47 protein-coding genes, 1 pseudogene and 1 riboswitch (2 of these 49 only partly in view) are annotated in these 57,671 nt (G+C 65.2%); of the genes and pseudogenes, 15 read left to right on the forward strand and 33 right to left on the reverse strand.

What is annotated here, in order from left to right:
- Window positions 1–1,176, reverse strand: the 5' portion of a protein-coding gene (locus SB749_RS06660) for an acetyl-CoA C-acetyltransferase (protein ID WP_410709638.1). The gene continues 48 nt to the left of window position 1, outside the view; only the first 1,176 of its 1,224 coding nucleotides appear in the window; it begins with the start codon at window positions 1,174–1,176; its stop codon lies off the left edge, out of view.
- Window positions 1,177–1,466: 290 nt separating this feature from the next.
- Window positions 1,467–2,360, reverse strand: a complete 894-nt coding sequence (locus SB749_RS06665) for a LysR family transcriptional regulator (RefSeq protein WP_410709639.1) — start codon at window positions 2,358–2,360, stop codon at window positions 1,467–1,469.
- 110 nt (window positions 2,361–2,470) lie between these two features.
- Here SB749_RS06665 and SB749_RS06670 point away from each other — a divergent pair, with 110 nt between their 5' ends.
- Together SB749_RS06670 and SB749_RS06675 are read left to right on the forward strand one after the other, a co-directional pair.
- Complete coding sequence (locus SB749_RS06670) at window positions 2,471–3,415, forward strand: CoA transferase subunit A (RefSeq protein WP_410709640.1); 945 nt, start codon at window positions 2,471–2,473, stop codon at window positions 3,413–3,415.
- On the forward strand, window positions 3,412–4,194 hold the full coding sequence (locus tag SB749_RS06675) for a CoA-transferase subunit beta (RefSeq protein WP_410709641.1): 783 nt from the start codon (window positions 3,412–3,414) through the stop codon (window positions 4,192–4,194). Before SB749_RS06670 ends, SB749_RS06675 begins: the two co-directional genes overlap by 4 nt.
- Before the next feature lie 198 nt (window positions 4,195–4,392).
- On the opposite strand, the gene SB749_RS06680 is transcribed toward SB749_RS06675, so the two are convergent.
- Together SB749_RS06680 and SB749_RS06685 are read right to left on the reverse strand one after the other, a co-directional pair.
- Window positions 4,393–5,865, reverse strand: a complete 1,473-nt coding sequence (locus SB749_RS06680; protein ID WP_410709642.1) for an MFS transporter — start codon at window positions 5,863–5,865, stop codon at window positions 4,393–4,395.
- A 306-nt stretch (window positions 5,866–6,171) separates the two neighbouring features.
- Entirely contained in the window at window positions 6,172–7,122 is a 951-nt protein-coding gene (locus SB749_RS06685) for a LysR family transcriptional regulator (protein ID WP_410709643.1), read from the reverse strand.
- An 89-nt stretch (window positions 7,123–7,211) separates the two neighbouring features.
- Here SB749_RS06685 and SB749_RS06690 point away from each other — a divergent pair, with 89 nt between their 5' ends.
- The 8 genes from SB749_RS06690 (at window position 7,212) to SB749_RS06725 (ending at window position 19,099) form a co-directional block, all read left to right on the forward strand.
- Window positions 7,212–9,035, forward strand: a complete 1,824-nt coding sequence (locus SB749_RS06690) for an acyl-CoA dehydrogenase family protein (protein ID WP_410709644.1) — start codon at window positions 7,212–7,214, stop codon at window positions 9,033–9,035.
- Entirely contained in the window at window positions 9,032–10,228 is a 1,197-nt protein-coding gene (locus SB749_RS06695) for a CaiB/BaiF CoA transferase family protein (RefSeq protein ID WP_410709645.1), read from the forward strand. The genes SB749_RS06690 and SB749_RS06695 overlap by 4 nt, the downstream gene beginning before the upstream one ends.
- A 279-nt stretch (window positions 10,229–10,507) precedes the next feature.
- Window positions 10,508–12,229, forward strand: coding sequence for a urocanate hydratase (hutU, locus tag SB749_RS06700; RefSeq protein WP_135810019.1), 1,722 nt, complete (start codon window positions 10,508–10,510; stop codon window positions 12,227–12,229).
- Between the two features lie 369 nt (window positions 12,230–12,598).
- A complete protein-coding gene (hutI, locus tag SB749_RS06705) occupies window positions 12,599–13,870 on the forward strand; it encodes an imidazolonepropionase (RefSeq protein ID WP_410709646.1) in 1,272 nt (423 codons plus the stop codon).
- Window positions 13,871–13,905: 35 nt separating this feature from the next.
- Window positions 13,906–15,582, forward strand: a complete 1,677-nt coding sequence (hutH, locus tag SB749_RS06710; RefSeq protein WP_410709647.1) for a histidine ammonia-lyase — start codon at window positions 13,906–13,908, stop codon at window positions 15,580–15,582.
- 110 nt (window positions 15,583–15,692) lie between these two features.
- On the forward strand, window positions 15,693–16,961 hold the full coding sequence (locus tag SB749_RS06715) for an allantoate amidohydrolase (RefSeq protein ID WP_410709648.1): 1,269 nt from the start codon (window positions 15,693–15,695) through the stop codon (window positions 16,959–16,961).
- On the forward strand, window positions 16,958–18,352 hold the full coding sequence (locus tag SB749_RS06720) for a formimidoylglutamate deiminase (RefSeq protein WP_410709649.1): 1,395 nt from the start codon (window positions 16,958–16,960) through the stop codon (window positions 18,350–18,352). Before SB749_RS06715 ends, SB749_RS06720 begins: the two co-directional genes overlap by 4 nt.
- Before the next feature lie 3 nt (window positions 18,353–18,355).
- A complete protein-coding gene (locus SB749_RS06725; protein ID WP_410709650.1) occupies window positions 18,356–19,099 on the forward strand; it encodes an IclR family transcriptional regulator in 744 nt (247 codons plus the stop codon).
- 49 nt (window positions 19,100–19,148) lie between these two features.
- Here the strand turns inward: SB749_RS06725 and SB749_RS06730 are convergent, their stop codons facing one another.
- Entirely contained in the window at window positions 19,149–20,885 is a 1,737-nt protein-coding gene (locus SB749_RS06730; RefSeq protein WP_410709651.1) for a BCCT family transporter, read from the reverse strand.
- A 272-nt stretch (window positions 20,886–21,157) separates the two neighbouring features.
- Window positions 21,158–21,538: a VOC family protein gene (locus SB749_RS06735; RefSeq protein ID WP_410709652.1), complete on the reverse strand. Its 381-nt coding sequence runs from the start codon at window positions 21,536–21,538 to the stop codon at window positions 21,158–21,160.
- A 497-nt stretch (window positions 21,539–22,035) separates the two neighbouring features.
- Here SB749_RS06735 and trpS point away from each other — a divergent pair, with 497 nt between their 5' ends.
- Window positions 22,036–23,076: a tryptophan--tRNA ligase gene (gene trpS, locus SB749_RS06740; RefSeq protein WP_135810029.1), complete on the forward strand. Its 1,041-nt coding sequence runs from the start codon at window positions 22,036–22,038 to the stop codon at window positions 23,074–23,076.
- Window positions 23,077–23,094: 18 nt separating this feature from the next.
- Here the strand turns inward: trpS and SB749_RS06745 are convergent, their stop codons facing one another.
- From SB749_RS06745 to SB749_RS06765, 5 genes are all read right to left on the reverse strand, one after another.
- The gene (locus SB749_RS06745) at window positions 23,095–24,348 is read right to left on the reverse strand and encodes a methyltransferase domain-containing protein (protein WP_410709653.1); all 1,254 of its coding nucleotides are present in this window, start codon (window positions 24,346–24,348) and stop codon (window positions 23,095–23,097) included.
- A 180-nt stretch (window positions 24,349–24,528) separates the two neighbouring features.
- Window positions 24,529–25,041, reverse strand: a complete 513-nt coding sequence (locus tag SB749_RS06750) for a hypothetical protein (protein ID WP_167193545.1) — start codon at window positions 25,039–25,041, stop codon at window positions 24,529–24,531.
- An 88-nt stretch (window positions 25,042–25,129) separates the two neighbouring features.
- Window positions 25,130–25,945, reverse strand: coding sequence for a class I SAM-dependent methyltransferase (locus SB749_RS06755; protein WP_410709654.1), 816 nt, complete (start codon window positions 25,943–25,945; stop codon window positions 25,130–25,132).
- Between the two features lie 170 nt (window positions 25,946–26,115).
- The gene (locus SB749_RS06760; protein ID WP_101545914.1) at window positions 26,116–26,472 is read right to left on the reverse strand and encodes a DoxX family protein; all 357 of its coding nucleotides are present in this window, start codon (window positions 26,470–26,472) and stop codon (window positions 26,116–26,118) included.
- Window positions 26,469–27,122, reverse strand: coding sequence for a TetR/AcrR family transcriptional regulator (locus SB749_RS06765; RefSeq protein WP_410709655.1), 654 nt, complete (start codon window positions 27,120–27,122; stop codon window positions 26,469–26,471). Before SB749_RS06765 ends, SB749_RS06760 begins: the two co-directional genes overlap by 4 nt.
- Window positions 27,123–27,207: 85 nt before the next feature.
- Between SB749_RS06765 and SB749_RS06770 the strand changes: the two genes are divergently transcribed.
- Window positions 27,208–28,476, forward strand: coding sequence for an Nramp family divalent metal transporter (locus SB749_RS06770; RefSeq protein ID WP_410709656.1), 1,269 nt, complete (start codon window positions 27,208–27,210; stop codon window positions 28,474–28,476).
- 78 nt (window positions 28,477–28,554) lie between these two features.
- Here SB749_RS06770 and SB749_RS06775 read toward each other — a convergent pair whose 3' ends face one another.
- From SB749_RS06775 to SB749_RS06800, 6 genes are all read right to left on the reverse strand, one after another.
- Window positions 28,555–29,613: a hypothetical protein gene (locus SB749_RS06775; protein WP_410709657.1), complete on the reverse strand. Its 1,059-nt coding sequence runs from the start codon at window positions 29,611–29,613 to the stop codon at window positions 28,555–28,557.
- A 33-nt stretch (window positions 29,614–29,646) separates the two neighbouring features.
- Window positions 29,647–31,233 carry a lipase maturation factor family protein gene (locus SB749_RS06780; protein WP_410709658.1) on the reverse strand — a complete coding sequence of 529 codons (1,587 nt, stop codon included), beginning with the start codon at window positions 31,231–31,233 and terminating at the stop codon, window positions 29,647–29,649.
- 3 nt (window positions 31,234–31,236) lie between these two features.
- Window positions 31,237–32,325: a hypothetical protein gene (locus SB749_RS06785; protein ID WP_410709659.1), complete on the reverse strand. Its 1,089-nt coding sequence runs from the start codon at window positions 32,323–32,325 to the stop codon at window positions 31,237–31,239.
- 124 nt (window positions 32,326–32,449) lie between these two features.
- Window positions 32,450–33,571, reverse strand: coding sequence for a hypothetical protein (locus tag SB749_RS06790; RefSeq protein WP_410709660.1), 1,122 nt, complete (start codon window positions 33,569–33,571; stop codon window positions 32,450–32,452).
- 207 nt (window positions 33,572–33,778) lie between these two features.
- Window positions 33,779–36,037 (reverse strand): choline BCCT transporter BetT, encoded by a 2,259-nt coding sequence (gene betT, locus SB749_RS06795; RefSeq protein WP_410709661.1) that lies wholly within the window; start codon window positions 36,035–36,037, stop codon window positions 33,779–33,781.
- A gap of 131 nt (window positions 36,038–36,168) precedes the next feature.
- Window positions 36,169–36,714 carry a hypothetical protein gene (locus tag SB749_RS06800; RefSeq protein WP_410709662.1) on the reverse strand — a complete coding sequence of 182 codons (546 nt, stop codon included), beginning with the start codon at window positions 36,712–36,714 and terminating at the stop codon, window positions 36,169–36,171.
- A gap of 131 nt (window positions 36,715–36,845) precedes the next feature.
- Here SB749_RS06800 and SB749_RS06805 point away from each other — a divergent pair, with 131 nt between their 5' ends.
- The gene (locus SB749_RS06805; protein WP_410709663.1) at window positions 36,846–37,508 is read left to right on the forward strand and encodes a metal-dependent transcriptional regulator; all 663 of its coding nucleotides are present in this window, start codon (window positions 36,846–36,848) and stop codon (window positions 37,506–37,508) included.
- 75 nt (window positions 37,509–37,583) lie between these two features.
- Here SB749_RS06805 and SB749_RS06810 read toward each other — a convergent pair whose 3' ends face one another.
- The 8 genes and pseudogenes from SB749_RS06810 to SB749_RS06845 form a co-directional block, all read right to left on the reverse strand.
- Entirely contained in the window at window positions 37,584–38,078 is a 495-nt protein-coding gene (locus SB749_RS06810) for a hypothetical protein (RefSeq protein WP_410709664.1), read from the reverse strand.
- 32 nt (window positions 38,079–38,110) lie between these two features.
- Window positions 38,111–38,221, reverse strand: a riboswitch (SAM riboswitch).
- Window positions 38,222–38,294: 73 nt separating this feature from the next.
- On the reverse strand, window positions 38,295–38,504 hold the full coding sequence (locus SB749_RS06815) for a hypothetical protein (RefSeq protein ID WP_410709665.1): 210 nt from the start codon (window positions 38,502–38,504) through the stop codon (window positions 38,295–38,297).
- Window positions 38,505–39,005: 501 nt separating this feature from the next.
- Window positions 39,006–39,737, reverse strand: a pseudogene (erm, locus tag SB749_RS06820) (23S ribosomal RNA methyltransferase Erm); the annotation flags it as partial.
- A 538-nt stretch (window positions 39,738–40,275) separates the two neighbouring features.
- A complete protein-coding gene (locus tag SB749_RS06825) occupies window positions 40,276–41,778 on the reverse strand; it encodes an inorganic phosphate transporter (protein WP_410709666.1) in 1,503 nt (500 codons plus the stop codon).
- Between the two features lie 379 nt (window positions 41,779–42,157).
- Window positions 42,158–42,754, reverse strand: coding sequence for an HdeD family acid-resistance protein (locus tag SB749_RS06830; RefSeq protein ID WP_410709667.1), 597 nt, complete (start codon window positions 42,752–42,754; stop codon window positions 42,158–42,160).
- Window positions 42,755–42,856: 102 nt separating this feature from the next.
- Window positions 42,857–43,903: a slipin family protein gene (locus tag SB749_RS06835; RefSeq protein WP_410709668.1), complete on the reverse strand. Its 1,047-nt coding sequence runs from the start codon at window positions 43,901–43,903 to the stop codon at window positions 42,857–42,859.
- 891 nt (window positions 43,904–44,794) lie between these two features.
- On the reverse strand, window positions 44,795–45,577 hold the full coding sequence (locus SB749_RS06840; RefSeq protein WP_410709669.1) for a glutamate racemase: 783 nt from the start codon (window positions 45,575–45,577) through the stop codon (window positions 44,795–44,797).
- A complete protein-coding gene (locus SB749_RS06845; protein WP_410709670.1) occupies window positions 45,574–46,251 on the reverse strand; it encodes an HAD domain-containing protein in 678 nt (225 codons plus the stop codon). The genes SB749_RS06840 and SB749_RS06845 overlap by 4 nt, the downstream gene beginning before the upstream one ends.
- Window positions 46,252–46,385: 134 nt before the next feature.
- On the opposite strand from SB749_RS06845, the gene SB749_RS06850 reads away from it, so the two are divergent.
- Entirely contained in the window at window positions 46,386–47,135 is a 750-nt protein-coding gene (locus SB749_RS06850) for a helix-turn-helix domain-containing protein (RefSeq protein WP_410709671.1), read from the forward strand.
- Window positions 47,136–47,238: 103 nt separating this feature from the next.
- Here SB749_RS06850 and SB749_RS06855 read toward each other — a convergent pair whose 3' ends face one another.
- The gene (locus SB749_RS06855) at window positions 47,239–47,646 is read right to left on the reverse strand and encodes a VOC family protein (RefSeq protein ID WP_410709672.1); all 408 of its coding nucleotides are present in this window, start codon (window positions 47,644–47,646) and stop codon (window positions 47,239–47,241) included.
- A 180-nt stretch (window positions 47,647–47,826) separates the two neighbouring features.
- Window positions 47,827–48,222, reverse strand: a complete 396-nt coding sequence (locus SB749_RS06860) for an acyl-CoA thioesterase (protein ID WP_062860664.1) — start codon at window positions 48,220–48,222, stop codon at window positions 47,827–47,829.
- 174 nt (window positions 48,223–48,396) lie between these two features.
- Here SB749_RS06860 and SB749_RS06865 point away from each other — a divergent pair, with 174 nt between their 5' ends.
- Window positions 48,397–48,759: a response regulator transcription factor gene (locus SB749_RS06865; protein WP_410709673.1), complete on the forward strand. Its 363-nt coding sequence runs from the start codon at window positions 48,397–48,399 to the stop codon at window positions 48,757–48,759.
- A 61-nt stretch (window positions 48,760–48,820) separates the two neighbouring features.
- Here SB749_RS06865 and SB749_RS06870 read toward each other — a convergent pair whose 3' ends face one another.
- From SB749_RS06870 to SB749_RS06895, 6 genes are all read right to left on the reverse strand, one after another.
- Complete coding sequence (locus tag SB749_RS06870) at window positions 48,821–50,677, reverse strand: glycosyltransferase (RefSeq protein WP_410709674.1); 1,857 nt, start codon at window positions 50,675–50,677, stop codon at window positions 48,821–48,823.
- A gap of 22 nt (window positions 50,678–50,699) precedes the next feature.
- Complete coding sequence (locus tag SB749_RS06875; RefSeq protein WP_410709675.1) at window positions 50,700–52,466, reverse strand: ATP-binding protein; 1,767 nt, start codon at window positions 52,464–52,466, stop codon at window positions 50,700–50,702.
- 113 nt (window positions 52,467–52,579) lie between these two features.
- The gene (locus SB749_RS06880) at window positions 52,580–53,578 is read right to left on the reverse strand and encodes an electron transfer flavoprotein subunit alpha/FixB family protein (RefSeq protein ID WP_410709676.1); all 999 of its coding nucleotides are present in this window, start codon (window positions 53,576–53,578) and stop codon (window positions 52,580–52,582) included.
- Window positions 53,575–54,387 (reverse strand): electron transfer flavoprotein subunit beta/FixA family protein, encoded by an 813-nt coding sequence (locus SB749_RS06885; protein ID WP_410709677.1) that lies wholly within the window; start codon window positions 54,385–54,387, stop codon window positions 53,575–53,577. The genes SB749_RS06880 and SB749_RS06885 overlap by 4 nt, the downstream gene beginning before the upstream one ends.
- Before the next feature lie 2 nt (window positions 54,388–54,389).
- Window positions 54,390–56,903 carry a GcvT family protein gene (locus SB749_RS06890; RefSeq protein ID WP_410709678.1) on the reverse strand — a complete coding sequence of 838 codons (2,514 nt, stop codon included), beginning with the start codon at window positions 56,901–56,903 and terminating at the stop codon, window positions 54,390–54,392.
- 253 nt (window positions 56,904–57,156) lie between these two features.
- Window positions 57,157–57,671, reverse strand: the 3' portion of a protein-coding gene (locus tag SB749_RS06895) for an IclR family transcriptional regulator (protein WP_410709679.1). It continues 262 nt past the right edge of the window; 515 of the gene's 777 nt are visible here — the last part of the coding sequence; its start codon lies off the right edge, out of view — the gene reads right to left on this strand; it ends in the stop codon at window positions 57,157–57,159.

The following is a 57,671-nucleotide window of genomic DNA, read 5'->3' on the forward strand; positions in this document are numbered from 1 at the left end:
GCACATGGTCTCGAGACCGTAGCGCGATTCGCGGCGATCCATCTCGCGCAGCAGGGTGGCGAGGATGCGCCCACCGGTCGCGCCGACCGGGTGGCCCAGCGAGATGCCCGAGCCGTTGACGTTGAGACGCTCGGCGAAGTCGGATTCGGACAGCTTCCATTCGGTCGTGCAGGCGAGCACCTGCGCCGCGAATGCCTCGTTGAGTTCGATGAGGTCGATATCGCCGAGTTCGAGACCCGCACGCTGCAGTGCCTTCGCGGTCGCGGGGACCGGACCGATGCCCATCGTCTTCGGCGGCACTCCGGCCACCGCCCAGCTGCGCATGCGGGCGAAGACCCGCAGGCCGAGCTCGGCGGCCTTGGCTGCGGTGGTGACGATGCACAAGGCGGCACCATCGTTCTGGCCCGAGGCATTGCCTGCGGTCACCGTGGCCTCATCGTCGGACTTCCCAAGCATCGGCTTGAGCTTCGCGAGCTTCTCCACCGTCGAGCCAGGACGGATGTGCTCGTCTGTCGTGATGACCTGTTCGGGAGTCTTCCGGGTGGCGGGCAGCGTGATCGGCACGATCTCGTCGGCGAACTTCCCTTCTTCCGTCGCCGAGGCGGCCCGACGATGCGATTCCACGGCGTAGGCGTCCTGGTCCTCCCTCGAGATCTTGTATTCCCGACGCAGGTTCTCCGCGGTTTCGATCATTCCTCCGGGCACCGGGTAATCCTTGCCGCCGGCGGTGAGGCGGCCGCGGACGAGACCGTCCTTGAGTTCGATGTTGCCGCCCTTGACGCCCCACCGGATCTCCTCGTTGAAGAACGGTGCGCGGCTCATCGACTCGACGCCGCCGGCAACGACGAGGTCGGCGAAGCCGGCTGAGATCATTGCGTGGGCGTCGGCGATCGCCTGCAGGCCGGAGCCGCAGCGACGGTCGACCTGGCGGCCGGGAACGGTGATCGGCAGTCCCGCATTGAGCGCGACGACTCGGCCGATCGCCGGAGTCTCCATGTGCGGGTAGCAGTTGCCGAGGACGACATCCTCAATGGCCTCGCCCGGCAGATTGGTCTTCTCCAGCAGAGCTGTGAGGACCTGTCGGCCGAGCTCCTCATGCGGAACGTCCTTGAACTGTCCGCCGAATCCGCCCACGGGGGAGCGGAGAGGTTCGCAGATGACGATGTCTTCGGACACAGAGTCTCCCTTTGGGTTGTGATCGAGCCGTCCTGCCGCGGCGGTGGGGCATCGATCCCTTCGGCATCACTACCGAAGCTGATATCAATACGTTCTGATTTATGAACATATCCGAATATATCGGCGGAGACAAGAGGTCGTCTCAATGAATGGGCATCCGGACGCGTCGACGGCAGACGCATAGGCGGCGGACGCGCCGACGGCGGACGCGTGCGTGGTGAACGGTGGTGGGGTCGGTCGCGTGGGCAGCTGCCGCGGGGAAATGTGAACGGCGGTGAGACCGGCCGCGCTCAGCGGACTGTCGGCAGGACCGCCTCGGCGACATCGAGGACCGTGCTCAGGGCCGCGTCCTGCTGATCGAGGCGGTATGCGAGGTGAAGTTGGGTGGCTTCGTTCGGGAGATCGAGCGGGACCGCGGTGATCCGCGAGTCGTAGCCCGCGGCGACGGAGTCGAACGTGATCGTCACGCCCATTCCTGCGGCCACGAGCGCGGAGATCGACTGCGAGTCGGGGGCCTCCTGAGTCGTGCGGGGGCTGAACCCGGCATCGAGGCACAGGCGCATGGCGGTTTCGCGCAGGTTCGAATTCGGCCGCGCGGGCAGGAGGACGAAAGGTTCGTCGGCGAGCTCTGCGACGTCGATCTTCTTCCGTTTCGCCAGGCGATGTGAACTCGGCATGGCGACACATGGGCGCTCGATCGCGACGGGGCGACCCGCGATGAGCGGAGGCCGCCGACGCCAGCGGACCAGCGCGAGGTCGAGAGTGCCGTCCATGATCCTCTCGAGCCCTTCGTCGGCATAGACCGTCGACTCGAGGTGGAAGGTGATGCCCGGATTGCGTTCGTGCGAGGCCGCCACGAGGGTCGCGGCGAGGTCCCGGGAGGATGGGTGCGAATACCCGAAGCGCACGCGTCCGACCTCGCCGCTGGAGGAGCGGTGGACGGATTCGATGGCGGCCTGCTGGGTGGCGAGCATGTGTTTGGCCGGTTCGAGCAGGGCCTCACCGGCGGGGGAGAGGCTGACCGAGCGGGTCGTGCGTTGGAACAGCGAGGCGCCGAGCTCGGTCTCCAGGGAGCGGATGGTGCGGCTCAGCGGGGGCTGGGCCATGCCGAGGCGTTCGGCGGCGCGACCGAAGTGGAGTTCCTCGGCGACGGCGACGAAGGCGCGGATCTGCTGCAGCTCCACTGTGTTCTCCTGTATCAGGCGGTCCGGATGAGTGCCTTAATTATTGCATGAATTAGCAATAATCACAGAGATGTTTTGCGGATTTCGGTAATTGCTATAGCCTGCGAACCATGGACAGTGACACAGTCGTCAGTTTGCCTGAGGCCATCGAACGCTACGTCGAGGACGGAGCCACGGTGGCGCTCGAGGGGTTCTCCCACCTTATCCCGTTCGCCGCCGGACACGAGATCATCCGACAGGGAATCTCCGGACTCACCTTCTGCAGGCTCACCCCCGATCTGCTCAGCGACATGATGATCGCCGCCGACTGCGTCGATCGCCTCGTCTGCTCATTCTTCGCCTCCGGTTCGGCAGGCAGCCTCTACGAGGTGCGGCGCCGCATCGAATCGGCCGACCCGCGGCCGCTGGCGGTCGAAGAGTATTCGCACCACGCGATGACCCTGCGCTATCACGCCGGAGCCGCTCGCCTGCCGTTTGCTCCGATCGGCTCCTTCGTCGGTTCCGACATCCCCGGCATCAACCCGGACATCCGCTCCGTCGTCGACCCGTACTCGGGCAAGAAGACGTACGTCGTGCCGCCCCTCAACCCCGATGTCACGATCATCCATGCCCAGCGCGCCGACCGCCACGGCAACATCCAGATCTGGGGCATCACCGGCACGCAACAGGAAGCCGTCTACGCGGCCGATCATGTCATCGTCACCGTCGAGGAGACCGTCGACGACGAGGTCGTCCGCTCCGACCCGAACCGCACTCTCATTCCTGCCCACGCCGTCGACGCGGTGTGCGAAGTGCGAACCGGGGCGCACCCGTCCTATGTGCAGGGTTCCTATGATCGCGACAATGCCTTCTATCGCGAATGGACTCCGATCTCGAAGGACCCTGCGAGGCTGCAGGAGTGGCTCGACGTCCATATCCGCGGGACTCGCGACCATGCCGAATACCTCGAATCGATCGGTCACGATCGTCTCCGCGGTCTGCTCGTGGATCCGCGCCCCTCGGGCGTGGTCGATTACGGACGCCGTGCCCAGCGGAGCGAAGGGAGCCTGAAGTGAGCGCCGCCTCGGCGAAGGATTTCACCGAAACCGAACTTATCGTCTGCGCGGCTGCGAAGATGCTCGCCCGTAGCCGCACCGTCTTCGCCGGCGTCGGGCTGCCCACGCTGGCCGTCGACCTCGCCCACCGCACGGTCAATCCGAACATCCAGCTCATCTACGAATCCGGGGTCGCCGGCGCGCACCCCGAATCGATGGCCGAAGGCATCGCGGACTCCGTCGTCGTCTCCGGCGCCGAGGCGGTCGTCAATATGCATGCCCTCTTCGGCTACGTCCTCCAAGGTGGGAACGTCGATGTCGGATTCCTCGGCGCGGCTCAGGTCGACCGATACGGTTCGCTCAACACCACCGTCATCGGCGACTGGGATTCTCCGACAGTGCGCCTGCCCGGTTCGGGCGGGGCCGCCGACATCATGGCCAACGCAGGCGAGGTCTTCGTCGTCCTCCGCCGCCATGACCCGGCCGCCTTCCCCGCCGAACTCGACTTCGTCACCTCGGCATCGCCCGTGCGCGCGGCAGAGCAGCCGGACTACCTCCAGCCGCGCGGATTCGGCGTCTCCACCGTCATCACCCCGCTGGGGATCCTGCGGCGGCGCGACCGCCTAGGCGAGCTCGAACTCACCGAAGTCCATCCCGGAGTCACGGTTGAACAGGTGCAGGCCGCGACCGGCTGGGACCTGGCCGTCGCCGAGGTTGTCACGCAGACCCAGGCACCGACGCCCGAGGAGATTCGCCTGCTCCGCGACGAGATCGATACGGTTCGGCTCTACCTGCGGTGAGGTGGGGGCGGGCTGACTCCCGCGCAACGGCCCTGTTTACGACGGATAGCACATGTTGCAACTAGTGCTATTGGTCGTAGACAGGGCTGTTGGCGCTATTTGGCGGAAGAAGTCGGGGACGCAGTTCTACGACCACACAACGTGATGCGGCCCCAGTCCAATAGGAACTCGGGGCCGCACCGTCGTAAAAGCCGAGGCCTAGGGAGTGACGGGAGCGCGCGCCGGTGCAGGTTCTGAGCCCGCGCCTGTGGCGTCGGCGGCCGGCGTGGAACCGGTCGCGTCAGTCACGCCCTTCGAGTCGGCGTCGCGCTCGACCTTCTCGGCGGCGAGTGCTGCGGCGAACTCCGCCTCGTCGGCGGCCTCGGCCCTCGAGTTCTCGCTGGCCGTCCAGCCCGTTTTGTTGAGCAGGATGAGCGTGCAGACGAGGGAGACGAGCGCATAGCCGGCGCTGAGGATCGCCACCGGAACGATGGAACCCGAGCTCGTGTACATCCACTGTGCGGCCGCAGCGGTGCCGCCGCCCACGGTCATCGAACACAGCTGGTAGGCCAGCGAGATGCCCGTGTACCGGACCCGCGTGGGGAACGCCCGGGCGATGATGCCTCCGATGCCGGCGTAGAACAGCGAGTGCGGAACGGTCGCAGCGGCCATGGCTGCCAGCGCGATGCCGGGATGGCCCAGTTCGATCGCGAAGAACATGAGCGGCATGAGGACGAACTCCGGCAGGATGATCCAGAAGATCGCCTTGCGCATGTCCTTGACCCGATCGAGGATGATCGCGCCGAAGGGCTGGACGATGAACTGCACCACGAGCGCGAGCGTGACGACGGCGAGGAACGTCGACGAGCTGTACGCCCAAGAGTGAGAGGTGTCCGTGGCCCAGGCCGTGGCGAACGTCGTCTTGAGGTAGGTGACCTGGATAAGCGGCAGCGCACCGGCGCCGAGGAGGATGAGCACCCAGTGCTTCTTGATCGCCTCGAAGGCGGGCACCTTGACGACGGCGTCCTTCTTCTTCACAACCTTCATGTTCTCCGGCTCTTCGAGTTTGAGGCGGATGACGAGGCCGATGACGATGAGGAAGATCGAGGCAAGGAACGCGATCCTCCAGCCGTAGAGGAGGAACTGCGGGGTCGGCAGGAGCGCGAGGAGGAAGAACATGCCCGAGGAGATGAGATTTCCCGCCGGTGATCCCTGCTGAGCGAAGGCCGAGTAGAGGACTCCCTTGCCCTTCGGGGCGTTCTCGCTGGCGATGAGCACGGATCCGCCCCATTCGCCGCCGACCGCGATGCCCTGCAGGATGCGCAGGCAGGTGAGGATGATCGGAGCGGCGATGCCGATGGTCGCATATCCGGGCAACAGTCCGACGAGGAACGATGCCGCGCCCATCAGCACGAGCGTGACGACGAGGGTCTTCTTCCGGCCGTACTTGTCACCGAAGTGACCGAAGATGATGCCGCCGAGCGGACGAGCGAGGAAGCCCGCCCACAGCGTGACGAAGGAGAGCAGAGTGCCGACGCCGGCAGGCAGGGTGTCGGGGAAGAAGACATGCCCGAAGACCAGCGCCGAGGCGGTTCCGTAGATGTAGAAGTCGTACCACTCGATGGTGGTTCCGATGAATGATGCGATTCCGGCTTTGCGAGCGCGTTTCGCGGTGTTGACCGAATCAGACATGCGATTCCTCTCAGGTGGAGCGTCATTGCGCCGACCGATGCCAGGCGTCTCTGACGTGGCATGGGTGCTCGTTCACCGTAAGTTGCCCTTGTGGGCCGTGCAAACACTTTTTAGTTATATCGTCATAACTTAGAGTGATGCTACAGCCGGATTCCCTTATGTTCTGCGGCTTACCGGGCCGTAGGACGCGAGGAGAGAATTTCTGCTGATACCAGTCCCGACTACTCGGGAAGTCATTGTTGTCAGACGGGTATCAGAATGCGAAATCGTGTTCGCCGAGGCGGCTGTGAGGCAAGGTTCGGGTCCTCACTCGGCGACCGGATCGGCGACCGGACTGGCGACCGGATCGACGACCGAATCGGCGACCGGGTCGGCGAGTGACTCCGAGGCGATGACGAGGTCGAGGGCGAGGTCGCCGATGAGCGTCGATTGATCCTCCCGGCGGACGGTGATCCACGCCTGCGGGGCATTCGGGCGAGTGCCGACCCGGGTGAAGGTCAGCCGCTCATCGCCGTGGTAGCTGCGCGCCACAGGTGAGGGGACAAGCGAGACGCCGAGCCCGTGGGCGACCATCTCGACGGCGGCCGACCAGCTGGCCGTCCGATGGTGGATCTGCGGTTCGAAGCCGTGCGTGCGGCAGATGCCCACGACGGTGTCGTGGTAGATCGGGGATGCGCTCTTACGGAAGATGACGAACGGGGAATCGACCGCCTCGGCGATGGAGGTGATCGGTGAGCCCGTCGGAGCGCACAGCCAGAAGGACTCCCGGGCCGCCGGAGTGCACACGACGCCGGGATGTTGGAGGGGCATATGCCCGCAGGCGATGTCGATGTCGTGGCCGAGCAGCATGTCCGACTGCGCCGCGGAGGTGGCCTCTTCGGTGGTGACGAGGATGTCCGGATGCGCGGCGGAGAAGTCCGTGATCGTCTGCGGCAGACCCCGATGGAGGAAGGTGGCGACGGTGCCGATCGAGATCGACGTCGGCGCCCCCGTGTTCACGGCCGCCGCGTATTCGTTGAAACGGTGGGCGGCTCCGACAGCGGACTTCGCATAGGGCAGCAGCGCCTCTCCGGCGGCGGTCAGCTTCGTCACGGGACTGCGGTGGAACAGCGGTTTGCCGACGAAGTCCTCGAGTCTCTTGAGTTCGGCGCTCAGTGCCGGCTGCGAGATGTTCACGGCGTCGGCGGCGAGCTGGAACTTGCCGTGCTCTGCCAGAGCGATGAAGTACTGGAGGCGCTTGAGACTCGGATCAGACATAACCGAAGATTATCAGGGATAAGAGAAATGTCTTTGTCAGCCGCTGATTCGCGGGCGTACGGTCGAAGAAACCATCAAAGGAGATTATCTTGCGTGAGACTGCTTGGTCGCCCGATACCACCATGACTCCCGTCCCGGACAGCTACGGCATCGACCGCTTCGCTGACGACCAGTCGCTGAAGGATCTGCTTCCGCTCTACCTCGACGAGAAGCTGCTCGCGCACCTCCGACCGGTGTTCGAAGACCTCGGACCCCGCCTCGGCGGCGAGCTCGACGATCTTGCCCACGATGCCGACGTCAATCCTCCGGTTCTCAAACACCGCACCCGCAACGGCGCCGATCAGCAGTCGATCGAGATCCATCCGGCCTACCGGCGCCTGCAGGAAGTCGCCTTCGGCGAACTCGGTCTGGCCGCGATGAGCCACCGGCCCGGTGTCCTCGATTGGGACGAACCGATGCCGCCGATCGTCAAGTGCCTCCTCGTCTACCTGTTCACACAGGCTGAATTCGGACTGCTGTGCCCCGTGAACATGACCGACTCACTCACCCGCACCCTGCGCAAGTACGGTTCGCCCGAGCTCGTCGAGCGCTTCATCGGCGGACTGACGAGCACCGATGCCGACACCCTGACCCAGGGCGCGATGTTCATGACCGAACAGGACGCCGGCTCCGACGTCGGCCGGGCGACGACCACGGCCGTCGACAACGGCGACGGCACCTGGGCACTGACCGGAGAGAAGTGGTTCTGCTCGAACGCCGACGCCGAACTCGCCATGGTCCTCGCCCGCCCCGAGGGCGCACAGCCCGGAATCAAGGGCATCGGACTCTTCCTCCTGCCTCGTACCCTCGAAGACGGTTCGCCGAACTCCATGCGCATCGTCCGTCTCAAGGACAAGCTGGGCACCCGGTCGATGCCCAGCGGTGAGATGAGCCTGCAGGGAGCGACCGCCTACCTCGTCGGCGACATCGGACGCGGATTCGTGCAGATGGCTGATATGGTCAACTCCTCCCGCCTGTCCAACGCCGTGCGTGCGGCCGGCCTCATGCGCCGGGCCTTCGGCGAGTCGAAGTTCATCTGCCGCAATCGCGAAGCCTTCGGTTCGACGTTGAGCAGGCTGCCCCTGCAGCGTCGCCAGCTCGCGAAGATCATGACGACCACGGAACAGGCGCTGTCGATCTCCCTGCACACGGCGGATGTCTTCGCCCGCGCCGATGCCGGTGACGCCGAAGCCGCCTCGGTGCTGCGCATCCTCACCCCGCTCATCAAATTCCGCGCCACCCGCGACGCCCGCAAGGTCACCGCGGACGCGATGGAGATCCGCGGCGGAGTCGGTTACATCGAGGAGTACGGCGACGCTCGCGTCTTCCGCGACTCCCAGCTCGGTTCGATCTGGGAGGGCACCTCGAACATCGTCGCCCTCGACGTCATCCGCGCCGCCCACCGGGCGGGAACGCTGGGGCCGCTGTTCCTTCACCTGGAGACGCTCATCGCCGAGGCGGCCGACCTCCCGGCCGCGTTCCGTGACCAGCTCCAAACGCTGAGTTCGACGCTGCTGCACGCGCTCGAGTCCACGCCCGAAGGTGTTGAGCAGGCACGGGTGCGTCAGCTCGCGACCGCGACCTACAACCTCGTGTGCGCGTCCATCATGGCCTCGGAAGGCGCGCGGATCGGAGACAGCCGCGGCGACTGGTCGCGCATCGTCATCGCCGCACTGGTGCTGCGCCACAAGCTGATGCCGCAGAACCCGCTCGTCCCGGTCGTCGAAGACGATGTCGTACTGGACGCCCTCATCGACGGTGCCGGCATGGGCCGGGACGAAGCGTTCGCGGCTGTCGAGGAGATCCTCGGTGAGGGTGGAGCAGCTCAGTCCGCCGAGGATGGAACTGCGCGTTCCGGAGGGAGCGGGCAGTGAGCGCGGGAGCACTCGCCGGGATCACGGTCATCGATCTCTCGCGCATCCTCGGCGGGCCCTATTGCACGCAGATCCTGGCCGATCACGGTGCCGAGGTCATCAAGGTCGAACCTCCGGCCGGCGATGATACGCGCAGCTGGGGGCCGCCGTTCGTGGCGCCGGAAGTGTCGAGCTACTTCGCCGGGATCAACCGGAACAAGCGGATGATCACCCTCGACCTGCGCACCGAGGAGGGACAGGAGGCGCTGCACGGGCTGCTGGCCGGGGCCGATGTGCTCGTCGAGAATTTCAAGACCGGGACCCTGGCGAAGTGGGGGCTTGACCCGGTGTCGGACATTCCGGACCGCTATCCGCACCTCGTGCACGCGTCCATCACCGGCTTCGGCGATGACGGTCCGCTGGGTGGGCGGCCCGGATACGACGCGATCATCCAGGCGATGTCGGGACTGATGTCGGTCAACGGGAATGAGTCGACCGGGCCGATGCGCATCGGCATGCCCGCCGTCGACATGGTCACCGGGCTCAACGCGGCCATCGGCGTGCTCATGGCGCTGCAGGAGCGGGTGACCAGTGGACGCGGTCAGGGGGTCGAGACGACGCTCTTCGACTGCGGAATCTCCGTCATGCATCCGCACCTGCCGAACTTCTTCGGCGGTGGGGCCGTGCCGAAGTTGTCCGGCAACGACCATCCGAACATCGCCCCGTATTCGGCGTTCGCGACCGGGGCCGGGCAGGTGTTCATCACCGCCGGAAACGACGGACAGTTCGCCAAGCTCGTCGACCACCTCGGTGCTCCTGGGCTCGCCCGGGACCCGCGGTTCGTCGACAACGCCGCCCGCTTGAGCAACCGGGATGCGCTGCGAGTCGAACTCGAAGCGCTCATGGTTTCGACCTCGGCAGAGGCGCTGTCCGAAGAGCTGATGGCCATCGGCGTGCCCGCCGGTCCGATCCTCGATGCCGCCGAGGTGGTTGAGCACCCGCATACCGCGCACCGCGAGATGGTCGTGGAGATGGGCGACGGCTACCGCGGAGTGGCCTCGCCGATTAAGCTCGCCCGGACTCCGGCCAGCTACCGGATCTCACCGGTGCAGCCGGTGGCGGAGGTTTCCGGCGGGGAAGATGGCGAAGGCCAGTATGGCGCGGAGGTCAACGGTCGGGTGTACGCGGCTGTCGAGGAGTCGGCGAGGGTCTGAACGAAACTGTCGGGGCTGCCTCGGTGGGAAATCTGTGTGGGTGGCGTGTGGGATCGACCAGTGCTGCGTAAGTCTCGGGGAACGGCGAGGCCGGCGTCGAATCGTCTATGTCCGAAATGTCGGACGGAACTTGATGCGGGCCACTTCCGCATTCTGCTCCAGCCGACAGAATGGATGGTGTAGTCAGAGCCGACAGCGCAGGGGAGTCGACACCTCGGCGCGACGGCGAAGCGGCAGCCAAACATCCGCCTCGTCGGACACAGCGACAAGGAGAATCCCATGACCACCAAGCCGTCGTTCACTCAGCACGACCCGTCCCGCGTCATCCGCGCCGACCGCGGAACCGAGATCACCGCGAAGTCGTGGCAGACCGAAGCGCCCAAGCGCATGCTCATGAACAACCTCGACCCCGAGGTCGCCGAGCGTCCCGAAGACCTCGTCGTCTACGGCGGCACCGGCCGCGCAGCCCGCTCCTGGGAAGCATATGACGCAATCGTGCGCACCCTCGACGACCTCGAGGACGACGAAACCCTCCTCATCCAGTCCGGCAAACCCGTCGGCGTCATGCGCACCCACGAATGGGCGCCTCGAGTGCTCATCGCGAACTCCAACCTCGTCGGCGACTGGGCCAACTGGGAGCACTTCCGCGAGCTCGAGGCCGAGGGCCTGATGATGTACGGCCAGATGACCGCCGGATCCTGGATCTACATCGCCACTCAGGGCATCCTCCAGGGCACCTATGAGACCTTCGGCGCCATCGCCCGCAAGCGCTTCGACGGCACCCTGGCCGGCACCCTGACCATCACCGCCGGCTGCGGCGGCATGGGCGGAGCCCAGCCGCTGTCCGTGACCCTCAACGGCGGCGCCTGCCTCATCATCGACGTCGACAAGACCCGCCTCGACCGCCGCAAGGGTAAGCGCTACCTCGACGAGGTCGAAACCGACCTCGACACCGCACTGGCCAAGGTCATCGAAGCCAAGAAGAACAAGCAGGCACTGTCGGTCGGACTCGTCGGCAACGCCGCCGAGATCCTCCCGCTCATCCTCGACCGCCCCGAGGCGGCCGAGGTCGACATCGTCACCGACCAGACCTCCGCGCACGACCCGCTGTCCTACCTGCCGATCGGCGTGAGCGTCGACGAATGGCACGACGAAGCCGACCAGGACGCCGAGAAATTCACCATCCGCGCCGAGGAGTCCATGGCCAAGCATGTGAAAGCCATGGTCGAATTCCAGGACCGCGGCGCCGAGGTCTTCGACTACGGCAACTCGATCCGCGACGAAGCTCGCAAGGCCGGATACGATCGCGCCTTCGAATTCCCCGGATTCGTCCCCGCCTATATCCGTCCTCTTTTCTGCGAAGGACTCGGACCCTTCCGCTGGGTGGCACTGTCCGGCGACCCGAAGGACATCGAAGTCACCGACCAGGCGCTGAAGGAACTCTTCCCGGAGAACGAACACCTCCACACGTGGCTCGACGCCGCCAACGAATACGTTGAGTTCGAAGGTCTGCCGGCACGCATCTGCTGGCTCGGCTACAAGGAACGCCATCAGGCCGGCCTGCTGTTCAACCAGCTCGTCGCCGAAGGCAAGATCTCGGCCCCGATCGTCATCGGCCGTGACCACCTCGACTCCGGGTCCGTCGCCAGCCCCTACCGCGAGACCGAATCCATGCTCGACGGCACAGACGCCGTGGCCGACTGGCCGCTGCTCAACGCCCTGGTCAACACCTCCTCGGGTGCTACCTGGGTGTCGATCCACCATGGAGGCGGCGTCGGCATCGGCCGCTCCATCCACGCCGGTCAGGTCTCCGTGGCCGACGGCACCGAACTGGCCGCGAAGAAGCTCGCCCGCCTGCTCACCAATGACCCGGGCATGGGCGTCATCCGCCACGTCGACGCCGGCTACGACCGCGCCTCCGAGGTCGCTGAAGAGCGTGGCCAGCGCGTGCCGATGATCCCCGAGCTCGACAAGCGCGACGAGGAATCTGCCGCACAGTAAGCAGTTGGAGTCGCCGCGTCGACGGGCATACGTTCGACGTCGCAGTCTCTTCGGCTCACCCTGCTCTGAAAGGCTCACGTTCTTCGGTGTGCATTTCAGAGCAGGGTGTACCGAAAGAGGAATCCGCCGGACGCGCTAACTGAATAGCTCACAAAAAGGCAGGCAGCCCAGTATCAAAACTGGGCTCCCTGCCTTTTGCTGTGCCGCTGGAAGTTGGTGACAACGAGCAGCAGGGTGCGCAGCCCGGCTCGGATCATCGAAGACGATGGTCCGAAATATCGGACAATTATCTGCGGGAGAGGTTCTGCCCCGCCATCGTGCGGTCCATACTGAGAGGGAATCATTCTCGATCGGAAAGGGCCGACCGTCATGCAGCTATTCACCGGGATCAGCGAACTCGTCGTCAACGACCTCGACACCCTCGGCGAGCTGGGTGTCATCACCGATGCAGCGCTGCTCATCGACGACGGTCGGATCATCTGGTCGGGACCGTCCGCTGAGGCGGACACCGCGGTATCGAGCCGCCTCGGTGAGGGGGCTGGATCAAAGCTCAACGACGATGACATCGCCAACGGGGAAGTCACCTCGGCGAATGACCTCGGCGGACTTGAGACGATCGACCTCGGTGGGAAAGCCGTCATCCCCGGCTTCGTCGACAGCCACAACCACCTCATCTTCGCCGGCGATCGGTCCGAGGAATTCGCGGCCCGGATGGCCGGGCAGAAGTACTCGGCCGGGGGCATCGCCACTACCGTGGCCGCGACCCGAGCCGCCACCGAGACTGAGCTCGAGGCGAACCTCGTCCACCTACTCGATCAGGCCAAGCGGCAGGGAACGACGACGTTCGAGATCAAGTCCGGCTATGGGCTGACCGTGCCCGACGAGATCCAGGCCCTCGACATCATCAACCGGCACACCGAGGAATCGACGCTCATCGCCGCCCACGTCGTCCCCCCGGAGTTCAAGGACGAGCCGGAACGCTACGTCGACCTCGTCATCGACGAGATCATCCCAGCAGCCGAAGGCAAAGCGAAGTGGATCGACGTGTTCTGCGAAACCGGTGCCTTCACCGAGGATCAGACCCGGCGGATTATCGAAGCCGGCAAGGCCGTCGGAATGAAACCGCGGCTGCACGCCAACCAGCTCACCGAGGGAGGGGCGCTCAAGCTCGGCGCCGAACTCGGCTGCGTGTCCGTCGACCACGCGACCTTCGCCTCCGATGAGGACCTTGAGATCCTCGCCGAGGCGGGCACCGTCGTCACCCTGTTGCCGAGCATCGAATTCTCCACCCGCCAGCCCTACCCCGACGCCCGCCGCTACGTCGACGCGGGAGTATCGCTGGCGATCGCCAGCGACTGCAATCCCGGGTCAGGGTTCTCCAACAGCATGCCCTTCGTCATCGCCATCGGCGTCCGGGACATGCACTTCACCGTCGAACAGGCGGTGTGGGCAGCGACAGCGGGCGGGGCCAACGCCCTGCAGCGCACCGATGTCGGCCACCTCGGAGTGGGGGCCCGCGCCGACCTGGCCATCCTCGACGCACCCAGCTACCGCCACCTGGCTTACCGGCCCGGTGTGCAGCTGGTCGAGAGGGTCTACTCCGGCGGTGAGCTCATCGTCGACAACCGATCCCGCGACTGAACTTCATCCACGACGAACACAAGGAAAGGCTCTTCATGACCACATTCATCGATCTCGACCCCGATACGCTGACCTTCGCCGAGGTGGTCGACGTCGCCCGCCGCGACGCAAAGGTCTCCCTGTCCGAAGCCACTCTGGCCCGGGTGAACAAGTACCGCGAGGCCATTGACGCCCTCGCTCAGGCGGAGAAGCCCGTCTACGGAGTCTCGACTGGATTCGGTGCGCTCGCCCAGCGCCACATCCCCGCCGAACTGCGCACCCAGCTGCAGAAATCGCTCATCCGCTCCCACGCCGCCGGCGTCGGCGAGCCCGTCGAACGCGAAGTCGTGCGGGCGCTGATGCTGCTGCGCGCCCGGACACTCGCCACCGGTCGGGCCGGCGTCCGCGCCGAAGTCCTCCAGACCTACGTCGACCTGCTCAACGCCGGAATCACCCCGGTCGTCCACGAATACGGATCACTCGGCTGCTCCGGCGACCTCGCGCCCCTGTCGGCGTGTGCCCTCGTCGTCATGGGCGAAGGCGTGGCCGAAGGGCCCGACGGAGTGGCGGGACCGGCCGACGAGATCCTCGCAAGGGCCGGAATCACCCCGGTCACCCTGGCCGAGAAGGAAGGTCTTGCGCTCGTCAACGGCACCGACGGCATGCTGGGCATGCTCATCATGGCCCTGACCGACCTGGAGAACCTGCTCACCGCCGTCGACGTGTCCGCGGCCATGAGCATCGAAGGACTCTTCGGCACCGACGCCGTCTTCGCCCCCGAACTCCACTACGCGCTGCGCCCGCACGACGGTCAGGCCGCCTCGGCCGCGAACATGCTCGCCGCGCTCAAGGACTCGGGCATCACCGCCAGCCACCGCGACTCCACCCACCTCGTCCAGGACGCTTATTCGATGCGCTGCGCCCCGCAGGTCAACGGTGCCGCCCGCGACGCCGTCGCCTTCGCCACCGGAGTCGCCGAACGCGAACTGCGCGCAGCCATCGACAATCCCGTCGTGCTCACCAATGGAATGGTGTCCTCGAACGGCAACTTCCACGGTGCACCGCTGGCCCACGCCCTGGACTTCCTCGCCATCGTCGCCGCCGACGTCGCCTCGATGTCCGAACGCCGCACCGACCGGATGATGGATGTCGCGCGCAACCAGAACCTCACTCCATTCCTCGCCGATGACGCCGGCGTCGATTCGGGACTGATGATCGCCCACTACACACAGGCGGCCATGGTCTCCGAGGCCAAGCGCGGCGCGACTCCGGCCTCGGTCGACTCGATCCCGTCCTCGGCCATGCAGGAAGACCACGTGTCCATGGGCTGGTCGGCCGCACGCAAGCTGCGCAAGGTCGTCGACAACCTCGCCTCCGTCGTCGGCATCGAACTCTATGCCGCCTCCCGTGCTTGCGATATGCGCGATTCTGCACCGGCGCCGGTGACCGGAGCCGTGATCGCGAAGATCCGTGAAACCGTTCCCGGACCCGGCCCTGACCGGTTCCTCTCGCCCGAACTCGCCGAGACCATCGCGAACGTCAAGGACGGAACGCTGGTCGCAACCGCCGAGTCGGTCGCACCGCTGACCCACACCGTCACCTCCGCCGCCGGAACCTGGCAGCCGGAAGACGGCGGACCGGCCGTCAACGATCCCGAGTTCACTGCGCTGGGTAACCTCGAAGCCGCCGCCGAGGCTTCGGGCACCTCAGCAGCCACCACCCACCAGGACTGACACCGGGCAGGGGCCGGTCTCACACAGTCGTCTGCCCCGCCCCGCGGCTCGTCCGCACCGGAGCCGGCCATCGACCGGACCCGACCGATTTCGAACGGAGTGAACTGACAATGAGCGATGTCGTCTCGCTGCTGAGCCAGATCGAGGACACCGGCCGCGACACCCGCGGTCCGGGCTACCAGCGGCCCGGATTCTCGGACACCGAACGGGAGCTGCGTGAGTGGTTCCTCGCCGAGGCGGCCCGCCGCGGTCTCGATACCGAGATCGACGCCAACGGAATCACGTGGGCCTGGGCCACCCCGCAAGGTGCGAACGCCGTCGTCACCGGTTCCCACCTCGACTCGGTGCCCGGCGGCGGCGAGTTCGACGGTCCTCTCGGTGTCGCCTCGGCGCTGGCGGCCTTCGACGTTCTCAAGGACTCCGGCGCACTCGAACAGTCCACCCGGCCCTTCGGGCTGGCTGTGTTCCCCGAAGAGGAAGGTTCACGCTTCGGCGTCGCCTGCCTCGGTTCGCGGCTGCTCACCGGTGCCATCGACGCTGACCGCGCGCTCGGCCTCAAGGACGCCGCCGGTGATACTTTCGCCGACGTCGCCCGTGGCTATGGCCTCGATCCGGATCGGATCGGGCGTGACCAGTCTCGGCTGGCCGGAATCGGTTCCTTCATCGAACTCCATGTCGAACAGGGCGTCGGTCTGATCAACACCGATCAGGCCGTCGCCATCGGCTCCTCGATCATCGGCCACGGTCGCTGGCACTTCGCCTTCTCCGGCCAGGGCAACCACGCCGGGACGACGCCGATGAGCCATCGCGCCGACCCGGTGGTCGCGGCCTCTCGTGTGATCGGGGATATCCCGACCCTAGCGGCCGCCACTGACGCGACTGCCGTGGCGACCGTGGGGCGCACTCTCATCCACCCGGGCGGGACGAACGTCATTGCCTCGGCCATGAGTTTCTGGCTCGACATCCGCCACCCTGACGACGCGGTCGTCAAGCAGGTGCTCGAGGCGATCAGCCACCGCGCCCAGGACCATGGCTCCGATTCAGGTGTCGAGGTGACGATCTCGCAGGAGTCCTACTCGCCGACGACTCACTTCACCGCCGATCTCAACTCCCGCTTGACCTCGGCGTTGCCGGACGCTCCGCTGCTGCCCTCGGGCGCCGGCCACGATGCGGGCATCCTCGCACCCCATGTGCCTTCGGCGATGCTCTACGTCCGCAACCCGACCGGCGTCTCCCACGCTCCCGAAGAGGCCTGCGAGGTCGACGACCAGAGGGCCGGAGTCGATGCGCTCGTCAAGGTGCTCGCCTGCGAACTCGGCATCGAGAACGCCCTGGCCGACGGCAATGCGGCAGGCCCGACGACAGGAGCTGCGCGATGAGCACCCGCTACTGGTGCGAATCCGCCTGGATCGACGGAGCCGTTGCTCACGGAGTCCTGCTGAGCGCCGACGACACCGGAACGCTCACCGCCGTCGAAACCGGGATCGACACCGCTCCGTCCGACGCCGAGGCGGTGTCCGGGTTCGTCCTGCCCGGCGGAGTCAACGCCCACTCCCATGCCTTCCATCGGATGCTGCGCGGTCGCACCCACGGCGACGGCGGCACCTTCTGGACCTGGCGCGAAGTCATGTACTCCGTCGCCGCGAAACTCGACCCGCAGGCCTACGAGACCGTGGCGCGCGCAGTGTTCGCCGAGATGCTCGCCGGCGGCTACACCTCGGTGGGCGAATTCCACTACGTTCACCACGCGCAGGACGGAACGCCGTACGGCACCGAGCGTCCCCGTGGGGATGCGAACGACGATGCCGAACCTCGCGCCCACGCCATGGAACGGGCGCTGGCACGGGCGGCCGCCTCGGCGGGGATCCGTATCCGACTCCTCGACACCTGCTACCTCACCGGCGGCATCGACTCCGAACTCTCGGCCGAACAGGCCCGATTCGGCGACGGCACGATCGACGGATACCTGGACCGGCATGCCGGCCTCATCGGCGCCTTTGCCGACGAATTTCCCGTTGAGACCCCAGGTGAGAGCTTCGTCCACGTGGGAGCCGCGATCCATTCGATTCGTGCGGTCCCGGCGGCAAATCTGCAGCGGTTCACCGAACTGCCCGGGCCCGTGCACGTCCACCTGTCCGAGCAGCCGGCGGAGAACGAAGCCTCCCAGGAGGCGTACGGAGCCACCCCGACCGAGGTTCTCGCGCGCTCGGGGGTCGTCGACGACCGGCTCTCGGCCGTCCACGCTACCCACCTGAGCGGGGAGGACATCGCGATCCTCGGCGGCTCCCGGTCGACGATAGTCATGTGCCCGTGCACCGAGGCGGACCTCGCCGACGGCATCGGCCCGGCCCGTGAACTCGCCGACGCCGGAGCTGTGATCTCACTCGGCTCCGACCAGCACGTCGTCCTCGACGCACTGCGGGAGACCCAAGGACTCGAGGCAGGGGAGCGGCTGCGCTCGGGGCAACGCGGACGGTTCTCTCCGACCGAACTCATCACCGCGCTTACCGAAGGCGGGGCGCGCAGTCTCGACCTTCCGGTCGGTGCGCTCGAGGTCGGGAAGGCGTGCGACTTCGTGGCTGTGCGCACCGACAGCATGCGCACCATGGGGTCACTGGGCGAGCAGATCATCCTCACGGCCAGCGCGAGCGATGTGCATCTGACCGTCAGCGGCGGGAAGGTCCGCGTGCGCGACGGAGTGCACACCGAGCTCGGCGATATCGCCGAACTCTACGCGCAGGCTTTCGCCGCGTTGGAGATGGAGCGCTGAGTCGTGGCTGAGGTTCCCGCACTGCGGCGGGCGATCGCGATCCTGCGGCATATGGCCTCGTCGAACCGATCGATCACGGCCGGCGCCCTGGTCCGGTCGCTCGAGATCCCGCGGTCGAGTGCGTATGACATCCTCGCCGTGTTGGAGGAGCTCGGGCTCGTGGCGCGCACCGAATCCGGGTATATGCTCGGAGCCGGCGTGCACGAGCTCGGGGCGTCCTACCTGCGGACGAACCCCTTGCAGCGGTTGGCGCAGCCGATCGTCCGGCAGCTCGCCGAGGATGCTGCGACGACTGCGCAGTTGGCCGTGATCCGCGGCTGGGAGACGGAGTACGTGCTCAAGGAGCAGTCCCTGAAATCCGTCGCGGTCATCACCGCCACCGGCGTGCGCATGCCCAGCTACCTCACGGCGACCGGGCGGGCGATCCTCGCTCAGCTGCCGAAGTCCGAAGTGCTCGCGATGCTGCAGTCAGAGACCGAGTTCGTTACGCGCACGGGCAAGGGCCCGACCTCGGTGAAGGCGCTCAACGCGGTGCTCGCTCAGGAGCGACGGACCGGCACCGCGATCGAACACGGCGAAGTCACGCCCGGGATCTCGACGCTCGCGGCACCGGTGTTCGACGTGTTGGGTCGCCCGATCGCGGCCATCGGCCTCTCGTTCGTCACCGAGACCCTGCCCGAGGACACCGATCCGATCGTCGACCAGGTCAAGGCCGCCGCCGCCGAGGTGACCGCCAAGCTGCGGTGAATGTGTCCGGTCCGCTTGCGCCGACTTTTCGGCGCGGTCGGGCCGAGCGTCAGAGCCCGAGGACTCGTCGCTCGCGCGCGACCTCCTCGACGATCTGGTGATCGCTGCGCAGCTCCTTGATCAGCGCGATGCCGAGGACGACCACGATGACGGTGAACGGAACCGCTGAGAGCATCGCCGCCTGCTGCAGGGCCTGCAGTCCGCCGACGAGGAGTAGGACGACCGCGCAGCCTCCGGTGAGGAAGCCCCAGGTCGCGATCACGGGACGTCGGGGAGCGAAGGACCCGCGTGAGGACAGCGAGCTGAGCACGAAGGTGTTCGAGTCTGCGGAGGAGACGAAGAACAGGATGACCATGATGATCGTGAAGACCGAGGCGAGCATGGACAACGGCAGCTGATCGAGGAGGCTGAAGAACGCGGTATCGAGATTGTCCTGAGTGGCGTCACCGATTCGGGCCCCGTCCATGTCGAACTTGATCGCCGAACCGCCCATGACGGTGAACCAGATGAAGAACACGGCGCTGGGAACGAGAAGGACTCCGGCGACGAATTCCCGGATGGTCCGGCCCTTCGAGATCTTGGCCAGGAAGATGCCGACGAAGGCGCTCCAGGACAGCCACCACGCCATCATGAAGTAGGTCCAGCCGAGCATCCATTCGCTGTCTTCGGCATTCGTGGGTGTCATGAAGCTGAGTTCGATGAAGTCTCCGGCGAAGGCTCCGACGGACCGGACGAACAGGTTGGAGACGAAGCCGCTGGGTCCGGTGATGAAGACGAACAGCCCCAGCAGAGTCGCCATGGTCAGCGTGATCTGCGAGATGTACTTGATGCCTCGGCTCACTCCGGTCAGTGCCGAACCGGTGAAGAGGAGGGTGAGCACGGTGATGACGATGATCTGCATGACGATGGTGGAATCGACGCCGAGGACGGTGTTGAGTCCCTCGCCGATCTGCGAGGCGCCGAGCCCCAGGGACGTCGTCGTCCCGAAGAGTGTGGCGATGATGGTGAGGATGTCGATGAAGTTGCCGACCCAGCCGTCGACGAAGCGGCCGAGGACGGGGCGCAGCATCGTGGATACGAGTGCCGGTCGGCCCTTTCTGTGGGTGGAGTAGCCGATCGCCAGTCCGAATACGCCGAAGATCGCCCAGGCTTGGAAGCCCCAGTCGAGGTAGGAGAACTGCATTGCGCGGATCGCCGCGTCCATGGTCTCCGGCTCGGCCAGTCCGTGGGGCGGGGTCACGAAGTGCGACATCGGTTCGGCCACTCCGTAGCTGACCAGGCCGATTCCCATCACAGCTGCGAGGATCATCGCGAGCCAGGTGATCGTGCGGTATTCGGGACGCGAGTCCTGCGAGCCGAGGCGGAGGCGACCGAATCGACTGGCGGCGAACGACACGAGCATCGCGATCGCGGCGAACGGAACGACGAGGTAGATCCAGCCGAATCCGGTGGACACTGTCGTCATGGCTCGCGTCATGATGTCAGAGAGCGCATCGGGTGCGATTGTCGCCCACACCATGAAGGCGATGACGACGGCGACCGAGCATACAAAGACTTTCCCCACTCGGTTGGAGTGTGGGGCTGCATCGGGTGCCGTGGGGGAGTCGGCCGTATCAAGTGCGGATCCGGCCCCGCCGGCAGGGGGAGGGTCGTCTGACCCGCTCGAGGAAGCGGACGCGGTTGAGCGGTCGGAACCGCCTGCAGTGCCGCTTGCGGGTTCGGGGGTGGGTGAGTTCAGCATCGTCATCGTGGTCTCCGGAATCACAGCCGCCTCGGTGGCGGGCATGAGCAATCGTCGGTTCAGCGGGTGGGATCGGGCAGATTACACAACAGGCCCCGCGAACTGGGTCGTTCGTGGGGCCGTGCGACTGACGAGTCTATGCGCTCGCCGCCGAATCGCCACATGTATGAGCGCGGCAACAGCAGAGTGTGAGTCTTCTCGCGGTGGAGTACTGACGCTGCCGGGCCCCGCCGACCGCTCGAGTTGTCGTCGCTGTGCCGAGTTATGCGGCGAGCAGTGGACGCTGGCTCGATCGGTCGGCGAGGGGCAGCAGCTGCTCAGAGGTATGGACGAGTGATGAGCTCGAGATACATTCCCGACGGGTCGAGGAAGTAGACACCGCGACCCCCGTGCTCGGTGTTCGTCTCCTGCGGGCGAGTGCGCTGTGGGTCCGCCCAGTAGTCAAGCTCGCGCTGTTTCAGCAGGTCAAGGGCTCGACCGAAGTGATCGTCCGGGCAGAGGAAGGCCATGTGCACGGGCAGGATGTCGTACCCAGGCGGGGGAGAGGCGAACTGGAGCATGACCCCGCCGGAGAGCATGATGTTGGCGAACCGTCCCCAGGACTGGGTGTGCTCGGCCTCAAGGATATCGACATAGAACTGCGCCGAGGCGGCTGGATCGGCTGCGGCGACGATGGTGTGGTTGAAAGTTGCTGACATGATGAAGTTCCTTTTCAGAAGGTTTCTGATTCGCTGATCGCCCGAGACGTTTTCGGGCATGGTGAACTGAGAATTGAGAAATGGGCTTCATCATGAGGTGGGCCGCGAGCAGAACGCTCGTGACCTCTGCGGCTCAACTATCGACCGGGTTACCGATCCGTGAGCGGCTGTTCGCCTGTCCGGTCATCGTCACCGAGCATACAATCCGCCGGCTCGAAGCGGAACAGCTGTCGCGAACGTGGTCTGGGGTAAGGCACCTTCAGGATTCGACTGACGTGCGCATTCACGCTGTCGGCCGTGCACTTGTGCTCCAGGTGGCTTCTCCAAGAGGTAGAGTGTTGGCATGCGCAATTCCGGACTCAATTGGTGGTGGCTGCTCCTCACAGCAGCCGACTGACGCATACCCGCGGGCTGCATGGCAGCCCGCAACTTCTGTGGATCCTTCTGTGCTACCCGTGCAACTCTGACCGCATCACCGCACAATCGGGAGATCACACATGGATTCCTATTCCGCCACACTCGCACGAATGTCCCAGCTCCGCAGTGAGGTCGAAACGCAGCCGGACAAGTACAGAATGCTCACGGGCGAGCGTCCGACTGGCCCGCTTCATCTCGGCCATCTCTTCGGCTCGATCCTCGAGAGAGTCAGCCTGCAGAATCGTGGAGTCGAGACCTTCATCGTCCTCGCCGACTACCAGGTGATCACGGACAGGGACACCTCGGCGAATGTGAAGAACAACGTCCGCGAGGCGATCAAGGACTACGTCTCGGCCGGTATCGACCCCACACGGACAACGATCTTCACCCACTCGGCCGTACCTGCCCTGAACCAGCTCCTTCTGCCCTTCCTCAGCCTGGTCTCGGACAGTGAGCTTCGGCGAAACCCAACTGTGAAGTCAGAGCTTGCCGCCTCAGAGCGCCCGTTGAGCGGACTGCTGCTGACCTACCCTGTTCACCAAGCTGCGGACATCCTTTTCTGTAAAGGCAACTTGGTGCCGGTAGGCAAAGACAATCTTCCGCACGTCGAGATCACCCGGACCATCGCGCGCAGATTCAACGAACGATACGGCGGAGTTTTCCGCGAACCGGACGCAATGCTGACGCAGACTCCCGAGCTTCCTGGCCTCGATGGGCGAAAGATGTCGAAGAGCTATGGAAATGCCATCTCGTTGGGAATGAGCGCTGATGAGACTGCCGCCGTCATTCGCAAGACCCAGACAGATTCTCAACGACAGATCACCTATGACCCCCAGGGGCGGCCGGGGATTTCGGCACTTTTGGTGACCACGGCAGTCTGCACAGGTGCCGAGCCGGAAGATATAGCTTCGGAGGTCGGAGAATCCGGTGCGGGCGCGCTCAAATCCCTGGCCACAGAGGCGGTGAACGAATTCCTCTCCGACCATCGTGCGCGCCGGCGAGAACTTGGTGCGGACCCGACGACGGTTGATCGAATACTCGCGAATGGCAACGAGCGCGCCAATGCCATCGCTGACGCGACATTGGCGGAGGTCCGTGCAGCTATGGGGATGGACTATTGATTCAAGTAGGGCGCGCCCTCACCGCCGATGGAGCAGGACTGCGATCTCGAGGTGCTTCGTGTGCGGGAACATGTCGAAGATCCGTGCCAGGGCGACCTCGTAGGCAGGCATCCGGGCGAGATCCTTCGCCAGAGTGACGGGATTGCAGCTCGAGTAGACGATGTGCTCGACGCCGGAGTTCTCCAGTGCTGCCGACAGACGTGCTCCGATCCCTCGCCGAGGCGGATTGACGATCACGCAGTCCGGTCGTTCGGCGCCGGCAATGCCGGTCGAACCGTGGCCGTCGACCGAGCCCACTGGGCCGTCAGCATCGACTGTGCTGGTCGAGCTGACTGATGCCGCCAGGTTCTCCTCGGCGAACTCCGTGGCATCGCCGGCGAGGAACCGAGCGTCGATGCCGAGCTCGGCTGCACTGACCTTCGCCGACTCGATCGCCTGCTCGCTCACCTCCACGCCGGTGACCAGGCGCGATGGTGACGCGCAGTAGAGCGCGAACCCTCCGACGCCGCAGTAGAGGTCCCACAGGTTCGAGGCCTCGACAGCGTCCACCCACTCGGCCACTTGGTTGTAGAGCCCGATGGCGACAGCGGTATTCGTCTGGAAGAAACTCTGTGGCCGCAAGTGCAGATCCACCCGATCGAGGTTCATCCGCAGCGATTCGCCGCGGAGCATCTCTTCCCGGTTGCCTTCGAGAACCGCCTTGTGCTCGGGCAGCAGATTCACCGACACCACGGACGCGGCGGGAATGAGCTCGAAGAGCGGCCCTTTCCGCGACCGCAGCACATCGAGACCGTGCTGAGTGCGGACGACGAACCGGATCATCAGCTCGCCCGACGGCGCCGCCGTGACATGGACGAACTTCAACTCACCCCTGCGCGCTGCGACATCATAGGGCTCGAGCCCGGTGCCATCGAGGAAGTCCGCAAGCACCGGAATCACCGCACGGATCGCCGGGGCCTGAATTCCACAATCACGCAGATCGACCCCGTGGAACTCCTGATCGAGGATGCCCAAGGTGATGTGCCTGGCCGACCCGCCGACGGCGAGCTTCGCCCGATTCCTGAAATCCCGTGCCCCGCCGGCGAAGGTCGGCAGCCACACACGTGGAGCTGCCTCGGCGAGGATCTCGCGGCACCAGGTTTCCTTGTCCGTGATCTGCTGCCCATAAGGCGTCTCGATGAGCGCGCAGGAACGGCATTCCCCGCGCTCGAAATAACCGCAGTTCAGGCGCCCATGATCCGCCGAGGCGGGGGTCAGCGGCAAGGTCGTCATCCCCTCATTCTATTCCGCGATCGGCTCCGGAATATCGTTGACCCGGATCGTCTGGCACCGTAGATAATTTCGGACAGTTCGCCGAAAAACGGGGTGAGTGTCGAGAAACGCATGCGCACACGCGTTCTTCGGCGCTCAGCCCGTTTTTCGGCGAAGTCGGGAGAGGCGCGCGCCAGGAAATCAGGCGGCGATGAAGGCGAGGGCGACGAATGTGCCGAATGAGACGAACGGGGCGATCGCTGCAATCGCGATGGCGATGATGCCGGGTGTTCGGCCCCGCCCGGTGACCGCGGCCGTGATGCCGAGGATGATGCCTGTGAGACCTAAGCAGGTGCACAGGCCCTGGACTCCGACGAGAACGGTCGCCAGGGTCTGATACCAATCCGGTGTGTCCGTGAAGTAGTAGCCGGACGCGGCCTCGGACGGCCCGACGGTCACGCCCAGGATCACCGAGGCGGCCAGGCTCAGGGCCATGGCGACGATCGAGAGCGCCACGGCCACCTTGCCCAGCGCCGGCGACTTTACCGAGGCGGCGCCATCCATTCGAGTGTTGACGCCGTTGTGCGCATCAGCCAGATCGTCGGGCCGCGGCGAGGCATAGACGGGATGGACGGGAGGGGCGGGGACTCGGGGCTGCTGTGCCGCGAGCTCATCGTCGGTGGGCTGGGGGTACGAGAAGTCCGTCGAAGTCATGCTTCGACGCTATCGACGCAGAAAGGCGGCGCCCCACCCTGCTATCCCAAGAGTGGGGTCGGGAAAACCACCCTGCAGGCAGCGCGAGTCAGGGTTTGCGGGTGACGATGAGGAATCTCTTCTGGGTGACGGTGATCGGCTCACTCGATTCGGCCAGGCGTCTGAGGACATCGAGGTTGGACCTGACGGCGAACCCGGGAACGTCCCACGGAATATAGGCGAGGTACTCGATGACCGCCTCGACGTCGGTGAAGCGCATCGTGCCCTGCCATTTGCGAGCCGCCTCGATCGACAGACCCTGACTCTCGGCGTCGCTGACGCACGGCTCGAGCTGCTGGTGCAGATCGCCCACCCCGCCGCCGAAGAGGTCGCGGAACTCCTGCGCCTCCGTGCCGTCGACCTGCTGGGTGAGGAACAGCCCGCCCGGGGAGAGGACACGGGCCACTTCGGCGAGGTCATAGCTTTCGTGTCGATTCATCACGAGGTCGAACTCACCGTCGCCCCACGGCATCTCCGGGTGATGCTCACTGTCGTACCGGGTGACCTCGACGCCATAGTCCTGCAGCGTCGAGGCGGCCAGGGGAACATTGGGCTCCCACCCTTCGGCCGCGGAGATCGTCGGCGACGGTTCGCCGGGAGGCCTGGCCTCGTCGAGCCGATCGATGAGTTCGCTGAGGCGCTCGCCGCCTCCCGTGCCCATGTCGAGGCATCTGCTCGACTCGGCCATCGCATCGAGGCAGATCTGATCGAAGTCCCACGGCGGATCATCGGCGACGAGGCGGCCGGCCAGTGGGGAGAAATCCCACCCGGTCATCGCCGCCGTCTCATGGATCCAGGCCCATCGCTCGTGGCGTTCATGGGGAGTCTCGTCGCGCGTGCGACTGCTGTCGGCATATTCGGGCATGTGCACACTCCTCTGCCGGGTGGCTCGGCACCATCACCGAGCAGGTCAGCAATTCTGCCGGACGGCTCAGCGCCGAAGGAGGCACCGGTGCCGTACTTCGACTCTAGGCCAAAACGGGATCGAGGTGCGGGATGTGGGAGAAGAATTCTCCGGACTGAGACATGGGATATTCAGAGGAAGCAGAACACGAGCACCGCGATGCAGACGACGAGCATTCCCAGACAATTGAGCCAGAAATCCCGACCGACATACCTCGCTCGCAGGTGAGCGGCAGCGGCGCAGAGGAAGTAGACGACGAGGCCCGCCGCGGCTGCTGCGCCGAGCCCGGGAATCCAGATCCCCGTCACCAGGCCTGCTGCGGCGAGGAACTTCACGACGGCGAGTACCCACCACCACTCCCGCGGGAAGCCGACCCCGTCGAGGCAGGCGGCGATCGCCCGCGGGGGACGGAAGGTGAGCAGGCCGTCGCCGAAGACGATGACCGCGAGGACGATAACCGGCCAGACCGGTTCGGGCAGGAGCGTCACAGCGAGCTCCTGACTCTCGTATGGAAGACGATGCTCGCGAGCATCGCCTCGACGGCGTCGTCGAGACCCATCGTCGTCGCCGCCCACCGGAAGAGGATGCCCAGGTAGGAATCGTAGAGAGCCGCGGCGCTGGCCCGTGCGTGGTCCTCATTGATCCCGATCGAGACCAGTGACTCGCTCAGGCGGCTCTGCAGGTCCACGGCGAGAGCGTTGAACACCTCCGGCTCGCCCTTGACTCGCATCATCGCCGCCGCATAGTCGCGGGACAGATCCTCGTGTTCGGCGAAGAATTCGAGGAAGGGCAGGAAGAGTTCGAGCAGATGACGCTGCACCGCCGAGGATGGTCGGGGCGGGCCCGTTGTTGCGCCGGCGTTCGTTTCCCGACGCGACAGGCTCGTGCGTCGCGCCGGTGGCGTGTACCTCCCGTTCTGCAGCTGCCCGATCCACCGATCGAAGCACCGGACGAGGATGACGTCCTTATCACCGACCGACATCACTCTGCCCACCGACACCTCGGCAGTTTTCGCGACTGCCCGAATGGTCGTGGCCTTGAAACCATGTTCGAGGAACAGCTCGGCGGCGGCACCGATGATCCGTTCCTCGGTCTGCCGGCGCTTGCCGGACCTCAGCTGAACGTGTTCACTGACCATGCTCGAACCCTAAGCCCTTCCGTGTTCACTTTCCAGACCCGGTGAGGTGTTGCCCGCAACGGGAAAGTTAATGTACCTTAACTTTATGAACGTCGATTCCTCATCGGTGCGCACCCGCGAGCGCGGGCTGAAGAAGCACGGCCGGAAGAAGATCTCCACGGCAGTGCTCCTCGGCCCGGCCTTCGTCGCGGCCATCGCGTATGTCGATCCGGGCAACGTCGCGGCCAACCTCACCGCCGGTGCGGAGTACGGGTACCTGCTCGTCTGGGTGCTCGTGGCCGCGAACCTCATCGCCGTTCTCGTCCAATACCTATCCTCGAAACTCGGGCTCGTCTCCGGGCAGTCGCTGTCGGGCATCCTCGGTGATCGCCTTCGGAAGAGGTCCCGCCTCGCATACTGGGGGCAGGCCGAGGTCGTCGCCATCGCCACCGATCTCGCCGAAGTCATCGGCGGCGCGATCGCACTGAAGATCCTCTTCGATTTGCCGCTCTTGCTCGGCGGACTAATCGTCGGGGTGGTGTCGCTGTTCCTGCTGTCGATCCAATCCACTCGCGGTCAGCGTCCCTTCGAATTCGTCATCATCGGATTCCTGGTCATCATCGCCATCGGCTTTCTAGCAGGCCTGTTCGTCGGGGATGTGAATTGGGGGCAAGCCGCAGGTGGAATCGTGCCGCGGCTCGAAGGCACGAACTCCGTGGTGCTGGCAGCGAGCATGCTCGGTGCCACCGTCATGCCCCATGCGATCTACCTCCATTCGGCGCTTTCGGTCGATCGTCATCGTGACAATGCGACCGCCTCGACCGGGCAGCTGCTGCGCGCCAGCCGCTGGGACGTCGTGCTCTCCCTCGTCATCGCCGGCTCCGTGAACATCGCCATGCTGCTCCTGGCCGCCGCAGCGCTGCGCGGGCAGACCGGCACCGACACCATCGAAGGCGCACACGCGGTCGTCACGGTCAACCTCGGCGAGGTCGTCGGCCTTTTCTTCGGCATCGGACTCCTCGCCTCGGGACTGGCCTCGAGCGCCGTCGGATCCTATGCGGGCGCTTCGATCATGCAGGGCCTGCTGCGGGTGAACATCCCGATCGTGTGGCAGCGCGCGTTCACGATGATCCCCGCGCTCATCGTTCTCGCCATCGGCGTCGACCCGACCTGGGCGCTCGTGCTCAGCCAGGTCGTGCTCAGCCTCGGCATCCCGTTTGCGATGATCCCCCTGGTCAGGCTCACGAGCAGCCGCCGGGTGATGGGCGAATTCGCGAACTCCCGGTGGATCACGGTCAGTGCGGCGGCCGCCTCGGCGCTCATCATCGTCCTCAACATCGTCCTCATCGTTCTGCTCGCCCTCGGTGTCGACTGACCGTCGCCGAGGCGGCCTCGAATCGGCGTCACTGACGTCCCGTTTCAGAACGGAGAATCACCTCGCCGAGGAGGCGCCTCAGTCGGGGAGGATCCCCGACCGGGCGAGGACGGTGAGCCTGCGCGTGAACTCGGCGGCCTCCTCGGGGTCGGTGCCGTACAGGCGGAAAGCCGGTCGATCCCGGAACTGCACAATGGCTGTTGCTCGCCCGTGATCGACTCGAGTGCTCGCCCCGACCAGTTGTTTCGGTGCCGCCTCGCCGATGATCTCCGTGCTTCCTGAGGACGTCGGGCGGGTGTGGACCAGTCGGGAAGGTGTGACGAGGAGGAACTCGGCACCGCGCGGATTGCGGTTGCCGATCTTCAGCCACACGGACTCGCCTCGGTCGAGGGCGTCATAGGGCGGCGGAGTCGGCCCACGGCGACGGGCTCGCGCGGAGAGTTTCTCCTCGCCGGCGCTGCTGATGGCCATCCGGCGGGCTCCGAGCACAATGATGACGGAGACCGCTGCGAGCGGCACGGTGATGGCCGCGGCGCTGACCGTGTTCGCGAAAGAGAGCCAGGCGAACAGAGCCCCGGCGCCCATGCCGAGGATGACGTTGCCGGCCACGAGCCAGAGTGCCAAGCCGGTGCGGCTGCGTACGGCCACTGTGACTCCGGCCATTGCCAGACCGAAGTTCGTCGACGCGATGGTTGCCGTGCACAAGGCGACGAACGGCAGAGGTGAGCTCGTGAAGTCACCCCAGACGGTTCCGGGAGCGCCGGGTGCGGATGCGAATGTCCGCCACAGGAGTGCAGCCAGACTGAAGCACAGCCCGAACAGCGGCCCGATGCTCGTGACGGTGATGAGCGGATCCTTGGTGAAGAGCGTGAGAGATCCGCGTGGGGCTCCGCTCAGTTCGGATTCGAGCCCTTCGCCGCGGTCGGATCCTGTGAAGAAGATGATCGCCACGAAGGTGGTGAGTCCGATGAAAGCGAAGGTCAGCGGTCCGGCCGCGGCAGCATCGATGACGACGTCCGATGAGCTGGAGGTGTGGGCCAGGCCGGTGTTGACGACGAAGAACACCACAGTCGCCACGGCGCTGAGGGCAACAGCACCGGTCAGCCCGTGGGACAGCGCTCGGCTTCGGGTGTTCATGGGTGGTCAGCTCTTCAGCGCGCGCATCGTCGGTCAGCTCTGCCGTAAGTCTATCGGCCGGACGAGGATGCGCGGGTCCGAGCGCACCCACCACGGCTTCAGTTCTCCGGCAGCGACGGCGGCCTGCCGTTCGGCGCGGGTGGCATAGCGGTAGGTGAAGACGCGGACGCGGATGAGGTCTGGGGCGGCACCGTCGAAGGGGTCGGGGCCCATGAGGCGGCGGATCTGCGGATCACCGGAGCCGATCGCGCGCAGCAGCTCGGTGAACCACGTCTGCCGGTAGTCGCCGAGCGCGGCGAACCACATGAGCCAGTCGAGGCGCAGATGATAGGGCGCGACGACGGGCCCGCGACGAAGAACGTCACCGGGTTTGCCCTTGAACCGATACTCGCGCCAGCCTGCGTCGGCGTCATCGTGGCCGGGATCGTCGGCTCTTGTGCCAGGGGCGTCTCCGTCGTCGATCCACCCTTCGATGATGATCTCGTTGCGGGTCTCGGTCATCGACCCGAAGGCGCCGTAGGCGTTGCCGAGTCCGAGCCGATTGAAGCTCGCGTTCATCAGCTGACCAGAAGAGAAGAGGTTGCGCAGCGCTGGCACGTTCAGCCAGGCCTGCCACGCGACGAATACGAGGACGATGATCAGCCACCACGCGGGCATCGGCTGAGAGGGACCGGCACCCGCGGACGAACCGGCCGCCTCGGTGACGGTGGGATCGGTGACGATCGCGGCCACGGAATTCCATCCCCAGTCGGGGAACGGGCCGCCCGCGATCCACCGGCAGAACGTATCGCTGATTCCGGAGCAGGCGAGCAGGATCGTCGCCCAGTTCAGCCACGCATAGTTGCCGCTGATGACGAGAGCGAGCTGGGTGATGATGATGGCGACAGCCGCGAACGAGGCGATCGGCTGGGGCAGGAACAGCAGCCACGGCGCGGCGAGTTGGACGATATGGCTGCCCAGCGTCTCACTCCTGTGCCACCAGCCGGGCATGAGGTGGGCCCGGCGGGAGAGCGGGTTCGGCATCGGTTGGGTCTGATGGTGATAGTCCATCGCGGTGAGGTCGCGCCAGGATGAGTCCCCGCGCATCTTGATCATTCCGGCTCCGAATTCGACGCGGATGACGAACCAGCGCAGCAGCAGGATCATCGCCCACGTCGGGGCCACCTCGTGGGAGCCGAGGAAGCCGACGAGGAATCCGGCCTCGAGCAGCAGCGATTCCCAGCCGAAGCCGTAGAAGCGCTGCCCGATCGACACGATCGAGAAGTACAGCGCCCACATGCCTAAGAACACCGGGATCGGCACCCATGCGGGACCGGCCTGGGGCAGCCCGATGATCGCCGAGGCGGCCAGAACCATTCCGACCACGCAGACGAGGCGGAGTCGCCGGTCCGAATACGCAAACCGCTTCCAGCGGAAGATCGTCGGCGCCTGTCGGGCCGAGGTCAGAGCGATGAAGCGCGGGGCGGGGGTGAGTCCGCGCTCGCCGAGGAGTGCAGGGAACTGGTTGAACGCCGAGGCGAAGGCGATGAAGAAGAGCACGCCGAAGCCGCGTTGGATGATCTCACGGGAGATCGTGTAGTCGCCGGCGGTGAGCAGAGCGACCACCTGGCTGAGTTCCATGGCTTAAGTCTCCTCCTCCTGCGGCAGACGTCCCGTCGTGGCCAGAGCGGTCAGTGCTTCGGCGAACGTGTCTGCCTCGCTCGGGTCCCCGCCGACGAGTTCCATGTCCGGACGGTCCCGGAAGTGCACCGAGGTGGTGTGTCCGGCTGGGCGGAACTTGGTGCTGGCTCCGCGCAGCTGTCCGGGATGTGCCTGGTCGAGGATGCGGACCGGGCCCGGTCGGGCGGACCCGGTTCCGGTGCCGGTGGGTGCGGCCAGGAGGAGTCGCTGGTTCGTGGCGGCGAGAATCTGCCCGGTCGGGTTATCCCTATCGGCGAAGTGGAGCATGAGGTTCTCACTTGGGGCGAGAGTCATCAGCAGAGACTGCAGCCGAGCCTCGTGGGCCGCATCGATCCTGTTGGTGACGCGTGCTCGGGCGACGGCGAACAGGCGGGCCGGGATCAGTGCGACCGTTGTGATGATGAGGCAGATGGCGGCCACTGCCAGCCCTGCCGGCGGTGACACCGTGAGGATGTTCGATGCCACGACGCCGATGGTGATGGCCAGGATGGCGATGAGCACAGAGACGATGAGGAAGATCGCCCAGAGCGTGCGGTGGAAGGCGTCGGCGATCGCTCCGAGGGCGAGGCTGAAGTTGACCGTGGCCCACAGTCCGAAGAGCAGGGCGAAGGCCGGCAGCGGGGACGATGTCAGATCACCCCAGACAGTGCCCGGAATTCCGGAGTCCTTAGCGAAGGCGTGCCAGACGAACGCGGCGATGACTCCGCAGACGGCCCATACCGGTCCGACGGCGAACACTCGAGGCCATGGATTCCGGACGAAAGCGGTGGGCGGCTGTCTGCGTTTCACTCCATGCGGATCCGCGGCCTGCTGCGCACGGGCGGCATCGCTGCCAGCGGGCGGTTTGTCCTCATAGAAGGCGAAGGCGGCGATGGCCGAGAAGAAGAACAGGACCAGGATCCCGATGCTCGGCGCCTGGTCCGGGTTGATGCCTCTGAGCACATGCTTGCGGAGCGGATTGATACCGGCATTGGCAAGGAAGAACGGAATCGAGGCGAAGACGGCGAATCCGATCCCGAACACGAGAGTCATGCCCCTAGAGCGTCTGTCCCTATTCATACCTCCATCCTCGCAGGAACTCTGCGAGCCATGGGTGCTGAGATGTTCCGGATCCGTTGCGTCGGAACTACAAGTCTGGTCGAAGGAGTATGCCGGATCAGCGGGGAAGACGGCCCGTCCGGGCGAGGACGGTGATCGCCTCGGCGAAGCGACCAGATGCTTCCTCGGTGCCGCCTGTCACGCTCATCGGCTGCCGGCCGTTGAAGAGCACCGTCGTGATCACGTGGTTGCTGCGACGTTCCGATGCGCCGCCGCTCAGCTGACCGGGCTCGGCCTGTTCGAGGACGAATGTGCGCCCCGGCGCGATGATTGAGGCGCGAAAGATCCGTCGGTCAGTCAGCACCAGCATCTGCGGGTCGGCGGTGCTGCCGTTCGCATGGGCATTCGGCACCTCACCGAGGTAGGTGGTGAGGATCCGCTCTCCCGGTCGGAGGGCGTCTTCGGGCGGTTGAGCGGACCGGCCGGGACTTCGCCGAGTGCCGGCAGTCGGCCGTTCAGCGGAGTCGAAACGGTCGACTCGCCTGATCGCCCACCATCTGAGCGGGATGAGCAGAGCCGTCGAGACGATGAAACAGACCGCGCCGAGCAGAAAAGCGATGACTGTCGTAAGTGTGGCGAGTCCGAAGAAACCGAAGAGACCGGCCGTCAGACACCCCAGGCCGAGCCCGCAGGTGAGAATCGTGAGAGAGACCGGCCGACGATCTCGGCTGAACGCTTCGGCCAGTGACGACCAGGCGAAGGCCATGTTCGCCGTCGCCCAGCAGAGGAACACGATGGACAGGGCGGACAGCGGGTTGCCGGTGAGGTCTCCCCAGACCGTTCCCGGCGCCCCTGGGTCTGCGGCATAGGTATGGCCGATGAACAGCGCGACCAATGAGCAGATGGCCCAGATCGGTCCGGTGAGGAGGACTCGTGGAAGCGGGGCGCGGACGAACCTGGTGAACGACTCCGGCTGCCGTGGAGTGTGCGGCTCCGCCTCGGCGCGGTCGGGATGATCGTCTTCGCCGGCGATGGCCAGCGCCGCGATTGCGACCGCATTCAAGGCAAGGAGAAGTCCGAGAATTATGGACGGCGCCAAATAAGGGTCGCCGCCGAAGTCGTCGGGGCTGTGCTTCGATGCGACTCCTGCATTCGTCGACGTGAAGGCGATGAGTGCGATGCCGGCAATGAGCAGACCGAAGACGACGATCTTGCCGATGGTCGGATTCTTCAACTCCATGATTCGATTGTGTCACCGCCGAGGTCGGCACCGATGGTGTGCCGGTAGCGGTCCTGACACATCTGAGCGGTCCCCGGTCAGATTCCCCGTCCCGACGCAGAAGGAGCGGTGACCATATCGGTCACCGCTCCTTCGATCGCTGTGCTCACCCCGTCACCGAGGCGGCTGTGCACGGGTGGGCACGGCCGCCTCGGCGTGGGGAATGGTTCAGTGCTTCGGCGCTTCGAGCTCTTCGACGTCGTCGGCATCCTTGGGCACCGCCGGAATCGAATCCGTGGTCGGCGGTGTGGGAGGGGTGACGACCGACTGGTAGGAGTGCTCGTGCGAATAGGCGAGGAACGACAGGTGGTTCTCGTACCGGTCGAGCACGTCATCGATGATCTGCTGCGAGCTCAAGCCCATGAGGTCGTAGCCTTCCGAACCGGTCTGGGTGAAGACCTCGATGCGCAGGTACTTGTCGTCGCCGCGCGGGGCATTGCGGGCACCGAACGACGGCACATTCGCTTCGACGGCCGCGGCTTCATAGTGGAAGTCGCGCTGCTCGCCCATGTCGACATTGAGCGTGTTCGTCGTGATGCCGGTGTCCTCGTCCATGGCCTGGAGGTGCTCGACGGTGTAGCCGAGTTCGCGGAACTCGTTGGCCACGGCCTCCAGGGACGGTCCGACCACCTCGGCGACGAAGCGTTCGACGGATTTCTTCGTCGGGTAGGACCGCAGGGTCGCCAGGCGCTGACGCCAGGTCTTCTCCGGAGCGCGTCCGCCGTGGGCGGCAGTGGCGCGGCGACGACGGATACGGCCCTCGCGTTCGGCGCGCTCCATGCGCAGCACCTTCGAGAACGAGGCCATGACGAGGTAGGCGATGATCGTCACCGGCAGGGCGAAGATCAGCGTCGCGTACTCCATCGTGGTTACGCCGCCGGCGACGAGCATGGCGATTGTGAGCACTGCCGTGACCAGGGCCCAGAAGATGCGCAGCCACTTCGCTCCGTCCTCTTCCGGATTCGGAATCGAGGAGGAGAAGTTCGACATCACCATGGCGCCGGAGTTCGCACTTGTGAGGTAGAAGAGCAGTCCGGACAGAGTGGCCAGGCCGATGAGGAACGTCGCTCCCGGGAACATCTCGAGCAGGTCGTACCAGCCCTGTTCCGGGGAGGCGATGGCCGTCTTCGCGAACTCGTCGTTGCCGTTGAAGACCTCGGACAGCGCCGAGTTGCCGAAGATCGAGACGATGGTGAAGTCGCAGATCACGGGGGCAGTGATCGCAGCGATGACGAACTCACGCAGCGTGCGGCCGCGGGAGATGCGGGCGAGGAACAGCCCGACGAAGGGACCCCAGGCGAGCCAGAAGGCCCAGAAGAACAGGGTCCAGCCGCCCATCCATTCGGATCCGCCGTCGACATAGGCGAACGTCGACAGCGTCCGTTCGGGCAGGGTGAAGATGAAGCGGCCGATGTTCTCGACCATGGCGTTGAGCAGGAAGGCGGTCTTGCCGGTGACGAGGATGTAGAGCATCATCGCCGCACACGACCAGAGGTTGAGCTCGGAGACGAGGCGTATGCCCTTGTCCACGCCTGAGGTGCAGGCGGCCACAGTCATGACGACGGCCACGATGACCAGCGCGATCTGCAGGGCCAGTCCGGTTTCGAGACCGAAGAGAGTGGCGAACCCGACGTTGAGCAGGACGACGCCGATGCCCATCGAGGTGGCCACACCGAAGACGGTGCCGACGAGGGCGAAGATGTCGATGACATCACCGGTGGCTCCGCGCACGCGCTTGCCCAGCAGCGGGTAGAGGACCGCACGGATCGACAGGGGCATGCCCCACCGGTAGGCGAAGTAGCCCATGGCCATGCCCAGCAGCGAGTACATCGACCAGCCGGCGATGCCGTAGTGGAACATCGTCCACACCACGGCGTCCTGTGCGGCGGCGGCCGATTCGGCTGTGGCGTTGACCGGTTCGAGGTACTGGGTGATCGGTCCGGTCACCGAGTAGAAGAGCATGTCGATGCCCACGCCCGCGGCGAAGAGCATGGCGACCCAGGTGAAGAGGTTGTACTGCGGACGAGAGTGGTCGGGGCCGAGCCTGACGCTGCCTTCCTTGGACAGCGCCACCCAGAGGACGAAGCCGATGACGACGGTGACGGTGACGACATAGAACCAGCCGAGGTTCTCTGCAATCCAGTCCACGACAGTCTTCATCGTCGACTGAGCCGAGTCGGGCATCATCATCGCCCACACGGAGAACGCGAGGATGATGAGGGAGGCGACGATGAAGACTCGCCAGTTGACCCGGGAGCCGCGTTCGTCGGAGAGCTCCTCCGGGCCCTTGCTCATCTCTGTGCTGTCGATCGGAGCGCGCTTCTCGGGGTCGACGTCCCTGCTGATTCTCGTGGCCCGGTCGGTTCCGCCGAATCGTTCGCGTTCGACGACTGGGCGCTTCAACGTCTCTTCGTTCGGATCCTGCACGCATTGACCTCCGGTAGACAAAAAGGGACAGGGCCCGAAAATGGGCCCGATCTATTCTACGGGTGGAGGTTTCTCACAAATTCATCACCCCCTCTTTTCAGGAAGTTGACTAAGGGGTGGGGGCGTCCGGGTCAGGCCCGGGAGCGGGCGGCCACCTCGTTGACGGTGTCGACGAAACGGTGCGCCTCCGCGGGAGTGGTCTCCTCCAACCGCATCGACGATCCGACGTGCAGCTCGACAGTCACGGTTGCGCGTCCGCGGAACTCCTCGGCGCGGACGACGCCGACCTGCCGAGGCGTCGCTTCCGAGAGCTGGGCGATGGAGCCCTCAGCATCGGTGCGCACTCGCATGATGCGCTGGTCGGTGAGGAGGAGCAGATCGGTGTCGAACGGAGGCAGGCTCCGCAGCCGCGCGTACTCGATCTCTCCGGGTCGGAACAGGCCGGATGCGTTGATCCTCTCTGGTCGTGCTCGCTGGTCGTCCGAGGTGAGTGCCCCTCGCCGTGCTGTTGGTCCGGACGCGGTCTTGCGGGCCTTCGCCCAGCGGCGGAATGCACGGAACGGGGGCCAGCCGTCTGTGGGGGAGGGGGCGTCGGGGAGTGCGGGCCGAGCAGACCGCAGGCGGTCAGCGTCGTCGGCCGGGTGAACCGAGTCGGAGGGGAGGGAATGGGAGGTCATGAATGTGATTCTGGCAGGGCCGCCTCGGCGATGGGGCGGGTCGGACGTAATCGTTTGGGAACATCTGTGCCAGACCGCTCACTTCGGATGAAGTGCGGAGTGGGACGTCGCGTCCATGGGATACTGGGGACATGCGTGCAGGTGAAGTCTCCGAGGTCAGTCAGGACTACCTCAAGGCCATCTGGTCGGCCCAGGAATGGGGCGGGGACCCGATGACGGCCACCGAACTCGCGAACCGATTCGGAACGACGAAGGCCAATGTCAGCGAGGTGCTCAAGCGTCTCGACGAACTCGGTCTGATCACTCGAGTTCCCTATAAGCCGCCGGTGCTCACCGAGCAGGGCGAGGCGATCGCATTGTCGATGGTGCGCCGGCACCGGCTGATTGAGACGTTCCTCGTGAAGTCGCTCGGCTACGGCTGGGACGAGGTCCACGACGAGGCCGAGATCCTCGAGCACGCCGCCTCTGATCGGCTCATCGACCGCATCGATGCGTTCCTCGGCCACCCGACGTCCGACCCGCACGGCGATCCCATTCCCGGTGCCGACGGTGCCGTCGATTCCCATATTCCGACCCTTCTCGCCGAGGCGGCCGCCGGTCACTACGAGGTGCTGAGGGTCTCCGACGCCGATCCGCGGATCTTGGGCAAGCTCGCCGAGGCGGGTGTGCTTCCCGATGTCGCGCTCGACGTCGTCGACCGCACCGACGAAGAGGTGACCGTGGACATCGGAGGGGAGCGGGAGATGATCGCTTCCGCGCTCGCCGCGGCCGTGTATCTGCGCGTGGCTTCCTAGGCGAGTTGACCGAGTCGGATCTGTTGATCCGACCGGTAGTGGTGGTTGGGATCGGTGAGGTCAGAGACCCTCTGCTCAGTCGTTGCTTCGCGGCCGTGGGAACTTCGGTTCGGCGCGCAGCAGTGTCAGGGTCGTGGCCGTTCGGGCGTCGAATCCGTCGGTGAGGAAGAGCTTCGGCCAGTCGCTCCACAGTTCCGATTCATATGGCGTGCCGGGCAGGTGGGTCTTGAACGTCGCCTGCCGGTGTCCCGGGTGGGATCGGAAAGCCGTCTTCGGAATGGTGCGCAGGCTTTCGAAGAGTGTCTGGTAGAGAACCGGATTGAAGCCATCGAGGCGTGCGGATTCGGCGGTGCGAACCCAATCGGGTCCGGCGATCGGGATGCCGCGGGAGATCGCCGAACTCATCTGAGCTTTGATGGCGGCGCGTTGCGGGTCGGGGGAGTGGTGGAGGAGGACCTTCGACCAGCGCAGGGCCTCCGCGGGGTCGAAGCCCGGCCACTGTTCGGCGGCCCTGCGGCGTCTGGCCGAGTCGTTGTGGAAGTCGGCGGAGTCGTCGAAGTCTGCGGACATGGCAAACCGTCCTTCTCGGGCGCAGCGGCCCGGATCGAAGCTTGCCCGAGCGGTCGGCGCGGGCCCGTTCTTCCCCTGGGGCACCCGGTCGATGACGGGTTGCCGTGTGGCCGGCCAGGTACCGATGGCCACAGCTCGCGAACGTGATTTCAGTGTAGACGGAGGGTCTGACACGAGCTTTGCGCTGGTGATCTCCGTGGCCGGCCGAGGAGGGACCTAGACGAGTCCTTCTTCGTCGGCGTCGGCGGCCGATGACCAGAATCGGGGATCGTGGTCCTCGACGGTTTCCCCGCAGTCGACACAGGTGCGGAATTCGATGGTTCCCTCGGAGTTGAGTCGACCCGGTGTCAGGCTGCTGCTCTCTTCGCAGCCAGGACACCATCCATTGATGAAGCGTCTGATGTGAGTGCCGTGTTCCTTGTCCATTCCGGCTGACCTCTCGACCGAATGCGCAGTGCGTGAACCTGCTGTTTTCAGTCTACGAGCGCCGGCAGTCGGCGAAGATGAACTTCCGGAGAAGACGGAGGAGCCGCCAGTGTCACGGCCCGTCGGTGCGTCGGCCTGGAGGCGCATGGGCCGGACAGTGCCCCGGTCCGACGGGAAACGTCGGACCGGGGCACTGGACTCTTACCTGCGTGGCAGGTTCCACCTCGGCTGGGGCTGCTGCGGTTTCTGATGCTGATTCATGAAACCACGCTCGGCCTGCAGATGACCCTTGTCATGGCTCTTCGCCTTCGGGTCGGTGCCCGGGATGGAAGCCTGCAGCTTCTCGGTCGCCGGTTTGGCGCCGACGATGGGCATCTCCCCGGTGATCACCGGTGTCTGAGGGGCCGCCTCGGTGATGGGGTTCTGCTTGGGTGCTTTGCTGTTTCGCATGGTCTTTCCCTTCTTCGCATTCGTCTGATCTGTTTCGGCGGCCAGTTCGGTGAACAGTCCGGTCCACTGGTCGGGGGTGAGGTCTTTGGGCAAGGTGTCTTCTCTGATGTCGTTGCGGTCCATGGTCGATTGCAGAGTGCGATGATCGGTGATGCTCATCTTCGAGAGGATTCCTTTCATTCCTCGCCCGCGACCGGTGAAGACCGAACGGACGAACTGTTGATAATCGGATCGAGCACCTTCTGGGATCGACCCGGTGGGACAGCGATCGATGGTGAGGATGCCGCCATCGACGCTGGGTTTCGGGGTGAACGCGTCGGCGGGGACGCGAGTGACGAGGCGGAAGTCGAACCATGGGGTCCACTGCGCGGTCATCATGGTCGATCCGCCGATTCCTGCGCGTTTGCGGGTCACTTCCCATTGGGTGAGCAGGATCGCCCGCTGCCAGCGCCCGGAACGCAGCAGTTTGCGGAGGATGGGAGTGGTGAGGTGGAACGGCAGATTGCCGACGATGACCGGCCGGTCGAGCCGGGTGGTCAGGATGTCGGCGTGCCGGACCTCGGCCCGCGGGTACGTGTCTTCAAGGTGATCCAACCTCGTTTCGTCGAGTTCGACGAGTGTGAGCTTGCGACCGAGCCGGTAGAGCTCGGCGGTGACTGCTCCGTTGCCGGGACCGATCTCCATGATCGGTCCGGAGGTGGAGCGAGCCAGGCTCGCAATCGTTGAGATGGTGGTGGGTGAGCGCAGAAAGTTCTGGCCGAGTTCATGCCGCCCGCCGTGAATAGACCTTGGGGCCGAGCGCGAACGGGACTGACTGCGTGTCGAACGGTGTCGTGACGTGTGGGGTCGCAATGGGATGTGCTCCAAAAGGAAGATGGAGGCACCCGAGGCAGCGCAATGAAGGTGAGTCAGATCGATTCGTATAGACCTGGGCGATCATGATGATCGGAGTGGTCAGAGAATCAGAATGGGGTCAGCCGATTGCCGCTTCGCCCGGATGCCGATGGCTCTCCGGGGGGACAACGCGCTTGCAGAGCAGATCAGGGTGACCGTCGTCGGTCAGCCGATCGCAGAAGAATTCGTCTGGCGCGCTGTCAGGCGCTGCGGTGACGAATGTAGAAGCAAGGCGCAGTCATTGCGCTGCTGTTCAATGTTCCCATGCCGAACAAGATAGCACAGGGGGCTTTGCCGAGACCAGGGGTCGGACGGAAATCGCCCCGCCGACTTCGTGTGGAAGTCGGCGGGGCGGAGGTGCGGATCCGTTCGAAGCGATGCCTCGAACGCAGACCGGCGAACGCTTGTGGGCGTTCGTGTCAGTGGGTCAGCCCATCATGGTGCGCAGGGCGATGACGCCGACCGAACCGATGGCCGCGGCGGCCGGAAGGGTGATGATCCATGCCAGTGCGATCGGCTTCATGAGCTTCCAGTTCGCCGAGCGGTTGACCAGGCCGACACCGATGATCGCGCCGATGAGGATGTGCGTCGACGACACAGGCAGACCACTCACCGAGGCGGCCATGACGATTCCAGCGGCAGCGAGCTCGGCGGCGAATCCGGAGGCCGGGTGGATTTCGGTGAGGTTCGTGCCGACGGTTGCGATGACCTTGCGGCCGATGAACCAGAGACCGACGATGAGGGCGATGCCGCAGGTGAGCATGGCTGCGAACGGCACAGTCGCCTCGCCGCTGATGCTGTTGGTGCGGAGCACATCGAGGACAGCGGCGAAGGGGCCGACGGCGTTGGCGATGTCGTTCGAACCATGGCTGAAGGCGAACGCGGAGGCGGTGAACACCTGCATCCAGGAGAACAGGATGTAGGTCGCGCGAGGTACCGTCTGCTTGCGCAGTGTCTTGGCGAAGACGAACACGGCCAGCCACACGGCCGCGCCGATCATCGCCATGATGAGCAGGCCGCCGACGGTGCTCACACTCATGTCGAGGTTCTTCAGACCCTTGAACAGCAGCATCGCGGTGATGATGACCGCACCGACGGCGGCGATGACGGGAACCCACCGCTGCAGAGCGGAATGGGTGCCGATCGATCCTCCGTCGGTGGGGGCATCCTCGGTGGCGGCGTCGATCTGTGCGTCGACGGATCCCTCAGCAGCGGAGACCGGGGCGAGCATGTGCGGCTTCAGTGTGTGCGACAGCGTCTTGCCGAGTACGTACTTCTTGATCACGCCGTAGATGACGAAAGCCGCGAGTCCGCCGAGGGCGGGAGAGAGCACCCAGGAGATCGCGATCTGACCGACCTCGGACCACTGCACCATGGCGAGTCCGCCGCTGCCGGTGACGAAGCCGATCGTCAGAGACGCGCCGATGATGCCGCCGATGATGGCGTGCGTCGTCGACACCGGCCAACCCATCCGAGTCGCCACGAGAAGCCACACGGCAGCGCCGAGGAGGGCCGCCATCATGATGAACGCGAAGTCCATCGGATTGATCGCCACCCCGCTGAGGTCGACGATTCCGCTCTTGATCGTGTCGGTGACGTCACCGCCGGCGAGCAGTGCGCCGCTGACCTCGAAGACTGCGGCGATGAGCAGTGCCTGCTTCATCGTCAGGGTGCCGGCGCCGACGGAGGTTCCGAAAGCGTTGGCGACGTCGTTGCCGCCGATGTTGAAGGCCATGAAGGCACCGAAGATGACCGTGGTGATGAGCACCATGCGGGGTGCGTCCCGGCCCACGAAGTCGAAGGACCACAGGGTGAAGGCGATGAGGGCGATCGCCAGCAGTCCACCGAAGGCCAGATGCCAGAGGCGGTCGTTGCTGCGGCCGACGGCAGGCGGCGGAGTGTGGCGCTCCGGGGCCAGAACCTGGGTCATTCGTTCTCCTCGCGAGTTTCAGTCGATATGGCAGTGTCTGTCTGCCTCCATGATTCGCAGGTCGAATGACCGCCAGGTTACGGCGAAAGTGAATAGACGGTTAACTCCGATTCCGAGGCCCACGAAATGCTCATGCACAATCGGTAGGTTTTGCCGTGTGTTCACGCGATGTTCCAGGTCAGGTGCTATATCAGCGGGCTTTTGCGCAGCGGGCGCTTGGGTGTGCCGGAGATCGAAAGTCATGTTGTGACAATGACCACTTCGGTCCGACCTCGGTGCGAGAATCGGTGAGCAGCGGGTATGTGAAAGAGCCCAGATCCGCAATTATGCGGATCCGGGCTCTGTCGAAAAGGGGGAAAGCTCGCCGAGGCGGCCGGAGTCAGTCGATGATCTCCCCGCGGATGACATCGCCGCCGTCGTCGTCGGGACGGTTGCGGTGAGGGTCGGATTTCATCTGCCTGTCGACCTTGCGCAGTCGACGGCCGAGAGCGATGAGGGCGATGCCGACGAGGATGATGAACCCGGCGAGGGTGAAGATCAGCGCGGTCACGCCGGCGCCCGGTGCGAAGAGGAAGAAGCCGCCGAGGATGATGCCGAGGACGCCGATGACGGTGAGCGCCCACCAGGACCTGACACCCATCCGACGGATGAAGAAGGACATGGTGAGCGCGAGGAAGCTGAAGAAGATGATCGCGAATCCGGTCAGCACGGTGACCATGGACGCGAACAGCATCGGGGTGAAGAAGATGAGCGCACCGAGGAGGATGAGCAGGACCGCGCGGGTGACCATGCTGCCGGTGCGGCCTCCCTGCGGTGCGAAGACGAGGGAGGAGATGGCGATGACGGCGAGCCAGCAGGCGAAGATCCGCACGACCACCTCGGCGGAGGTGCCTGGCCACACCATCATCAGCGCACCCATCACGAGGGCGATGACGCCGTTGACGATGACTGTTCTTCCAGTGCGCTTGAGGTCCATGCGCACAGCCTAGTCCTCGGGCTTGGACAGACGCTGAAGACGGTCGGCGGGGCGAATGCGCGGGGCGAGTGCGCGGGCGGTCGTCGGCTGGGCAACGAAGGTTCAGGCGTGCCCGAAATGCTCTTCCTGGTCGGCAACGTCGGACCGTGCGGCCGCATCCGAGGTGGTCCGCTCCTGCTCGGGCATGTCCGTGGTGACGCGCTCCTGCTCGGGCATGAGCCCGGTGAGCTTGAGCGATTCGGACATGGCCTGGACGATGGCGTCGAGGTCGGCCGGGGCACTCGGCGTCGTGTCCGATTCGGACCGGTCCGCCGCCTCGGCGGGGGTGTCCGTGGTGGGTGTGACTCCTGCTTCCGTGGTCGACTGCGTTCCCGCCTCGGTGGTGGGAGGAGCTGTCGGGGTGTTGTTCTCGAGGAAGCGGAGCAGTTCGACAGGGAAGGGCAGGACCAGGGTCGAGTTCCGTTCGGAGGCCACCTCGACGATGGTCTGGAGGATGCGAAGCTGCAGGGCGGACGGGGTGTGGGCCATGGCCTCGGAGGCCTGGGCGAGTTTGTTCGAGGCCTGCAGCTCACCGTCGGCGATGATGACGCGGGATCGACGTTCGCGTTCGGCTTCGGCCTGGCGCGACATCGAGCGTTTCATCGTCTCCGGCAGGGCCACGTCCTTGATCTCGACGCGGTCGATGTGGACGCCCCAGTCGACGGCGGGGCTGTCGATCATGATCGCCAGACCCTGGTTGAGGCGTTCGCGGTTGGTGAGCAGATCGTCGAGTTCGCTCTGTCCGATGATCGAGCGCAGCGAAGTCTGCGCAACCTGGCCGACGGCGAGCTGATAGTCCTCGACATCGACGACGGCCTTGCGCGGGTCGACGACCTTGAAATAGATGACCGCGTCGACGCGGACGGTGACATTGTCGCGGGTGATGCCCTCCTGCGCGGGGATCGGCATGGTCACTATCTGGAGGTTGACCTTCTCGAGTTTGTCGACGAAGCGGACGATCGCGGTCATTCCGGGCGGACGGGGCTCGGCGTTGACTCTGCCGAGGCGGTAGACCACCCCGCGCTCGTACTGCTTGACGATCTTCAGGCTGTTTCCCAGCGTGATTGCTCCGAGTGCGACAAGTGCGGCGAGGATACTGAGCGCCAACATGTCGAATCGCCTCCTTTGACGATTGACTGTCTGGTCCATTTTACGCCTGTGCGGCGCGGAAAGACCCGGCTCGGAGGGAACGCGGAGGGGAGGGGAGGGGCAAGTTCAGGGACTGCGACCAGAGTCGTCCAGAGGAGAGATTAGCTGGTACCAGTCGGTCGAGTCAGTGCTTGAGCGTAAGCTCGATTTCATGTTGGTGGATCTTCAAAATGCACTCACTCTAGTAACGCTGAGCATTACAGTTTTAGCGGCTGTGCGTAATCTACAAAGAATTCTAAATTTGAAGTTCGATGACTCGGCATGGGCCGAGAACCATGGAAAATTGTTGCTTGAATCCGTAGACCCTGACCTCGGTGACAACAGGCATGTTGAAATGCGCCGAGCTATTCGCTTGGAGTTCGAACGACAGCAGGTTGCGAAGCTACTTACTTCGAGAGTCAATTTTTCAATCTGGGCTCCCTATTTAGCTTCATTCTTGTGTCTTGCCGGAATGTTCGCTTTTGCAGCGGTCAGCGGTGAGTCCCTGACAGTTCGACTTGCATTTGGCGGGGCCATCGTTTGTGCAGTGGGGAGCATTTGGTTGATGCTGCTATGCGCTCGGAACTTAGTTCTGAATGCAATGCTGGCTGTACACGCCCGGCACCAGGTGGAGACCGGAGGGGTGCGGCTACCACTCGAGCGAAAGCGAGTTCGGCGGAATGCTTTGGGTGTTGACAGACTGTCTCAGCGGCAGCTCTGGAAGCCATTCAAACTGGAGTGGACGAAGCAGAAACGCCGGCGAGGGCGAAGCAGAGGCGTAGAGATCTTGAACCAGGATCTGGAGGTCGGCGGCAAGGACGAAGGGTTGCTAGCGCTCAAGAATCATTGATCTGAAATCGAAATTTTGTTCGCTCAGGCCTCTCGGGCCAGCAGTCGTTTGCCGGCTGGGTAGGCATCCAGGGCCTGGGGGAGGCTGACGCGTCGGCCGGACGCGAAGGTTGCGAGCACGCGACCGGTGCCGGGCTGATCCTCGCCGACTCCGGCGGGCTCGAGGCCGATGCGACGCAGCGTCTGTTTGGCCACCGGCATGGGGGAATCGAAGACCGTGAGGGCTCCGGCGCGGGCGGCCATGATTCGATCGGCGACGAGTCCGTAGTGGGTGCAGCCGAGCACCACGGTCTCCATTCCGGGCCCCATCTGGGTGAAAGCATCCTCGATGGCTGTGTCGATTTTGTTGAGGTCGGCGGCGTTGATGGCCTCGGCCAGTCCCGGGCAAGCGATCTTGGCTACGTGAAGGTCCGCGGCGAAGGAGTCGATGAGGTTCTGCTGATACTCGCTGCCCGTGGTCGCCGGCGTCGCCCAGATCGCGAAGTCCTGCCCGGTGCCGGCGGCCATCTTCACCGCAGGCACGGTGCCGATCACGGGAATGGCCGGTTCGTAGCGGGCACGGACGGCTTCGAGCGCCTGCACCGAGGCGGTGTTGCAGGCGATGACGATGGCGTCGGGTTCCCATTCGGCGAGCACCCCGGCCGAGTGCAGGGCCCGCTGTTCGAGGGCGTCGGTGCTCAGGCTGCCGTACGGGGTGAAGTCCGGGTCCATTGCGAGGACGAGGTCCGCGTCGGGGGCGAGATTGAACAGCGCGTCGGCGGTGCCGAGGAGTCCGAGTCCGGAATCGAGCAGGCCGATGTGTGTCATGAAGTTCCCTTCAGTTCGGATGTCGTCGGATCGCCGGTCTTGTCTTCACTGGTCTTCGAATCGTCGGCGTTTTGGCTATCGGGCTTGGCGTCGCCGGTTTCTGGAACGTCGGTCTTCGGGTAGGCGAACTCCCGGATCTCCTTGAGATGGGCTTTCGTCAGGCCGTGGGCGAAGTCCGGGGCGATGAGTTTGAGGCGGTTGGGCGAGTAGTGCTTGAGGAAGTACTCGCGAGTGGCCGGCCACGCCAGGTCGTCGTCGATCCAGATCGCACGCCCGTGCTCGTGGGTGGCCAGCCAGTCCTCCATGGCGCGTGCTTTCCACCACTGCTGTGGATCGTGGGCGAAGCGGTTGTGTGTCTCATCAGGCATTTCGATGACATCGAAGGAATTGCGCAGACCGAACTTCGGTTCGAGTTCGGACTTGCACCGCTGCGACCAGGTAGAAAGCCAGACGACATCGACCTCATGGGTCTCGACGATGCGGTCGAAGAATTCGACGACGGCCGGCCGGTAGTGAAGTTCGTAGTGCCACGCGTGCAGCTTCTTCCGCCCCTCGGCCATGCCGCGCAGCTTGGGAACCGGGTAGGAGTTGAGGACGCCATCGACATCGAGGAAGACAGTGACATGGCGAGCCTGCCTTCGCGCCGACACCGGCGCCGAGGATGCTGCAGCCATCATTCCTTCCCGTGAGCTCAGGCGTGCGGCCCTCTGCTGGGGCCATTCGCGCGCTATTCTGGGGGCAAATCGCGCCGCCCGCACCAGATGAACACAGACGAGTTTACCGCCGAGAGCGTCAGGAGGCCGAGTCCGTGTATCGCGAAACCCGGATCCCATACTTGCACGCGAACCTATGGGTCTCCGTTCCCGACAAGGCCGATTCCCTCGCCGAGGCGGCCGACCTCGACCGTCGCGACCTCGCCTTCGGGCCGGATGCCGTGCATTCGCCAACTTCCTCGCTCATCGTTCCCGACGGGTGTATGGACCTCATCGTCATCGATTCGCAGATCCTCATCGCCGGTGCCGATTCCACGGCACGGAGGTTCCACGGCTCGGCCGCACCGACGGTGGGCCTGCGATTCGACTCCGGCGTGCTTCCGCAGCTCCTGACCACCTCGGCGAGGGAACTGGCCGACCGGGTCACGCCCCTCGACGCTGTCATCGGCGGCAGGCGTGCCGATATCGGGAATGGCGGGCAGGGCAGGGCCGCCTCGGTGACGGGAGCTTCCCGGGTGCTGCTCGATACGGCCGGAGGCCTGACGGACCGAGCTCCGATGGATCCGCGTCCGATGGCCCTGGCTCGGGCATTGGATGTGCGTTCAAGTTCGCCGGCTCAGACTGTCACCGAGGCGGCTGCGGAGTTTGCGTATTCACCGCGGCAGCTGCGCCGACTGAGCGCGGAATGGTTCGGCTACGGGCCCAAACACCTGGCGAAGATCCTGCGCTGGCAGGCCGCACGAGACCTCATTGATGTGGGCCGCTCTCGGACAGCGGCCGCGGCTGAGGTCGGGTATGCCGATGCCGCTCACCTGCGGCGGGACGAGCGCTCGCTCATCGGATGAGGGCGCACCCTGCGTTCGTCCCGTAAGTCCGCCCCCACCCAGAACTACCTGACGGCGGCTCAGCAACCTCGCGCCAGGTTGCTGAGCCGCCGTCAGGTAGCAATTAGGAGGTGAGGGCGGCGAAGAGGTCGACCGTGTTGCCGTCGGGGTCGGAGACCACAGCGTAGCGCTGTCCCCAGAACGCGTCCCAAGGTTCGTGGACGATTCCGGCCACGGGATCGCTTCCCCCGTCGCCGCGCCCGGTGAGCTTGGCGAATGTCGCATCGACCGCCTCGGCGGTGGAGCAGTCGAAGGCCAAGGACATCTTGTTTCCGCCGGTCGGGCGGGTCCATTCGGGATCGATGCCGAGGATGACCGCCTCGGTGTCGAGGAGGATCCTCAGGGATCCGGAAGCGAACTCGGTGTGTGGGGCGTCCGGGCCGCCGTCGGCGAGCTCGAGACCGAGAGCGGAGTAGAAGGTGATGGCGGCGGGCATGTCTGCGGTGATGATCGAGATCGCGTCGAGTTTCATGACTTCAGACTATGCGGATGGGTGCGGTGACGGCTTGAACGAATCGGCCATGATAGCGCGTCCCCCGGGAGGTTCTCGCTGCTGATGGGCGGGCGATACGCGCACACTGCATGGGCTGAATGATCACGCCCGCGGTGGTTTCGCGTGACTGTTTCTCCCACCTACGCCAATGGTCGGGCCTCAGTCCTGCAGGTAGGGTTCGAAGACTGCGCGCAGCTCGGGTGTCAGCGGGGTGGGCTTCTGCGAGTCCCGATCGATGTGGACGAGCACGCAGTCGTGGTCGAAGACCTGACGTCCGTCCTGGTCGCCGCGGGTGTTGACCGTGAACGAGGAGTTGCCGAGCTTCTTCACCGTCACCGTCATCTTCAGTTCAGGGCCGTACATGACGGGCACGAGGTAGTCGATGGTCTGGCGGGCGACGAGCAGTCCGCCGCCGGTGATGTGTCCGGCCCGGATCTCATGCATCCAGCGCACGCGGCATTCCTCGATGAGGGTGATCATCCGTGCGTTGTTGACGTGGCCGAGCAGGTCCTGATCCGACCAGCGCACTTCGGGTGAGAGTTCGAAAGTGGCCATGACTGCCTCCAGGAGCTGATTGGGGATGGTGACTTAACGAGCGTTCTACAGTTAACCAGGTGCTCGGTGGCAACGGAAATCTCGCGTCTGCCGTTGCCGAGAAGACTAAGCTATGGAGCGAACGCAGGAGTCCAGGTGCGGCCGTCTGAGCCGGCCGTAAGGGAATGGTTCGGTATGGAATCGAAGAACGCACTGGTCATCGAAGACGATGACGATATCCGCCGACTGCTCGAGGTTGTTCTGGAACAGAGCGGATACGCCGTCGAATCGGTGGCGACGGGCAAACTCGGACTCGAATGCTTCGACGAAGTCGAACGCACACTCATCACCGTCGACCTCGGACTGCCGGACATCGACGGTCTCGAACTTCTGCGGCAGATCCGACCTCGCACCGTGGCGACGATCGCGGTGATCAGCGCCCGGGCGACGCAACGTGACAGCGACGCCAGCCTCGAAGCCGGAGCCGACGCGTTCCTCACCAAGCCCTTCAAGCCACGAGAGATCCGAGAGTTCCTGCAGGCGATGGACGAGGAGTGAGCCGACCCCACTGATCGCCCGGTTCAGTGGATGGGTGCCGGTTGGCAGTGCGGTCCGGGTCTCAGTGCAGGCCACGGGTCGGCAGATCGAGGAAGCGGGAGCGGATCTCGACGATCGTGTCGTCGCCGACCCGGGACAGGCGCGGCAACGCAGCACGGGCGGCATCGAATTCGCGGCTCTCGACCAAGGTTGTGAAGCCTTCGGCAGCCACCTGCAGTCGGCGTGCTCCGACCATCGTCGACGACACCCGGATGCTGGCGATCGCATCGCTGGTGGCCAGCACATCCTCGGCGGCCACGGCCTGCTGTAGATTCGCCAGACGGCGCGGCCAGATGAGGGCGAACCGGGACACGATCTCCTCGGCGTACTCGTCCCTGCCTTCGAGCTCCTCGGCGAGTTCGGTGAGGCTGTTCTGGTCGAGCAGCGGTACGACCTGCAGCGCTGCCGGGGTGAAGGTCGAGGTGACGAGCACGTCGTCGGCGTTGCGCTTCGTCTTCGCCCACAAATTCCGGCCGGTGACCATGCGGGCGATCGCGCGGGGATAGTAGAAGTAGGTGAAGTAGACGTAGACGAGGTACCCCAACCCCAGCAGCACCGCGGCGGTCCGACCGATGGGTTCGGGGCCCCACCGCCGGTAGAGCGGGCCCCACAGCGCATAGGGGAGAACGACGAAGACGAGCCCGGTGAGGACGATGATCCAGGTCGCGGCATCACCGACGAAGCCGAAGAATCCTTGGGCGATTGCGACGGCGGTGACGATCGGGATGAGCAGGAGATTGAGCATCATCAGCCACGGTTGGCTCATGAAGTAGTGGATCTCGACGAACCCGGGAAACCTCAGGACGCGGCTCCTGCGCAGTGCAGGCAGATTCGATGCGCACTCCATGATTCCCTGCCCCCACCTCGTGCGTTGCGTGAGCAGCCTGCGGAAGTAGGGCAGCGCCTCCTGGGACACATGGGCCTGCGGGAAATAGCCGTTGCGGAAACCGCGGGTGAGGATATTGAGCCCGAGTTCGTAGTCCTCGCTGAGCTTGTTTCCCCACGGTTCTCCATGGTCTTCGGTGAGTGCGTCGAGGACGGTCAGTCGAGTGAACTGTCCATTGCCGCCCATGCCGACGGTGCCCGTGGTCACCCGCAGCTGCTGCATCGCCGAGTTCGAGGTGCGGAACTCGATGTCCTGCATCCGGATGAGGAACCGGCCGAGGAGGTTGAGGAACCAGTTGCGTCCGGGACGCGGCCGCTTGTCGCCGCGGTTCTTCATCCACACTTCGAGCTGAGCCGCGCCGAGAGTCTCGTCTCCGAAGCCAGCGGGGCCCGAGAGCACTGACAGGGCGTTGTCGGAGAGGAACCCGTCGGCGTCGAGAACTCCGATGACCGAGCGAGCACGGTCGGCGGGGTCTGCGCCGACGAATTCGGACACCGCGCGATAGGCCGCGTTGAGGGCCTTGCCCTTGCCCGTCCGTGCCTCGGGCAGGACCCGGGAGATGAGGTGGGTACGGTCGTCGACGTCCATGATGTCGGTGACGATGGCGGCGGTGGCGTCCTCGCTGGCGTCGTCGATGACCCAGATGTGAGCCGTCGGAAAAGAGGTCCGCGCGGCCGAGACGGTCTCGGCGATGACGGACTCCTCATCGCGGCAAGGTATGAGGAAGTGCCAGGTGAAGTCCGTGGGGTCGCCGGGGTCGACGGTTTTCTGCCGGACATAGGAGATGAGCAGCAGGCTGACATAGGCCAGTGAGAGCGACGCCGTGATGGTGATGGTGATGAGCGCGATGTCGAACCACCAGTACTCACCGAGGCGCCCGAACGATCCGGAGAAGCAGAAGATGTAGGCCGCGAGAACCCCGTAGACAAGTGAGAGCAGCACCGCTATCGGACCGATCTGTCTCGTTGAGGACTGGCCGTCGTCTCTGGTCACGGTCGGGCTCCTTCGTCTCTGGTCACGGTAGAGTTCCTTCGTCTCGGGAGGGGATGCGGACGCTAAACGTGCTGCCGGCGCCTTCAATCGAAGACACCGTGATCGTTCCCCCGTGTGCGTCGACAATGCCCTTGACCAGGGAGAGTCCCAATCCGACGCCCCTCTGGCTCGAAGCTCGGGCGGCAGCGCCGCGGAAGAACGCCGTGAAGAGCTGATCGACCTCGCGGGCAGGCACTCCTGCTCCGTCGTCGACAACGTCGAATCCGATGCCGAGCGCATCAGAGCGGGTTCGGACGGTGACGCGATGTCCGGGGCCGGAGTATTTGATGCCATTGACCACGAGGTTCGTCAGCACCTGCGTGATGCGCTTCGAGTCGGCCGAAATCGTCGGGGCAGCCGCGGACTCGACGGCGAGTTCGACTTTCTGGTCGGCGGCCGTCGAGCGAAGCTGTTCGACGACGTCGTGGATGAGAGGGGCGAGTTCGAACTCGGTGATGTTCAGTTCGAAGCGGTTCGACGGTGTCTGCTGGGCGCTGAGAATGTCCTCGACCATGGCGAGCAGCTGATCGGAGTTCCGTTGTACGACGGCCAGATATGAGGCGATCGCCGAGGCGGCTGCGCGGGAGCCGTTCTCGAGTTCGTCGAGAGCGAGGTCCGTATACCCCATGATCGAGGTCAGCGGAGTCCGCAGCTCGTGCGAGACCGAGGCGAGGATGCGCTCGCGGGCCCGGATGAGCTGTTGAGTGGATGTCACGTCCTGAGTGGTCACGATCGTGTGCGGGGCGATGCTCGGATGCCCCTGCCAACTCACCGAGGTGATCGACAGAGCCAGCTGATCACCGCCTTGCGGGCCGACCCAGATCAGTTCATCGTCGAACCGTTCACCGCGGCGGGCACGGGCCACCGGTGACTCCCTCGGGTCGATTCGGGTGTGCCCATCGGCACCGAACATGTCCCCGTCGGCGATGGCGGACTCGTCGATGACAGAGTCTCCGGCGGCGGAACTGCCGACGGTGGTGTCTGCGTCTCCGGGACCATTCGAGGTGGTCCGAGCGCCGGCCAAGCGCTTGACCGTCGCGTCGAGGTGGGAGGTGAATGCCGGGTTCTTGAACGCGGTGTCCCCGTTCTCGTCGAAGACGATCACTCCGACGTCGACGCTGGCGCCGGTGCCGCGCAACAGCGCGCTCGCCTTCTGCAGATCGCTGGTCAGACTCTGCTGCCGCTCAAGGGCCGCATTCAGGCGCGCGTTCATCGAACGCAGACGCGTCTCGAGCCCGATGGTCAGCCCGGAGACGAGCACGACGGCCACGGGCAGGATGAGGGCGAGCACGATCCGGGCCGCATCGACCGGAGCATCTCCGCCGAACAGGCTCACAGGAGTGAGAGTGATGAGCACTGCCCCGAGTGCGATGACGGCGCCGCGTGTGCGGAAGCTTGTGACCAGCCAGACGACAGGGGTGAAGGCGAGGATCGACAGGCCCGCCCCGTCAGGATAGGTTCCCAACCGGCACATGCCCAGGGCAAGGAAGTCGAGCAGTGGGATCGCGAGATTCGGCACCCAAGAGCGTGAGAACCTCTCCGAGTAGACGGCCCCGAGCGTGGCGATGACGAGAAGTGCGGAACCCGATACGAGCCACTCGTGGCCCACCGCTGAATCCGGTCGCAGGGCGCTGAGTAGGGCGGCGCTCGCCCCGAGCAGGATCGCGAACGAGACCTGGTGGATGATCGTGAAGGCTTTGGTATCGCCGGCGATGAAGCCGAGGTAGGCGATGCGGACGAGCCGGTTCACCGCCGATCCGCCGATCGTGTCGAACTCAAGTGGACAGAGCGCACGACAGCCGCCTTTCGCCGCTTCCTGGAGACCTCCATCTGCGGAGGTCTTTGAGGAAACTATAACTGCGCTCAGCCGCGACGGCGGACGATCTCCTCGTTGACGGCTCCGACCACCTCGTGGAGGTCGCCGATGATCGCATAGTCCGCCCGCTGGACCATCGTCGATTCTTCATCGGTGTTGATGGCCACAAGCGTCTTCGCCCCCTCGATTCCGGCCATGTGCTGGATTGCTCCCGAGATCCCGCAGGCGATGTAGACATCGGGGGAGATGCGGCTTCCGGTCTGACCGACCTGCTCGGCGTGCGGGCGCCAGCCGAGACCCGTGACGACACGGGAGACGCCCAAGGCCCCGCCGAGGTGGTCGACGAGCTCGAGGACTTCGGCGAACCCGTTCTCCGAACCGACTCCGCGACCGGCCCCGACCACGGCCCTGGCCGAGGTCAGTCCGGACGCATCATCGGCGGCCTCGACCTCAGTGCGCTGGACACGGGTGGCCAGGTCCGCCTCGGCGACGGTGAGGTCATAGGCGATGATCTCGGGGGTGGTCGGGGTCGTCTCTTCGGGAGTGCAGGCGTGACCGGCGATCGTGAGCACCTGCAGATCCCCGTCGAGGCGGAGGCGTTCGAAGGCAGTGCCGCCGTGGACCTGACGCAGCAGGCCCTCTGCGTCGGCGGCGATGACGTTGGCCGCCATGCGGGCGCCGGTGCGGACCGCGGCGTGGGCCATGAGCTCCATGCCTCGCGGGGTGCCCGAGGCCAGCAGCGTGCCGGACTCCGGAGCGACGTCGACGATCGCCTGCGCCCAGGCCGCCGCCGAATACTCCGCGAGATCCGGATGCTCGAGATGATGGATGACGCTCACCCCGAGTCGCCCCAGCGCGTCAACGGCGGAATCGCTGAGCGGGCCGATCACCACCCCCTCCGTGCTACCTGACGGCGGCCCAGATACCTCGCGCGAGGTTGCTGCGCCGCCGTCAGGTAGTAATTGGGAGCGGGCGAAGGTGATGGCTTCGGCGGAGGTGAGTGTGACCTCGCCTGCCGGGTCGGTTTCGACGAAGACGATTGTCATGGCCGGATCACTCCGATCTCTTCGAGCACATCGACCAGGGCGGGAGCCGCTTCGGGCCCCTCTCCGAGGATGGTCACCGAACTCGCCTTCACCTCCGGAAGTTCGAGCAGGATCCGGGGACTGCCCGTGCCCGGGTCGGGGGCGTCGTATTCGACAACCTGCGCCTTCTTCGCCTTCATCCGCCCGGTGATCGAGGGGTAGCGCGGATCGACCCCGCCCTCGTGGACAGCGATGACGGCGGGCAGATCGAGGGAGAAGACCTCCGTGCCCGACGGTCCGATCCCGCGGGCCTCGACGCGACCCGAGCCGCGCTCGCCACCGGACCCGCCACCCTCATCCGCCCCACCGACACTGATCGTCTGAATATTCGTGAGCACCGGATACTCGAGGTCGTAGGCCAGGCGGATCCCGACCTGGAAATCGCCGGTATCGGCGGCATCATCACCGGTGAGGACGAGATCGAAGGTGTGCCCCGCCTCGGCGCGATCGCGGATGACATCACCGATGACCTGCGCAATATCCTCGGGGGCGAACACGGACGGGTCGGCCGCCTCGACGAGGATGCCGTCGTTCGCTCCCACCGCCACGGCCGCTCGCAGCTGCTCGACCGCCTCGGCGGGACCGAGAGTGAGCACCGTGACCGTCCCACCGGTCTGGGCCGCGGTCTGGATCGCGAGCTCGACGGCGCACTCCTCGTGCGAGGACATCGTGTGGCCGAGCCCGGATTCGTCGATCCCGCTGCCGGTGGCATCAAGGGCGACGGAACCGGCGATATCGGGGACGCGTTTGATGCAGACGAGGATGTTCACGGCTACCTCCGGATGCACTCGTTGTCGGGGTCGAACAGCGGCGTCGAATCGACCGACGCCACCGTCACGGGATAGAACTCCTCCATGTACACGACCTGCAGACGGTTGCCCAGCACCGCCTCGGCGGGCGGGAGGAACGCCATGAGCACGTGCTTGCCCAGGCTGGGGGCCGACCCCGCCGAGGTGACATAGGAGTGGCGACCGTGCCCGTCGACCAGAGGATCGCCGTCCGCGGAGACGATGGGTTCCCCGCCGAGCATGTACCGTCGCTCCCCGCTGGAGCTCGTATGGTCGTGGACGGTGAGCGAGCACAGCACCGTCTTCGGCTCCTCCTCGCGGTGGCGCAGATGAGCGGCCTTGCCGACGAAGTCCTGGGACTTCACCTTCGGGCGGGCCATCCCGACCTCGACGACGCTGCGTTCGGAATCGAGCTCGGCGCCGAATGCACGGTAGCCCTTCTCGATCCGACCGGTGGTGCCGTAGACGCCGAGTCCGACAGGGAGCAGTCCGTGCTCGTCGCCGGCGTCCATGAGCGCGTCCCAGAGCTTCAGCCCCGATTCCATCGGTGCGTAGAGCTCCCAACCGAGGTCGCCGACATAGGAGATGCGGGATGCGAGCAGCTCGAGCGAGCCGATTTCAATCGTCCGGGCGGTGCCGAACTTGAACCCCTCATGGGAGACATCGGCACTGGTGAGACCGCCGAGGATGTCGCGGGCTCGCGGTCCCCACAACCCGATCGTCGTCCACGAACTCGTGAGATCGGCGGTCCGCGCCCCCGTATCGGGCAGCCGGTCGGCGAACCATTTCAGATCGACCATTCCGTGAGCGGCACCCGTGACGACGCGGAACCGGTCGTGTGCCAGTCGCATGATCGTCAGGTCGGAACGGAAGCCGCCGTTCTCATCGAGGATCGGGGTGTAGACGACCCGACCGATGGCGACATCCATCTGAGCCAGGGCGATGTGCTGGACGGCGTCGAGGGCGGCCGGGCCGAAGACGTCGAAGATGACGAAGCTCGAGAGGTCGACGAGCCCGGCGCGCCGCCGCATCGCCAGATGCTCGGCGTTGATGATCGGCGACCACCAGCGGGAATCCCATTCGGCGCTGCGGTCCATGACTGCGTCACCGAACTCCTCGAGCAGACCGGTATTCGACTGATACCACTGCGGCCGCTCCCACCCGCCGGCTTCGAAGAACACGGCCCCGAGATCGGCCTCGCGCTGCCACATCGGGGAGCGGCGGACGTCACGGTCGGAACTCCACTGCTCGCCGGGATGGACGATCCCATAGGTCTTGTTGAACGCCTCAGACGTGCGAGCTCTGACATGGGCACAGGTGCGCTGATGAGAGTGGAAGCGAGCGATGTCGGCACCCTGCACGTCGATCTCCGGCAACCCGTTCGTCATCCACTCGGCCACCGCCCGTCCGACTCCCGGACCTTCCTTCACCCACACGGCCGCCGCCGACCACAAACCCTTCACCTGGGGCGATTCGCCGAGGATGGGCGCCCCGTCCGGAGTCAGTGAGAGCAGGCCGTTGATGGCATAGCGGATCTCGACGTCCGGATTCGACAGCACCTCGGGCATGAGTTCGACGGCCTGTTCGAGCTGCGGATCGGAGTCCTCATCAGTGAACGGCATCTCCGTGGGCGAGAGCTTCGCCGCCTCGATCGAGGGGATCTCATCGGGGTCGTGGAGGATCGGCCGGTGGGCGTAGGAGCCGATCTCCATGTCCGAGCCGTGCTGACGTTCGTAGCAGAAGGTGTCCATGTCCCGCACGATCGGAAACGAGATCTCGCCGGGACGTTCGGCCAGCTGCGGGACGGGCCCGACGCTGATCATCTGGTGGACCGCCGGAGTCAGCGGGATCGCGGCCCCGGCCATGGCGGAGATGCGCGGGGACCAGACACCGCAGGCGATGAGGATGCGGTTCGTTGCGATCTCGCCCTTCGTCGTGTGCACGGCCGCGATCTGCCCGTCCTCGACATCGATGCCGGTCACCTCGGTGTTGGGTGAGACCGTGAGCGCACCTTTCGCTTCTGCGGACTCGCGCATCATCGTGCCCGCCCGGACCGAATCGACGACCCCGACGGTCGGAGTCCAGAACGCGCCGAGGATGACCCCGGGATCGAGGAACGGCACCTTCTCGGCGACCTCGGCAGGGGTGACGAGGGAGGATTCAATGCCCCACGCGCGTGCCGAAGCCATGCGCCGCCGCAGCTCCTCCATGCGCTCTTCGGTGCGGGCGACCTCGAAGCCGCCGGATTCGGTGAAGACGCCGAGTTCCTTGTACTGGCGCATGCTGTCGAGGGTGAGGTCGGTGATCTCACGCGAGTGATCGACGGGGAAGATGAAGTTCGAGGCGTGCCCGGTCGAACCGCCCGGATTCGGCAGCGGACCCTTGTCGACCTGGACGATATCGGTCCAGCCGAGCTCGGCGAGGTGATGGACGAGACTGTTGCCGACGATGCCGGCTCCGACAACGACGACGCTGGCCTGGGCGGGGACGGAAGCCATGAGCAGGCTCCTCTCTGAAGGCATCTTCGCCTTCACCGGCATCGTTGCGAATTATGCAACGATGCGCGCTATGTGGAACTGCGTACGATGATCGTCCTCCGCCGAGGCGGGAGTGTCAAGAGGTTGGGCCGTGACCGATTCGAGGCAGAGCTGAGCAGTGAAACTGCCGTCAGTGCGTCAGTGCGTCAGTGCGTCAGTGCGTCAGTGTCGATTTCGGCGGTTCCGATTTCGTGGGGTGCCGGCTTTGTGCGGTTCAGTGTTCGCGCCATCCGAGGCGAGCCGAGATGTCGGCGGCGGCCTGAGTGAGCAGGTCTCTCGCCGAGGCGACCTTGTCCTCGGTGAAGCGGAAGCTCGGTCCCGAGGCCGAGATCGACGCGATGACGTCCCCGTGGGCATTGCGCACGGGAGCGGACACTGCGGTCAGCCCGACCTCGAGCTCATCGACGACGAGCGAGAATCCGGTGGTGGCCACCTCGGCGATCTGGGTGAGCAGCTGCGCAGCCGAGGTCACGGTGTGCGGAGTGTAGCGGGTCAGCTTCGCGCCCAGGGTCTCGCGGATGCCTGCCTCGCTCAGGCCCGAGAGCAGGACCTTGCCGTTGGAAGTCGCGTGCAGCGGAATGCGCTGACCGACCCAGTTGTGGCTCTGCAACGAGGCTGTCGACGAGGCCTGATCGAGGTAGAGCGCGGCACCGTCGGAGAGGACGGCGACGTTGATCGTCTCGCCGGTCGCCTCGGCGAGCATCTTGGTGATCGGGCGAGCCTCCTGGA

The sequence above is a fragment of the Brevibacterium sp. SIMBA_078 genome (assembly GCF_046534565.1).
Classification (GTDB): domain Bacteria; phylum Actinomycetota; class Actinomycetes; order Actinomycetales; family Brevibacteriaceae; genus Brevibacterium.

Excerpts from the sequence above, each read along its gene's own strand:
- SB749_RS06670 (WP_410709640.1), top strand. The coding sequence starts at position 2,471 with ATGGACAGTGACACAGTCGTCAGTTTGCCTGAGGCCATCGAACGCTAC.
- SB749_RS06680 (WP_410709642.1), bottom strand. The coding sequence starts at position 5,865 with ATGTCTGATTCGGTCAACACCGCGAAACGCGCTCGCAAAGCCGGAATC.
- SB749_RS06685 (WP_410709643.1), bottom strand. The coding sequence starts at position 7,122 with ATGTCTGATCCGAGTCTCAAGCGCCTCCAGTACTTCATCGCTCTGGCA.
- hutU (WP_135810019.1), top strand. The coding sequence starts at position 10,508 with ATGACCACCAAGCCGTCGTTCACTCAGCACGACCCGTCCCGCGTCATC.
- hutI (WP_410709646.1), top strand. The coding sequence starts at position 12,599 with ATGCAGCTATTCACCGGGATCAGCGAACTCGTCGTCAACGACCTCGAC.
- hutH (WP_410709647.1), top strand. The coding sequence starts at position 13,906 with ATGACCACATTCATCGATCTCGACCCCGATACGCTGACCTTCGCCGAG.
- SB749_RS06715 (WP_410709648.1), top strand. The coding sequence starts at position 15,693 with ATGAGCGATGTCGTCTCGCTGCTGAGCCAGATCGAGGACACCGGCCGC.
- SB749_RS06720 (WP_410709649.1), top strand. The coding sequence starts at position 16,958 with ATGAGCACCCGCTACTGGTGCGAATCCGCCTGGATCGACGGAGCCGTT.
- SB749_RS06730 (WP_410709651.1), bottom strand. The coding sequence starts at position 20,885 with ATGCCCGCCACCGAGGCGGCTGTGATTCCGGAGACCACGATGACGATG.
- SB749_RS06735 (WP_410709652.1), bottom strand. The coding sequence starts at position 21,538 with ATGTCAGCAACTTTCAACCACACCATCGTCGCCGCAGCCGATCCAGCC.
- trpS (WP_135810029.1), top strand. The coding sequence starts at position 22,036 with ATGGATTCCTATTCCGCCACACTCGCACGAATGTCCCAGCTCCGCAGT.
- SB749_RS06745 (WP_410709653.1), bottom strand. The coding sequence starts at position 24,348 with ATGACGACCTTGCCGCTGACCCCCGCCTCGGCGGATCATGGGCGCCTG.
- SB749_RS06750 (WP_167193545.1), bottom strand. The coding sequence starts at position 25,041 with ATGACTTCGACGGACTTCTCGTACCCCCAGCCCACCGACGATGAGCTC.
- SB749_RS06755 (WP_410709654.1), bottom strand. The coding sequence starts at position 25,945 with ATGCCCGAATATGCCGACAGCAGTCGCACGCGCGACGAGACTCCCCAT.
- SB749_RS06765 (WP_410709655.1), bottom strand. The coding sequence starts at position 27,122 with ATGGTCAGTGAACACGTTCAGCTGAGGTCCGGCAAGCGCCGGCAGACC.
- SB749_RS06770 (WP_410709656.1), top strand. The coding sequence starts at position 27,208 with ATGAACGTCGATTCCTCATCGGTGCGCACCCGCGAGCGCGGGCTGAAG.
- SB749_RS06775 (WP_410709657.1), bottom strand. The coding sequence starts at position 29,613 with ATGAACACCCGAAGCCGAGCGCTGTCCCACGGGCTGACCGGTGCTGTT.
- SB749_RS06780 (WP_410709658.1), bottom strand. The coding sequence starts at position 31,233 with ATGGAACTCAGCCAGGTGGTCGCTCTGCTCACCGCCGGCGACTACACG.
- SB749_RS06785 (WP_410709659.1), bottom strand. The coding sequence starts at position 32,325 with ATGACTCTCGTGTTCGGGATCGGATTCGCCGTCTTCGCCTCGATTCCG.
- SB749_RS06790 (WP_410709660.1), bottom strand. The coding sequence starts at position 33,571 with ATGGAGTTGAAGAATCCGACCATCGGCAAGATCGTCGTCTTCGGTCTG.
- SB749_RS06800 (WP_410709662.1), bottom strand. The coding sequence starts at position 36,714 with ATGACCTCCCATTCCCTCCCCTCCGACTCGGTTCACCCGGCCGACGAC.
- SB749_RS06805 (WP_410709663.1), top strand. The coding sequence starts at position 36,846 with ATGCGTGCAGGTGAAGTCTCCGAGGTCAGTCAGGACTACCTCAAGGCC.
- SB749_RS06810 (WP_410709664.1), bottom strand. The coding sequence starts at position 38,078 with ATGTCCGCAGACTTCGACGACTCCGCCGACTTCCACAACGACTCGGCC.
- SB749_RS06815 (WP_410709665.1), bottom strand. The coding sequence starts at position 38,504 with ATGGACAAGGAACACGGCACTCACATCAGACGCTTCATCAATGGATGG.
- SB749_RS06825 (WP_410709666.1), bottom strand. The coding sequence starts at position 41,778 with ATGACCCAGGTTCTGGCCCCGGAGCGCCACACTCCGCCGCCTGCCGTC.
- SB749_RS06830 (WP_410709667.1), bottom strand. The coding sequence starts at position 42,754 with ATGGACCTCAAGCGCACTGGAAGAACAGTCATCGTCAACGGCGTCATC.
- SB749_RS06835 (WP_410709668.1), bottom strand. The coding sequence starts at position 43,903 with ATGTTGGCGCTCAGTATCCTCGCCGCACTTGTCGCACTCGGAGCAATC.
- SB749_RS06840 (WP_410709669.1), bottom strand. The coding sequence starts at position 45,577 with ATGACACACATCGGCCTGCTCGATTCCGGACTCGGACTCCTCGGCACC.
- SB749_RS06845 (WP_410709670.1), bottom strand. The coding sequence starts at position 46,251 with ATGGCTGCAGCATCCTCGGCGCCGGTGTCGGCGCGAAGGCAGGCTCGC.
- SB749_RS06855 (WP_410709672.1), bottom strand. The coding sequence starts at position 47,646 with ATGAAACTCGACGCGATCTCGATCATCACCGCAGACATGCCCGCCGCC.
- SB749_RS06860 (WP_062860664.1), bottom strand. The coding sequence starts at position 48,222 with ATGGCCACTTTCGAACTCTCACCCGAAGTGCGCTGGTCGGATCAGGAC.
- SB749_RS06865 (WP_410709673.1), top strand. The coding sequence starts at position 48,397 with ATGGAATCGAAGAACGCACTGGTCATCGAAGACGATGACGATATCCGC.
- SB749_RS06880 (WP_410709676.1), bottom strand. The coding sequence starts at position 53,578 with ATGACAATCGTCTTCGTCGAAACCGACCCGGCAGGCGAGGTCACACTC.
- SB749_RS06890 (WP_410709678.1), bottom strand. The coding sequence starts at position 56,903 with ATGGCTTCCGTCCCCGCCCAGGCCAGCGTCGTCGTTGTCGGAGCCGGC.